66 protein-coding genes, 1 other RNA gene, 1 pseudogene and 1 CRISPR repeat array (2 of these 69 only partly in view) are annotated in these 56820 nt (G+C 42.0%); of the genes and pseudogenes, 16 read left to right on the forward strand and 52 right to left on the reverse strand.

Annotated elements, in window-relative coordinates:
• The 48 genes from A8M50_RS09055 to A8M50_RS07295 form a co-directional block, all read right to left on the reverse strand.
• Window positions 1-488, reverse strand: partial view of a hypothetical protein gene (locus A8M50_RS09055; RefSeq protein WP_232604896.1) — the 5' portion only. It extends 148 nt beyond the left edge of the window; the window shows 488 of its 636 coding nt (coding positions 1-488); its start codon is at window positions 486-488; the stop codon falls past the left edge of the window.
• Window positions 488-1993: a phage tail protein gene (locus A8M50_RS08920; protein WP_005647122.1), complete on the reverse strand. Its 1506-nt coding sequence runs from the start codon at window positions 1991-1993 to the stop codon at window positions 488-490. Before A8M50_RS08920 ends, A8M50_RS09055 begins: the two co-directional genes overlap by 1 nt.
• Window positions 1994-1996: 3 nt before the next feature.
• Window positions 1997-2593 carry a YmfQ family protein gene (locus A8M50_RS07085; protein ID WP_005646933.1) on the reverse strand — a complete coding sequence of 199 codons (597 nt, stop codon included), beginning with the start codon at window positions 2591-2593 and terminating at the stop codon, window positions 1997-1999.
• Window positions 2590-3654 (reverse strand): baseplate J/gp47 family protein, encoded by a 1065-nt coding sequence (locus A8M50_RS07090; RefSeq protein ID WP_005647069.1) that lies wholly within the window; start codon window positions 3652-3654, stop codon window positions 2590-2592. Before A8M50_RS07090 ends, A8M50_RS07085 begins: the two co-directional genes overlap by 4 nt.
• Window positions 3655-3668: 14 nt before the next feature.
• The gene (locus A8M50_RS07095; protein ID WP_005647052.1) at window positions 3669-4019 is read right to left on the reverse strand and encodes a phage GP46 family protein; all 351 of its coding nucleotides are present in this window, start codon (window positions 4017-4019) and stop codon (window positions 3669-3671) included.
• Window positions 4020-4088: 69 nt separating this feature from the next.
• On the reverse strand, window positions 4089-4724 hold the full coding sequence (locus A8M50_RS07100) for a phage baseplate assembly protein V (protein WP_005646971.1): 636 nt from the start codon (window positions 4722-4724) through the stop codon (window positions 4089-4091).
• A complete protein-coding gene (locus A8M50_RS07105) occupies window positions 4721-5860 on the reverse strand; it encodes a phage baseplate assembly protein (protein ID WP_005647040.1) in 1140 nt (379 codons plus the stop codon). The genes A8M50_RS07100 and A8M50_RS07105 overlap by 4 nt, the downstream gene beginning before the upstream one ends.
• Window positions 5850-7187, reverse strand: a complete 1338-nt coding sequence (locus A8M50_RS07110; RefSeq protein WP_005646886.1) for a DNA circularization protein — start codon at window positions 7185-7187, stop codon at window positions 5850-5852. Before A8M50_RS07110 ends, A8M50_RS07105 begins: the two co-directional genes overlap by 11 nt.
• A 3-nt stretch (window positions 7188-7190) precedes the next feature.
• Window positions 7191-9470 carry a phage tail tape measure protein gene (locus A8M50_RS07115; RefSeq protein ID WP_005647038.1) on the reverse strand — a complete coding sequence of 760 codons (2280 nt, stop codon included), beginning with the start codon at window positions 9468-9470 and terminating at the stop codon, window positions 7191-7193.
• A gap of 46 nt (window positions 9471-9516) precedes the next feature.
• The gene (locus tag A8M50_RS07120) at window positions 9517-9681 is read right to left on the reverse strand and encodes a hypothetical protein (RefSeq protein WP_254045589.1); all 165 of its coding nucleotides are present in this window, start codon (window positions 9679-9681) and stop codon (window positions 9517-9519) included.
• Between the two features lie 56 nt (window positions 9682-9737).
• Complete coding sequence (locus tag A8M50_RS07125) at window positions 9738-10079, reverse strand: hypothetical protein (RefSeq protein ID WP_005646940.1); 342 nt, start codon at window positions 10077-10079, stop codon at window positions 9738-9740.
• A complete protein-coding gene (locus tag A8M50_RS07130; protein ID WP_005642621.1) occupies window positions 10079-10450 on the reverse strand; it encodes a hypothetical protein in 372 nt (123 codons plus the stop codon). The genes A8M50_RS07125 and A8M50_RS07130 overlap by 1 nt, the downstream gene beginning before the upstream one ends.
• A gap of 9 nt (window positions 10451-10459) precedes the next feature.
• The gene (locus A8M50_RS07135; RefSeq protein ID WP_005647164.1) at window positions 10460-11875 is read right to left on the reverse strand and encodes a phage tail sheath subtilisin-like domain-containing protein; all 1416 of its coding nucleotides are present in this window, start codon (window positions 11873-11875) and stop codon (window positions 10460-10462) included.
• Window positions 11868-12050, reverse strand: coding sequence for a DUF2635 domain-containing protein (locus A8M50_RS07140; RefSeq protein ID WP_032826616.1), 183 nt, complete (start codon window positions 12048-12050; stop codon window positions 11868-11870). Before A8M50_RS07140 ends, A8M50_RS07135 begins: the two co-directional genes overlap by 8 nt.
• Complete coding sequence (locus tag A8M50_RS07145) at window positions 12022-12684, reverse strand: DUF1834 family protein (protein WP_005646950.1); 663 nt, start codon at window positions 12682-12684, stop codon at window positions 12022-12024. Before A8M50_RS07145 ends, A8M50_RS07140 begins: the two co-directional genes overlap by 29 nt.
• The gene (locus A8M50_RS07150; RefSeq protein WP_005647093.1) at window positions 12668-13099 is read right to left on the reverse strand and encodes a gp436 family protein; all 432 of its coding nucleotides are present in this window, start codon (window positions 13097-13099) and stop codon (window positions 12668-12670) included. The genes A8M50_RS07145 and A8M50_RS07150 overlap by 17 nt, the downstream gene beginning before the upstream one ends.
• Window positions 13100-13107: 8 nt before the next feature.
• Window positions 13108-13425, reverse strand: a complete 318-nt coding sequence (locus A8M50_RS07155; protein WP_005647063.1) for a hypothetical protein — start codon at window positions 13423-13425, stop codon at window positions 13108-13110.
• A gap of 35 nt (window positions 13426-13460) precedes the next feature.
• The gene (locus A8M50_RS07160; RefSeq protein ID WP_005646913.1) at window positions 13461-14381 is read right to left on the reverse strand and encodes a Mu-like prophage major head subunit gpT family protein; all 921 of its coding nucleotides are present in this window, start codon (window positions 14379-14381) and stop codon (window positions 13461-13463) included.
• Complete coding sequence (locus A8M50_RS07165; RefSeq protein WP_005647097.1) at window positions 14381-15424, reverse strand: phage protease; 1044 nt, start codon at window positions 15422-15424, stop codon at window positions 14381-14383. Before A8M50_RS07165 ends, A8M50_RS07160 begins: the two co-directional genes overlap by 1 nt.
• A 282-nt stretch (window positions 15425-15706) precedes the next feature.
• Window positions 15707-16123, reverse strand: coding sequence for a phage virion morphogenesis protein (locus A8M50_RS07170; protein WP_005646978.1), 417 nt, complete (start codon window positions 16121-16123; stop codon window positions 15707-15709).
• 135 nt (window positions 16124-16258) lie between these two features.
• A complete protein-coding gene (locus A8M50_RS07175; protein WP_005647075.1) occupies window positions 16259-17560 on the reverse strand; it encodes a phage minor head protein in 1302 nt (433 codons plus the stop codon).
• Complete coding sequence (locus tag A8M50_RS07180) at window positions 17544-19166, reverse strand: DUF935 domain-containing protein (RefSeq protein WP_005646918.1); 1623 nt, start codon at window positions 19164-19166, stop codon at window positions 17544-17546. Before A8M50_RS07180 ends, A8M50_RS07175 begins: the two co-directional genes overlap by 17 nt.
• 11 nt (window positions 19167-19177) lie before the next feature.
• Window positions 19178-20824 (reverse strand): phage terminase large subunit, encoded by a 1647-nt coding sequence (gene terL, locus A8M50_RS07185; protein WP_005647109.1) that lies wholly within the window; start codon window positions 20822-20824, stop codon window positions 19178-19180.
• A gap of 8 nt (window positions 20825-20832) precedes the next feature.
• Window positions 20833-20964: a hypothetical protein gene (locus A8M50_RS09065; protein ID WP_005646930.1), complete on the reverse strand. Its 132-nt coding sequence runs from the start codon at window positions 20962-20964 to the stop codon at window positions 20833-20835.
• Window positions 20961-21464, reverse strand: coding sequence for a DUF1804 family protein (locus A8M50_RS07190; protein ID WP_005647115.1), 504 nt, complete (start codon window positions 21462-21464; stop codon window positions 20961-20963). Before A8M50_RS07190 ends, A8M50_RS09065 begins: the two co-directional genes overlap by 4 nt.
• A gap of 1 nt (window position 21465) precedes the next feature.
• Window positions 21466-21711: a hypothetical protein gene (locus A8M50_RS07195; protein WP_005646954.1), complete on the reverse strand. Its 246-nt coding sequence runs from the start codon at window positions 21709-21711 to the stop codon at window positions 21466-21468.
• On the reverse strand, window positions 21711-21968 hold the full coding sequence (locus tag A8M50_RS07200) for a hypothetical protein (RefSeq protein WP_005647123.1): 258 nt from the start codon (window positions 21966-21968) through the stop codon (window positions 21711-21713). Before A8M50_RS07200 ends, A8M50_RS07195 begins: the two co-directional genes overlap by 1 nt.
• A 123-nt stretch (window positions 21969-22091) precedes the next feature.
• On the reverse strand, window positions 22092-22349 hold the full coding sequence (locus A8M50_RS07205; protein ID WP_005688568.1) for a DUF2681 domain-containing protein: 258 nt from the start codon (window positions 22347-22349) through the stop codon (window positions 22092-22094).
• Window positions 22349-22639: a DUF2644 domain-containing protein gene (locus A8M50_RS07210; protein WP_005647121.1), complete on the reverse strand. Its 291-nt coding sequence runs from the start codon at window positions 22637-22639 to the stop codon at window positions 22349-22351. The genes A8M50_RS07205 and A8M50_RS07210 overlap by 1 nt, the downstream gene beginning before the upstream one ends.
• On the reverse strand, window positions 22636-22803 hold the full coding sequence (locus A8M50_RS09000) for a hypothetical protein (RefSeq protein ID WP_005647152.1): 168 nt from the start codon (window positions 22801-22803) through the stop codon (window positions 22636-22638). Before A8M50_RS09000 ends, A8M50_RS07210 begins: the two co-directional genes overlap by 4 nt.
• Complete coding sequence (locus A8M50_RS07215; RefSeq protein WP_005646961.1) at window positions 22793-23299, reverse strand: glycoside hydrolase family 108 protein; 507 nt, start codon at window positions 23297-23299, stop codon at window positions 22793-22795. Before A8M50_RS07215 ends, A8M50_RS09000 begins: the two co-directional genes overlap by 11 nt.
• Before the next feature lie 81 nt (window positions 23300-23380).
• The gene (locus A8M50_RS07220) at window positions 23381-23809 is read right to left on the reverse strand and encodes a Mor transcription activator family protein (RefSeq protein WP_005646901.1); all 429 of its coding nucleotides are present in this window, start codon (window positions 23807-23809) and stop codon (window positions 23381-23383) included.
• Between the two features lie 108 nt (window positions 23810-23917).
• The gene (locus A8M50_RS07225) at window positions 23918-24370 is read right to left on the reverse strand and encodes a hypothetical protein (RefSeq protein WP_005646988.1); all 453 of its coding nucleotides are present in this window, start codon (window positions 24368-24370) and stop codon (window positions 23918-23920) included.
• A gap of 503 nt (window positions 24371-24873) precedes the next feature.
• Complete coding sequence (locus A8M50_RS07230; RefSeq protein WP_005646883.1) at window positions 24874-25575, reverse strand: hypothetical protein; 702 nt, start codon at window positions 25573-25575, stop codon at window positions 24874-24876.
• 58 nt (window positions 25576-25633) lie between these two features.
• Window positions 25634-26035: a gp16 family protein gene (locus tag A8M50_RS07235; protein WP_005647014.1), complete on the reverse strand. Its 402-nt coding sequence runs from the start codon at window positions 26033-26035 to the stop codon at window positions 25634-25636.
• The gene (locus tag A8M50_RS07240; protein WP_005647167.1) at window positions 26025-26573 is read right to left on the reverse strand and encodes an HI_1489 N-terminal domain-containing protein; all 549 of its coding nucleotides are present in this window, start codon (window positions 26571-26573) and stop codon (window positions 26025-26027) included. The genes A8M50_RS07235 and A8M50_RS07240 overlap by 11 nt, the downstream gene beginning before the upstream one ends.
• Before the next feature lie 112 nt (window positions 26574-26685).
• A complete protein-coding gene (locus A8M50_RS07245; RefSeq protein WP_254045590.1) occupies window positions 26686-27201 on the reverse strand; it encodes a DUF551 domain-containing protein in 516 nt (171 codons plus the stop codon).
• 51 nt (window positions 27202-27252) lie between these two features.
• Window positions 27253-27627, reverse strand: coding sequence for a hypothetical protein (locus A8M50_RS07250; protein ID WP_005647130.1), 375 nt, complete (start codon window positions 27625-27627; stop codon window positions 27253-27255).
• Between the two features lie 108 nt (window positions 27628-27735).
• Entirely contained in the window at window positions 27736-28110 is a 375-nt protein-coding gene (locus tag A8M50_RS07255) for a hypothetical protein (RefSeq protein ID WP_005647159.1), read from the reverse strand.
• 1 nt (window position 28111) lies between these two features.
• Window positions 28112-28291: a hypothetical protein gene (locus A8M50_RS07260; protein ID WP_005647118.1), complete on the reverse strand. Its 180-nt coding sequence runs from the start codon at window positions 28289-28291 to the stop codon at window positions 28112-28114.
• Window positions 28288-28452 carry a hypothetical protein gene (locus tag A8M50_RS09005; protein ID WP_005646917.1) on the reverse strand — a complete coding sequence of 55 codons (165 nt, stop codon included), beginning with the start codon at window positions 28450-28452 and terminating at the stop codon, window positions 28288-28290. The genes A8M50_RS07260 and A8M50_RS09005 overlap by 4 nt, the downstream gene beginning before the upstream one ends.
• A complete protein-coding gene (locus tag A8M50_RS07265) occupies window positions 28445-28654 on the reverse strand; it encodes an ANR family transcriptional regulator (RefSeq protein WP_005647065.1) in 210 nt (69 codons plus the stop codon). The genes A8M50_RS09005 and A8M50_RS07265 overlap by 8 nt, the downstream gene beginning before the upstream one ends.
• Before the next feature lie 184 nt (window positions 28655-28838).
• A complete protein-coding gene (locus A8M50_RS07270) occupies window positions 28839-29456 on the reverse strand; it encodes a DUF3164 family protein (protein ID WP_005646924.1) in 618 nt (205 codons plus the stop codon).
• A complete protein-coding gene (locus A8M50_RS07275; RefSeq protein WP_005647090.1) occupies window positions 29457-29648 on the reverse strand; it encodes an HTH domain-containing protein in 192 nt (63 codons plus the stop codon).
• Window positions 29649-29656: 8 nt separating this feature from the next.
• Window positions 29657-29953, reverse strand: a complete 297-nt coding sequence (locus tag A8M50_RS07280) for an HI_1482 family protein (protein ID WP_005647009.1) — start codon at window positions 29951-29953, stop codon at window positions 29657-29659.
• Window positions 29954-29963: 10 nt separating this feature from the next.
• Window positions 29964-30845: an AAA family ATPase gene (locus A8M50_RS07285; RefSeq protein ID WP_005646888.1), complete on the reverse strand. Its 882-nt coding sequence runs from the start codon at window positions 30843-30845 to the stop codon at window positions 29964-29966.
• A gap of 11 nt (window positions 30846-30856) precedes the next feature.
• On the reverse strand, window positions 30857-32836 hold the full coding sequence (locus A8M50_RS07290) for a Mu transposase C-terminal domain-containing protein (protein ID WP_005647107.1): 1980 nt from the start codon (window positions 32834-32836) through the stop codon (window positions 30857-30859).
• 43 nt (window positions 32837-32879) lie between these two features.
• Window positions 32880-33158, reverse strand: coding sequence for a helix-turn-helix domain-containing protein (locus tag A8M50_RS07295; protein WP_005646986.1), 279 nt, complete (start codon window positions 33156-33158; stop codon window positions 32880-32882).
• A gap of 225 nt (window positions 33159-33383) precedes the next feature.
• Here A8M50_RS07295 and A8M50_RS07300 point away from each other — a divergent pair, with 225 nt between their 5' ends.
• A complete protein-coding gene (locus A8M50_RS07300) occupies window positions 33384-34088 on the forward strand; it encodes a LexA family transcriptional regulator (RefSeq protein WP_005646899.1) in 705 nt (234 codons plus the stop codon).
• 373 nt (window positions 34089-34461) lie between these two features.
• Here A8M50_RS07300 and A8M50_RS07305 read toward each other — a convergent pair whose 3' ends face one another.
• The gene (locus tag A8M50_RS07305) at window positions 34462-34683 is read right to left on the reverse strand and encodes a hypothetical protein (RefSeq protein ID WP_032826615.1); all 222 of its coding nucleotides are present in this window, start codon (window positions 34681-34683) and stop codon (window positions 34462-34464) included.
• Here A8M50_RS07305 and cas3 point away from each other — a divergent pair.
• The 11 genes and pseudogenes from cas3 to A8M50_RS07360 form a co-directional block, all read left to right on the forward strand.
• Window positions 34619-36322, forward strand: a pseudogene (gene cas3, locus A8M50_RS07310) (CRISPR-associated helicase Cas3'); the annotation flags it as partial. The gene A8M50_RS07305 and the pseudogene cas3 sit on opposite strands and share 65 nt — an antisense overlap.
• Before the next feature lie 18 nt (window positions 36323-36340).
• Window positions 36341-38536, forward strand: a complete 2196-nt coding sequence (locus tag A8M50_RS07315; protein WP_005647120.1) for a hypothetical protein — start codon at window positions 36341-36343, stop codon at window positions 38534-38536.
• 14 nt (window positions 38537-38550) lie between these two features.
• Window positions 38551-40251, forward strand: a complete 1701-nt coding sequence (locus A8M50_RS07320; protein ID WP_005647024.1) for a LeoA/HP0731 family dynamin-like GTPase — start codon at window positions 38551-38553, stop codon at window positions 40249-40251.
• Between the two features lie 83 nt (window positions 40252-40334).
• The gene (gene cas5c / locus A8M50_RS07325) at window positions 40335-41009 is read left to right on the forward strand and encodes a type I-C CRISPR-associated protein Cas5c (protein WP_005646893.1); all 675 of its coding nucleotides are present in this window, start codon (window positions 40335-40337) and stop codon (window positions 41007-41009) included.
• Entirely contained in the window at window positions 41006-42784 is a 1779-nt protein-coding gene (gene cas8c / locus A8M50_RS07330; RefSeq protein WP_005646984.1) for a type I-C CRISPR-associated protein Cas8c/Csd1, read from the forward strand. Before cas5c ends, cas8c begins: the two co-directional genes overlap by 4 nt.
• A gap of 11 nt (window positions 42785-42795) precedes the next feature.
• On the forward strand, window positions 42796-43662 hold the full coding sequence (gene cas7c / locus A8M50_RS07335; RefSeq protein WP_005646890.1) for a type I-C CRISPR-associated protein Cas7/Csd2: 867 nt from the start codon (window positions 42796-42798) through the stop codon (window positions 43660-43662).
• Between the two features lie 14 nt (window positions 43663-43676).
• A complete protein-coding gene (gene cas4, locus A8M50_RS07340; RefSeq protein WP_005647080.1) occupies window positions 43677-44330 on the forward strand; it encodes a CRISPR-associated protein Cas4 in 654 nt (217 codons plus the stop codon).
• 52 nt (window positions 44331-44382) lie between these two features.
• Complete coding sequence (locus tag A8M50_RS07345) at window positions 44383-45867, forward strand: RNA-directed DNA polymerase (protein ID WP_005646965.1); 1485 nt, start codon at window positions 44383-44385, stop codon at window positions 45865-45867.
• A gap of 72 nt (window positions 45868-45939) precedes the next feature.
• Window positions 45940-46953: a type I-C CRISPR-associated endonuclease Cas1c gene (gene cas1c, locus A8M50_RS07350; protein WP_005647126.1), complete on the forward strand. Its 1014-nt coding sequence runs from the start codon at window positions 45940-45942 to the stop codon at window positions 46951-46953.
• A gap of 3 nt (window positions 46954-46956) precedes the next feature.
• The gene (gene cas2 / locus A8M50_RS07355; RefSeq protein WP_005647032.1) at window positions 46957-47250 is read left to right on the forward strand and encodes a CRISPR-associated endonuclease Cas2; all 294 of its coding nucleotides are present in this window, start codon (window positions 46957-46959) and stop codon (window positions 47248-47250) included.
• A gap of 191 nt (window positions 47251-47441) precedes the next feature.
• Window positions 47442-48543: a CRISPR direct-repeat array (repeat unit 32 nt; unit sequence GCAGCCGCCTCCGCGCGGCTGTGTGTTGAAAC).
• Between the two features lie 265 nt (window positions 48544-48808).
• The gene (locus A8M50_RS07360) at window positions 48809-49570 is read left to right on the forward strand and encodes a HugZ family heme oxygenase (RefSeq protein WP_005647054.1); all 762 of its coding nucleotides are present in this window, start codon (window positions 48809-48811) and stop codon (window positions 49568-49570) included.
• A gap of 114 nt (window positions 49571-49684) precedes the next feature.
• Here A8M50_RS07360 and A8M50_RS07365 read toward each other — a convergent pair whose 3' ends face one another.
• Genes A8M50_RS07365 through polA form a run of 3 tightly spaced genes read right to left on the reverse strand, consistent with a single transcriptional unit; the run spans window position 49685 to window position 54141 of the window.
• Window positions 49685-50989 (reverse strand): L-cysteine desulfidase family protein, encoded by a 1305-nt coding sequence (locus A8M50_RS07365; protein ID WP_005646963.1) that lies wholly within the window; start codon window positions 50987-50989, stop codon window positions 49685-49687.
• Between the two features lie 18 nt (window positions 50990-51007).
• Window positions 51008-51322, reverse strand: a complete 315-nt coding sequence (locus A8M50_RS07370; protein WP_005647117.1) for a cupin domain-containing protein — start codon at window positions 51320-51322, stop codon at window positions 51008-51010.
• Between the two features lie 11 nt (window positions 51323-51333).
• Complete coding sequence (gene polA / locus A8M50_RS07375; protein WP_005647110.1) at window positions 51334-54141, reverse strand: DNA polymerase I; 2808 nt, start codon at window positions 54139-54141, stop codon at window positions 51334-51336.
• 148 nt (window positions 54142-54289) lie between these two features.
• Between polA and A8M50_RS07380 the strand changes: the two genes are divergently transcribed.
• The 4 genes from A8M50_RS07380 to clpB form a co-directional block, all read left to right on the forward strand.
• Complete coding sequence (locus A8M50_RS07380; RefSeq protein ID WP_005632126.1) at window positions 54290-54592, forward strand: cell division protein ZapA; 303 nt, start codon at window positions 54290-54292, stop codon at window positions 54590-54592.
• A 235-nt stretch (window positions 54593-54827) separates the two neighbouring features.
• Window positions 54828-55025: non-coding RNA, 6S RNA (gene ssrS, locus A8M50_RS07385), on the forward strand.
• Window positions 55026-55042: 17 nt separating this feature from the next.
• Complete coding sequence (locus tag A8M50_RS07390; RefSeq protein WP_005646922.1) at window positions 55043-55606, forward strand: 5-formyltetrahydrofolate cyclo-ligase; 564 nt, start codon at window positions 55043-55045, stop codon at window positions 55604-55606.
• A 128-nt stretch (window positions 55607-55734) separates the two neighbouring features.
• Window positions 55735-56820: the beginning of an ATP-dependent chaperone ClpB gene (clpB, locus tag A8M50_RS07395; RefSeq protein WP_005647082.1), read on the forward strand. Its footprint extends 1485 nt past the window's final position; only the first 1086 of its 2571 coding nucleotides appear in the window; the start codon lies at window positions 55735-55737; its stop codon lies off the right edge, out of view.

The raw sequence follows: 56820 nt of genomic DNA on the forward strand, positions 1-56820 counted from the left end.
AAGCCTGCCGCCTGCGTCAAAATCAGGTTTGTGGCGGTCTTATTATCCAGTCTTGCGCGTTGTGCAAAGTCTGAGATATATCGACTGCATTCGCCCTCATAATTTGATGATTTAAAGGCTTCCGCCGCCGCTTGGCGCTCACGGTACTCACTCTCAAATCTCGTCCAAGTGCTGTAGATTTTTGCCGCGTGTTCGTCGATATCTGCAGTAAACTTAGTTTGGTTTTCTTGTAAAAGTGCGGTAATTTTCCTGTTATCTTCTACCCATTCTTTACCGTCCCATGAATGCGCGGCTGATGGTGCGCGAGGTCTGCCATAAAACACGCCATCTTGATAGGTAATATCATCGGAATTAATGGCTTCGTATTGCTGATATTGTTCATCGCTCAAGACTAATAATTCATCATCGGTTAGATCGTACAAATGGCGAAAATCACTATCAATCAGCTCAAAATGTCCCAGTTTGTCAATAAGATGTAATAAAAACATTAATACCCCTCCACTTTCACCCATAAATCAATATGTTCATCTTGATTGCCTACATGCCGGATGGTATATAGCCATAATCTATCTTTTATATTATTTTGTCGCTCAAACGCCCAACTTGGTGGCCACCACTCAAATGCTTCCGCCCCGAATGAAAAACTCCTCCCTGATTCGGTTCTCGAAAATGTGGCAGTTACATTGGTAATTTTATTTGGCATTGCTGTCCAAAGAGGAACCGGGATTTCGATTGCTAATCGTTCGCTATTATTTTTAGCCTCAAAGTAAAACCACCATACGCGAAAAGCTTTAAAGTGAATTATTTGTTCAATTTTTCCGTCTGGGTGAATAATAGTTTCCCCCTCCAAGTTGATATTTTTTTGGGTGGCATTATCGAAGCTAGCATTAGTACCTTTAATGGTTTTTGTGTAATTTTTCCGAATAACTGTTGATAATTTTTTATTAAGTTCATTCAACGCAAACTCACTCGCCACTTTTTCCTTGTTTGTGCCGTTGGTGGCGTGGGAGATATCCGAATCAAGCAATATATTTCCATTCTTTCTTGGTAAGCTGGCGACATTTATGTTTGAACCATTGCTTTCGCGGTAAACAAATGACAGCATACTGTTACTACTGTGAGGATTGTTTTCTATTCGCACGTACCGACCAGAATTATTGTAAAAACTGATTCCACTCCAGTCGCCTTGTTTAAACGACGTGTCACCAGTAATAACTCCCCCTGTTTTCATAAATGCATTATTTAATGATGCACCGCTTTTAGTTACTACATCGCTCTTAACCCATAATCCTGTTTCATCGATTGATACATTAAATTCACTTGAGTTTGGTTTTCCGCCTAAATGCAGAGCGCCGTTATTATTGAAACCGATAACAGACACTTCATTTCCAATCACTGAGTCGCCGCTCAACTCAATTTTCTTTGGCCAGTTATAATTATTTACCCGATATGCTGTACTTGAGCCGGTAATTGTCAGCATCCCGGTCATCGTATCGCCCGATTTTGACACGCGGCCATTTGCGTTATCATTCGCTGCTTTCACTGCCGCACTTGTTGCCACTGTGTCTGAGCTATTACTGTTAACGGCTGATGATTTTTTGCTGTTTGGGATGTAATTCGTCAAGCTACGCGTAATCGAATCAATAAAGCCTTTCAAGATTTTAATGACCTTAGGTGTAGCAGCCATTTCTTCAGAATCTAAATCATATCCGGAATAAAGTTGTACCTCGCCTTTTTGCGTGGTAGAGGCTTTTTTACGGTTATCATCAATAATCTTAACAATCGCCTCATAAAGCTGAGTTTGCTTATTTTCTACGGGCTGGAACCCCGCTTTTTGCAACACATAATGCGCTTCAGCTTGTACATCTCGCACACGGTCTTGCAAATTATTAAGCCACGTATCGGTTACTCGCGTGCCTTGTTCGCCTGTTGCTGGATTACCATTGTGGAAAAGGCCATCATTTGAATCAATTTGAGGCATTAAACTTTTCATATATTAAGATCCTGTTTGATAAGCAAAATAACAGTAAGTATGTGCAGGTTTTAAGTCTCGGAAGAACTCCTCAATAATCGGGTCACCAAATTCCACTAAATGATTACCCGCAAAGGAGGTGCCTGCGCGAAAATATACAATATTGTCATCCCCATTAAGCACCGATACTCGCCACATAAAAATCAAGTTGTCGCGAGCTTCATTGCGAAATTGAGCCAAATCTCCCGTCGTTGGCAAATCATTCGCAAGGGGAGAAAACTCTTTAATTTCGATGCGATATCCAATACTTTCTGCAATCCGTTTAAAATAGGGAATGGATAAGCCCCCAATCGCATTTAACTTGGCAATGACACGTTTTACTCGTGCTTGATAGTTATTGCTATAATCTGTTTTTATGCCGCATAAACGTTCCCAATCGGACAACATCGTATTGGAGGTGGCTGGTTCAATAATTTGCAATAAATCCACCGCACTTTTTTGTAATCGGTCAAAGGCATTACCATCTACCTCACATTGTGCTAAAAAACGCTCTCCATTAACGTCGTACGAAATAGGCGGATAAAGTTTTGCCAATACCTTTTTGTGGTCAGTTTGCATCATGCCATCTCCGTAACGGTGATTTGACCTAACCGAAACCACTCAATTTTTGTACGCACATCTGCTTTTAGATTAGTGATAGGTGTCGCAAACTTACGGTCAACAACACCTACCAAGTTATTCACCACCGCTTCACATTGCGACACAATCAAATCATCACCTGGGATTAACGTGTTGAAATAATCCGTAAGTGCGGTTGAAATGGCCGCCTTAATTTCGGGTAAGGTTACGCCGCTGATTTTCACCTGAATATTAAAATTGACCTTCGTTACATCAGGTTTCACCACTTTGCTTTCTCGCGCGGTTACTGGGCGCACATCATCAATATATTCTTGGCAGCGACGTATTGTTTCATCGCTTGGTACATCGTTATTTGATGTGATCGCAATATCTACCGTACCAAGCCCACGACGCAACGGGTAAACATAAGCAGCATCCACGCCATCCACCGATAACGCCCATGTACGATAGTCATAACGATTACCCCCAGCAGGTGGTCGGCGAATAATCTCAAGCAAACGTTCGAGCAAAGACGCATCGCTTTCCGCATCCGTTGCACCAATTACATCATTTAGCACCACATCGGATTGCACACCTAAATGTGCCGCCATAAAGTTTGCTTTTGTCGCAGTTTTAATATTTTGGCTGGCACCTGTCGCAAGACCTCGCACTGCAACAATGGCAGAACCGCTTGCAGAAATCACCGCGCTTTCGGTGGTTTCATAAAATCGGTTATCGTCTGTTTTAATTTGTAATCCAGCTTTAAGTACTGCATCAGGGGTACCAGTTACAGTTGCACCGAGCCCACTGGCATAAGTCGCATTACGACGGCGAATACCACGCAAACCCGCATGTTTTTCAAGAAAATCCGTGTCGGCAGTATCCGGAAAGAATTGTTTAATAATCCATTTTTGATGGGCATAAATACCTTCCGCTACGGCAGCAAGGCTACTGGCACGTGCATAATAGTCACTATCTATGCTCACATCAGCACTCGGTTCTAATGATTGCACATCGCGCAAAATCGCTTGGCGAATATCTTCTAAACTCGGCATAATAAACATGGTTTAAACCCTTTTTAAATGACTTTTACCGGGTGTTTAAAATGATAGGTTTTGCCCCGGTTATCTCGGATGGATATATCTAAAATCAATACACCGTTATGTGGTTGGGTATGATTGACAATAATTTCGTCCGCACGTCCATCATCAATCAAGGGTTGCAAGGCTTCTTCGGCATATTGTTGTGCAATTAAACCTATGTGCGACAAATCTTTTTCGCGCGGAATAAGATGGAGCAGAGAGCCTACACGCCCATCTGCCCACCAAGAGCCTAATGGTGTGGTCAATCTGATATACGCTGCATTGGCAAGCGTACTGATTTGTTTACTTGTATAGTCCCCGGTAAGCGGGCTGATCTCTCTGTCCATATTGACAGGATAAGATAAGAGGTAAAAAGAAAGGAGATGCAGGGTTTCAGCATCTCCTTTAAGGTTAGATTATTCAGGTTTACTGGTTTTTCCTCCGCTATCGCCAGTATGTTTGTGGTTCCTTAACGAAATTGTACCAGCTTCCACATCGCCGTCGGTCGTAAAGCTACCGCCACGTTGTTCTACATTACCAGTAAAGCTCGCACCACTGCCACCTTGCACAGCCATGCCGCCGTTACCGTTAATTTGCCCTTGGGCAATAAAGACCTGATCGGTTTCAACCAATGGACTTGATATATCCACTTTTGTTGCTGCTTTAATCTTTAATACATCACAATCAATCTCAATCAACCGCCCCTTTTTTAATACAATGCTAGAGCCACTTTCATCATAAACGGCCACTTCGCCACCTTGCAGATTTTTCACGCGGAAAGAACCGTTCTCGGTTGCAATCACAATACCGTGGGTAGTTTGTCCGCCAATGGGTAAAATCACTGCTTGCGTGTTTGCCGGAGGCACAGAGGTAAAACCAAACTGCTGCATCAACTCCACATCTTGCAAGGTTTCATCGGCAAGGCCTGAAGCCTGAACTTTCTGAATATTGTCCGCACTTTTCACCAAGTGCAACACTCCGCGAAAGGCTTGACGGATTTCGTCCACTGCACCTTGCGCCTTTTGTTGAATGGCTTGGCTTAATCGTCTCATTTTGTCCAACCACCTTGTCCGTTTGTCGAAATCAAATCGCCTTGGTTCTTCTTGCCTTTTTTACCCTTACGTTTACGTGCTTTTTCTGCTTTTGCGTTGTAAGCGTCTGGTGTCCAAATGCCGTCTTGTTTAAAGCGTAGTTCCGTTTGTGTGCCACCGTTTCGGCTCAACGTAAAACGACGCCCCATTAAAAAGAAAATGGCATCAATCTCATATTCCTCGCAAATTACATGTACACGTTGCCCTGGTTGCCATAATGTGCCGTCTTGCATTTTGTGATCGGGCACAACGATAGTAAGGGTAAAACCTTCCAGCACACTGTCCGCAATGTATTTTTTGGCCCATTTTTGCAAGGCTTCCAAGTTATCCACATCAGACACCACCACGGTTTTCGGCTTGTAGGTGGTCATTTCAGGATCGTGATAAACCCATTTCAGATCATTTTTATTGTCTTGCCCTTGCTTGCCGTGGCTTTGTGCAAGAAAAGTGACTTCGCTAAAACGATTTGATACATCAAACGTTAAATCCGCCTGTTCAAAATTGTTTCGCTTGCCGTCTTTCATGCAACACAAGGTCGCCACAGGTGGCGTGCTGTAATCCGCACCGCCCACAATCAGCTCTCCATTTGGTTCAAACCACAAGTGCAAGCCTGCCGAGTTCGCACAACGCATTGCCGCATTCCAAGCTGTTTCGCCCACGTCAATATCGACTTTATCTAATGTTGGATTATTTTCCGCACGCAATGCCACTTTTTTAATACCAAGTGGTTCAACAATTTTTTTCACCGCATCCAACACAGTCAAGCCTTTTACATTGGTGATTGGGGCAGAGCAATCCACAAGGATACTCGCACGGTCACGCCCATTGAGGCTATAAGTGCGGTTAGTTTTACTAATAGTATGCTGTGTCGTATCCACGATGCCTGTCATCACCAACTCGCCATTAATGCGCACTTTCACTTCAGCCCCCGAAAAATCAGGTAAAACCGTGCTGTTTGAAGGTACGCCCAAATCAAATTTAAAGGCGTCGGCAGGGATTAAAAAGTCACTATCAATATCATAACTTTTCCAGCTATTGTGGGCTTTGCCGTCCACTTCCACCGTAACATCATTTTCATAAGGGTAATTATTTGACATAGCTGTTTAACCACTCCCCACGCTCAACAAAATTCGGATAACGGATCTGCGGATTCAGCCTTAATAATTCATCAGCACGTTTGTAATCCTGATAAAATGCATGTGCAATTTGTTGCACAGTACCGCTAAATAGCACCTCACGCACCATTAAAGGCGGTTTACGATTAATTGCCGCAAGGGCAAGTTGAGTAAACTTATGCACTTTATTGCGTAATTGCTCTGCTGTATTATGCGCAGACGTATAAAAACTCGTATTGGGTGTGCTTAATACCGTGATATTTTCCCTATGATGTTCATCGTCCACTTGTTTGCGTAACAATTGTAAATTATCCATAATTTGTGACTGCACTTGAGTCGTGATGTAATCAATATCCTGTGGCAATAAATCATCGTCCTCTACCAATTCAGTGGCAATACGCAACAAAGCAACACTAGAGGCTAACTGCATCATTAAATGCACAGATTCAGTATCATCCTTACTAAAAGAGGTCGTTAATGATTTCAATGCCGCTTGTTCTTTGGCAGATTTAATATTCTTACCACTCACCAAATCAGCAGGAATATGCTTAATTTGACGTATTGTGCGGAGTACCTCATCAAATTTTGCTCGGGTAGTTAAGTCCTTGCGCGCAGCAATTTGGCGCAACCCTGAATCAATCATAGTCACCAAATCACGCACAGCACGGCTAGATTTTGCTTTAAAGTTATCTTGTGTCACGACAGGCGATACACCATACTTCGTTTTATCAAAATCAAATAACCCGCGTACTTGCTCAAAACAACCAAATAACGCGCCATATACACCCAACAAACGTGATTTTGTATTAGCGGCAAAGGCAACAATCTCCATAAATTCGCCATACAATGCCATCACATCATCAACAAAATTTTCTAATTCAGTCAGTAAGGCATCTATTTTTGCCAATAGGGAATAATTAAAGACAAAAATCGGTTTAGCTGGCGTAGATTCGATAAAAGTCAAATCTAACGCCACATAATCAATCATCTCCGCTTCGTGATGAAAACTCGCCCCAGTGCAAATCATATTTTGCAAACGTCCACGAATCGGATGCACTAATGTTGCCGCCCCTGATTTTTGTAGCACGCTTAAAAACTTCTTAAAGTCCGTGTAATAGCCTGGTCCATAAAATACGGCTTGCATACGCACGGTTAATGGATTTAATCCCAAATCTTCCACGTCCGCGCCATTGACGAAAGGATAAGCATGCTCAATGGTCGAGCGATAGACATCATCATCCACCGAAAGCACATCGAAACGCACACCACGAAAACTCGCACGTTGCACAGGCATTGTCCAACCAGCCATCTTTTACCCCCGTTTTAAGTCTTGATATTGATACTGAGACGTTTGTTCAGCCACAATCCGTCCGTCTAAATCCACCTTAATTTCGTTTTGAATCGTGAAATTTTGGCTTTCAATGGCGGTTTTTAATCCGTCGCTAATGGTTTGCCCAAAATGCTGAAAATCAGCTTGATAGTTAGCCAAGCTAGATAAATCACCCAGTGTGCGACTTAAAGCGGAGTCGGTGTCATTAGCTGCTACAGATAAACCTGAATAGCCTTTCCCCTGATTGCGAATGTCCGCAATTTTCACCGCACTTTGGCGCGTGCGCTCATCATATTGGGCTTGAGTGAGAGTGCCTCGCTCAAGGCGTAAAGCTGCAACTTCATCTTTACGTGCAATTTCAGCCACTTCACCCGAGCGAGAAGCCGTCCCCCATACAGAGTTTTTGTTATAACCGAAACCTTGCGGTGCGTAATGGGTTGTGGTCGGTTTATTGCCACCGTAAGCATTGGCATAAAATTGGTTTTCTAACTGCTTTTCTTGAGCAGTTTTCGCCTCAGCTTTTTCTTCAGACTTCGTTTCTTCCGTTGTACGTTGTTCTCCAGCAATCATTAAACCACTGGTAAAAAGTGCCCCTGCACTAAGAATACTGCCTAACTTACCGCCCCCTTTAATTTTTAAACCGTTTTTCCCTTTCCCTAGATTGCCAGCGACATCTGCTACATCACTAAGCCCAATTCCGCCTCGTTTAACGCCCAATAATGCCAACGCACCACTTGCTGCAATCGCAGCCGTACTTAATGCTGTAATAACAGTGCCAGCTGTAGTCAGTGTAGAGGTTAAATCAGGATAGGCTTTCGCATATTCAGCCAGTTTTGTAGCCGCATCGCCAAGTGCATTATTAAAACTTTTCATGCCTTCCATTTGTGCAAATTCAAAGCTATTTTTTGCATTTTCCAATTTGGCACTATTGGTATCTTGTATAACAGCATGTGATTTATCGACAGCACCATTAGAATTTTGTAATTGCTCCTGAACATCCTTCCCTAGCTGAACATTATTACGCATACCCAATAGAGCCATTAGCGCTTGTTGGTCTGACACAATTTGCCCGATAGCAGTACCTTCTACCAAATTAGACATTTCCTTGATAATTCCAGCTTGTTCTTCTTTTTTTGCTGTCTTTAATTTCTTTTGCAACTCCTTATATTTTTCATCTTGTCCTATAACCATATCCATAATAGACATAAAGGCTTCAAGTGAATTTTTACCTTGTTTTTTCTCATTCTCCATGGATTTGATAAAATCAATACCATGAGTTTTACCGTCTTTTCCCTTTATTTCGAGTTTTCTGAATCGTTCATTTGTTTCTTTGGCAGAAATTTTGACTAATAAATTAGATAAATTATTGCCTGCCTCATCTTCAGAACCTGCAGTAACTCTAGCTTGTTGGTTTGCCATTAGTAGCGCTTCTAAGCCATTCATACCACTTAAACCAGCAGCTTTACCTGCAGCCATTTGCTTAGGCAAATGGCGAGCCATATCTGACAATTCAAAATTACCTGCTTGTCCTGCTGCTACCGCTTTATCTAAAACTTCACCAATTTTATCTTCACTAATATCGAATTGTTGCATAGCTGAAATGGCAATTTGGGCTAAGTCCTCGGCACTTGCTCCTGTACCTACCGCTGCTTTTTGTAAAGTTGGCAATAATTTCATTGCCGTATTAGCTTTAACAGAACCAGAAGCCAGCATTTTATCCAATGCATCAAGTGCTTCTTCTTTCGTCCCCCCTCCAGTTTCTACCGCACTTTTCACTGCATCATGTAATTCTTTCTTTCCTGCAATTCGCCCAGCTACGTCTCGGTCGGAGAAGGCAGTATTGGATACCATCGCTAAGCGTCGGTCATAGTCCATTTCCTTTTTCATAGGTTGTGCCATCACCATAGCTCCAGCCGCCATGCCTGCACCCACACTGGCAATGGCAGTTCCAACATTGCCTAATCGTTGCCCCCAAGAGGTTTTCCCCATTTCCGTATTAAGCCCAGCAATTTTTGAGCGCGTCGCCTCAGCCGCACGAGCTAATTCGCGACTAGTGGCTGTGCCACTACGTTTTAATCGGTTATAAGCGGCAATGGTATGATTAATTTCTTGTTGGATTTTATGTTCACTTCGCACGCCCAATGTTTCGCGTGCACTTGCCATTGCTTTTGTGCTTTGCTTAATCTGCGATTGTGCCCGCTGAAAAACTCGGCTTGCTTGGTCTCGTGCTTTTAGCGTCAACGCTAAATTCAACTCAGCCATTTTTAAACCCTCTTTAAACTCATTTTAAATCCACAAAAAAAGGGGCTTACGCCCCCTTAGTTTTACGACGCATAAGGTTGTAATGCACCGTATTGCCTTTTTCTGACTGAGTTTTAATACCTTGCGAATGTTGCCAACTTGCCACCCACGCGGCAACTTCAGCGTGACACATTGCTCGTACTTTTTCAGCAGTAAACCCAAATTTAGCCAATAAAATAACCGCACTTCGGTAATTTTTCTCGGCATCAAACACACCGTAATGTTGTTTTATTCGGTTTCGGCTTTGCTCGGGTTTTCCCCAGCGTCGATGTGCTTTTTTCGCAGTTCTGCGATAGCTTGCGTAATCAGCACATAATCATCCGTGGCAAGGTTATCCAGTAAAAACTGTGGCGTGAGCTTATCTTGCGCAATACCGATAATATCAAGCTGTTCAGATAAATAAGCCAAGTCCACGAGCATTTGCTCCGCTCTCGTGAAGTTTTCTTTTTCATCTAAACCAAGCTCGGCGACTTTCTCTAGGGCAGCGCATTCACCGCCCAAAGTAAGTAATCGCACGTCAAAATCAAAATAACGACGATCACCGTAAGGAATACCAAGCAATAAACGCATTATTCTTTCACCTCTTTAAGCGCATTCATCTGGATATCAATAACGGCTTCGTTATCCACCGTGTATTTCTCGCCTACTTGGGTAGTAAAGCAGCCAAGATAGGACGTGCGCTTATCTTCTTGATTAAGCGGATATACCGTGATTTTCGCATCACTGATACCCGCCCAATCAATTTCCGAACCATCTACTGGCATTGCTGCCGTCAATGATAATTCCCAAGTTGCAATGCCTTTGGCAAAACCACGTGCACGCCCTTCAGAGTTCATGGTTTTGACTAATTTACGCCCGGTTTGTTTTGTCACGTTTAAATCGGTAATTTCAATTTCCGTGCCGTCCACTTCAAGCACAGCCGAACCTGCATATTTTTCCATTTACGCCCCCTATAAAATTAAATCAATTCGGTTAGCTACGATGTGCAAGCCATTTACCACATCCGCTGGAATTGCCGTATCTAAACGATTTGGATCTTGGCCATTGCGAACAACAAGCAATTTAGCCTTGTTCGCATCCACATTTTCTAAAATCTCTTGTTGCTCTAAACGATAGAGCACATCAAGGATTTCTGACCGCACTTTTGGTGGGGTGCGATTAGATAATTTCGCACGAGGGAAACGTAATGCAATGCGCTGTTCAATGGCTTTACGCGTATAGTCCAGTGTACGAATTGTGTTTAAGTCTAACCATGCAGGATCATCTACATTCGCCGGTGATTTGGTGTAAGTCGTAATGGCACGCATAATTTGCACACGATTATTCACCACTGTAATAGGGGTTAAACCGTGGAATAACGCCTGATTGACTTCGGTTTTTAACGGTGTTTGAGTGGCATCAACAGGGATTAAACCTTTAATCTCAAGCGTATTTAACGGTTTAGCTGGGTCTTCTTCGCCTGCAATAACCGCCCCATATCCCGCAGCGATTAAGGCATTAGATTCCACCGCCCCTTTATACCAACCCACTGTAATACGATTCGCATTGATCTTTTCGGTATAAGTAGTACCGCTTGCCAATGTGCCATTAAAACCTAATACGCCAACACCTGGTTTTTTCTCAACAGGACTTGCGACCGACTCTAAATGTTCGCGCAAGGCTTTCGCATTTTTATCATCCGCAAAAGGGGAGATAATCACGTGATAATGCTGCCCAGCTACTGACGCTAATGCCGCTGCTAAATCGGCATTTTCGGCACCATTTGCAAGGGCAGAAACATTCACCGCCATATCATTTGCGCTTAATGTGGCATTGACACTAATCTCATTACCTATTTCGCCTTTACATTTCGCTGTAAGCGTAACAGTACCTTCATTGACTGTTGCACTGACAGGACAATATTCCCCCGCATTAATCACTGCATTTAAACGGGCGGCAATGTTGGCGGCCGTTTCCGATTTAGCGATTGCCACCGCATAATCAAGACCACCAATGATAACTTTAAGCACCCCTGCATTACTTGCAGTGCCTGTTAACGTAATGGTGCCAGTTGCCGCCACACCTGAATCACTCTCTTTTAAACCAATCACCGTTAAACGGATCATGGCATTATTTTGGATAGCAATACGCGCCATTAAGTGAGCCCAAGACCCAGCACCAAATGTATTTTTCGCATCCACATCCGAATAAATCGGTGTCGGTGCGCTAAATGCTTTTGTTGCATTTAACATCGGTGCCACAATTAAGACGTTTTGCTCATTTGTTGGCAAAGTACTCACTGCATTGCGTGAGTTGTATTCTGTATAAACACCCGGTTTACGAAGACTCGTCGGGATATTATCAAAATCAATATTCGTTTCAGCCATTGTCTTTCTCCTGTTCTTTGCGTGAACGTGTGTCTGTGATTACAATCAAATCGCCATCATTAATACGGCGCTGATAATAAATCGACGGCTCTACCTCTACCGGTATTTGTTCAATATAGGTATAAGGCTGATGTTCCATCGGCACCTTAATGCCTATTGCTGCTTTCACTTTCATTTTGTGTCTCCACCTCAAACGGCACTGTGGCACCGCTTATTGGGTCATAAATGTTGTTACCAATACGTTCTAGCATCGGATCTGGTGGCGATAGCTCACCATGATAATGCGTAAACAAATAATCAGGATTTTTGCTATCCTGTGTCATTTCAGGATAACGGCCATCTTCTAACGGACTCAAATCGTCATAGACTGCGTCATACTCAATCGCATAAGCCGTTATCGCCCCACCTTTAAAAGTGGCATTATTAAAAAGCGTGCGCACCCTTGTCGGTTTCAATGGCTTAACTAATTTCCCCAAGGTTTGCGCATCTAACAAACGGCGTACGGCTGTAATCAACTGATTAACGCCCACCTCTCGTTTATCCGCTCCGCCTTGTCGTGCGGCAATATTGCTACGCAAGCTATTTACTGCCACGATAATGACAAAGTTTGCTGTAGATTGATGTCGCTTCAAATTGGTGCCCATACGTTCGATACGTGCGCCCCCAAAAGTGACTAAACACATCGGCAAACGTGATGTCCCAAGACTTTCATCATCGAGCTCACCGCCATAGCTTTTAACAGTATTGACTAAACGCCCTAAGCCACGCTGTAGGCGTTCTACAAGGGCATTTTCAATTTGAGTGATCACGCGCAAAAATCCTGTTTTTCGGATTAGTAAAAATCACGCCATTGTCTTGTTCATTGGCATCATTATTCTCTGTAGGTGGCAACCCAAGTGAAATCTTACCCACACTAATATCCTCAAGTTCTTTTAAACTTAATTTATAGCGTGTAATAATTTCTTCTGTAATCGTCACATGAGACATACTCGCTAAACGATAACGAGCCAAATCACAACAAAGTCGCACTAAGTTTTGTGGCACACTCACAAGAGGGAGGGTATAACGCGCTGCCAAATAACCATCAATTTGGCTTGAGCTGTCAGACAATGCAACATCAAGCAAATTGTCATTAACTTGCCCAATCAAATCACGGTCGGTCAGTTCAATGGCTTGCACTTCCCCTACACGTAACACAAAATCTTCTGCCATTGCGTAATTCATACCTGTCCTTATTCGTCACACACCGGCACAAGTTCCAACCAAGGATCTTCCGCCAACGCGATCACTTGCTCCCCGGTTAAATCACCAGCCGGAATTTCCACAGCACTTTCTTTGTTAAAACGATAGCCGCAGCGACCATAAGAGGCTTGCGGATGAATTGCACGTAACGTCACCGCATAGGCAATAGGGTTAATTACTTCACCGCCTTCTACCAAAACATCAGATAGTTTTTCTGCAGTTTCATCTTGCGTCTCAGCTTTTACTTCATCTTGCGTCTCAGCTTTTACTTCATCTTGCTGTTCGCTGTCTTGTTGTTCCTTTGCCATTTTTGCTCCTAAAGGGCGGTTTCCCGCCCGTTTGGTTATTCGTTAATGAATGGAGAGGCGAGCACATCCAATTCACTTTCAAGGATGTTGGTTGTGCCGTTGATTTGTTTAGTTTTAAACAATTCTTTTGCCGCATACTCAAGGTTGGTTGGAACCAAAATTAAATTCGGCTGAATGTTTAATGCTTTGCCACCGTCACCTTTCAGGCCTTTCATGGTTTGGATGACTTTTTGCACGTTTTCTTTGGTTAATTTGGTTTTTTCCACGCGATGGATAAGTTGCCAGAAACCAAAACCAGCCGCACCACGGGCACGCACACCCCATAAGTATTCATCTTCCATGAAGACGTGTTCGGATTTTGACGGGTCAAACTTCGGCTCAATTTCCGGTGCAGTACGTTTTTGCCAAATCAGCGGTTTAATCGGCAAACGGGTATCCAAGATATAGAATGTTGGCGCACCGTCATCCGTACCTACAGTCAAGTTCACTTGAGTGGTTTGGTTACCCGTACCATCTACTTTTTCAAATACTGGGTGATCTGTGTCGAAGAAGTTTTGTCCGTCATAACACAGCGTAGATTTACCTTTTTTCAACAAGCTGAATACTTCATCATCAGGTAATTCGGCTGCAGATTGACCCGCCAATTCCATCATCGGGGTATATAAACCAACCTGATCATCTTCAATATCTTCGCGAGGAATGCCTACCGTAGATTCAAATTTTTTATTAGTAATGCTTGTACCTTGAGCTTGCATACTTTGAATTTGACGTTGTCCTACCCACTCACGCATTTTGGGGAATTTACCCAAGAAACCATAAGTATTGGTTTTAGTTGTAGATGAGATCTCCATCGCTACTTTTGGCCATTGCGTTGGGTGATTTTCTAAACCTTTAATAAATTCCTTGCGAAATGCTTCAGTGATATGGTTTAAAACCTGTGCTTTATTAAGTGCCATTATTTAGTCTCCTTATGTGTATATTTTTCAATGTATTCAGCTTCGCTAATGCCAAGCATTTTTGCTGTAGCTTGTTGCTCTGCACTTAATGCCACAACATTCTGATCAGGATCAGCTTTTGCTTGTGGCTCACCACTTAATGCGGCCATTGCAGGTGCTTTTTCTAAGTAAGCACTTAATGCCTCAACAGATAAACTTTGCGCCCAATCTTTTAATGCGGGAGGCAGTTTGCCTTGCGATAATGCCGCTGTGATTAATGCCGCTTTCTTGTCCGCTTCTACAGATGTTTTAAGCGCATTAAAATCAGCCTGCAATGCAACCACCTGTTCGACTGGCACAAATTTAGCTGGATCAGGGTTGCCCACTTGTGTGGATAACGCTGCCACTGATTGTTCTTTTTCAGCTAATTTTGCGTAAACATCTAACACGTCCACAGGGCTATCGCCTTTAGCTGCCGAAAGTGCGGTCACTTTCTCCGTAATATCAGCTTCACTTGCATCTGCTTTTAAAGCAAACAGTGCGCATAATGCTGCCAATAATTTTTTATCCATTGGATTGTCCTCTTGTAACAAATTCACGCTAGCTGCCACCATTGCTTCCTCCATGCCATCTAAAGCAGGAGTATTGGTTAATGCAGCATGAAAGATCTTGCGAACATAGCCGTCTGTGTCGTAAGCAAACACAGCCGAGATATAACGATATTCGCCATTTTTGATATAGTCCGCGGCTTTATCAGTCCAACGCACATCAGCAAAAATCCCTTGTGGGGTAAAATAGAAATATTCCATCCAGCCCGCACTCGGTGCTTCTTTGCCGTTTTTTAGGGAGTGAATAATTTGGTGTTCATAGTCAATAGGAAGGGGATTGCGTTGATTATTTGCCAACGCCACCACATCCGCGCCATTTGTATCTGTTACATACCATGCCTCCACATCGGTTGGTCTGCCGTCTGTGGCGCGAAATTTGCCATAAGGTAAAAGTTGGATACGACCATACTTCGCCTTGTCAATTTCAAAACTACAAGCGGCAACTGTTAATTTCATCTGAAACCATCCTTAAAAACTCAATCTAGGATGGCAGAATATCGAATTGAACGAGATAACAAGAGATGACTGGCTTCAGCGCAACCAAATAATTTGAAATGTTAGACAATGAGGAACAAGCCTCACATTAAAGATGTGAAAGATTGAATGATTGAAAACAACCCAAACCCATTTTAAAACGCTTTAAAACCGTTTTAAATTGTTTTAAAAATTTAAAGATGAAATCTTATACCCTAAAAGTAAAAAAATCGCCCTACGTGCGATTTAGGGCAATTTTCTGATTTATTTAATTAAGCGTTGGAAGTAGCCTTGCACATCTTCCAAAATATCTGCCTCATCTTGAGGGGTTAAAGACAAAAAAGGGCGTGCCGGAATCTCTACTTTACGACCTCGTCCAGCTTTCCCCCCGAATTGATGAATAGCCGCGTAAGGCTCATTTGTCCCAACCGTTGCCATATCATTGCTGTAGTCAGACGTAATGCTCCCCATCAAGTTTTCGGTATCGACCAACGGTGTACCTTGACGATATTTCAGCCCCAGCCATTTAGGTCGCCCCCCAACATCAAAATTTTGCAGTACAGCTGATTCCATTGTCCCCGCAATACTTCGCATTAAAGGAGCTCGATGGGCGGTGGCTTGTGCAAGGCGCTCTAGTACCGATGCAATTTCTTGTGCGTTATTGATTTCAATGTCTATCATAATCGTTGATTTTTAAAATTTAAGGGGGTATATTCACCAAAGCCACTAGAAAAGCGATGAATCTCGAAGATCGCGGGCGAAGAGGTGAAATAGACTCGGGACTGTGTGCGGTGGGTTCGAGCCCCGCCTAGTGGCTTATTCTTTAAATGCCTTTTTCCATTGCTTATCACTCACCAATCTGAACGATTGCACAAAAATTTCGTTTTCTCGACTTAAAACTTTCAATACAGCTAACAATTTCTTACCATTTACATCTCTATAAAATTGGTAGCCGAATTCATCTACAATAATTTTATCCGGTGAATTAACAATATCCGGCAAATCCGCATATTCATCAATCCCAAAATCTTGCCCATCACGACTATTAAATTGCTTAATTAAAGTATCATCAGAAAGCCACACTGTGCCAGTTTTGCTTTTCAATAAATCCTTACTTTCCGCACTCAAGACACCTGCTGCAAATTTAAAATTTTTGGTAAGACTATCTCGCACCTGTAACATTTGATCAGCAGTGAGTTTTTTTCCATCTGGGCTGAGCGTTTGTTTCATCTCCGCCACATGCTTTGCCAACAATTCAAAATCGTGCTTAAACTCCCCACCTTTCATTTCAACCGTCGCAAACGCATGCGCCAGTTTTTCAGGATAAAGATCCAAATTAGGCTTGTAGTTTAATCTCCCCACATTGTAATCAAAGCCTTTATCCGTCACACGTACCGTGCCATCAGGTAATTTAAACCCTACCGTCTTTTCACGATTACCTTGCTTATCCGCAGGGCGTTCTACTTCCACCAAAAATTCAGAACTATCGTCAGGCTTATCAATCCCACGGCGTTTCAAATCTCTATCGCCTAACGCAATCACCGTACAGCGACAATTAAACCCATTAGGCGGGTAGAATGTCGCCCAAAACGGATCATCATAACGATACACCTTACCGCTCAATGCTAAATGGGCAGGGCGAGTACGCGCATCACCCACGGCGGAATATTGCCAATAAGGGCGATTATCCACGTTATCACGCAAGCGTTGATAACGCGCAGCCGAATAAGCTGACTGCATATTGACACGATAAATCGTATTCAACCGACGCGGCGTGCCAAAATATTCCCCTGTTTTTGGATCTGCCAGTAAATGCCCATCAATACCACGAATAGACGGATCTTTCCCAAAAATCCAGCCTTTACGTTCAAATTCACTCACCAGTTCTCTTTTCCAAGCGTGAAAGCCTTTGCCCTCACGCATAGCGGTTTCTAAAGATTGGTAAATATCCTTTGTCATATCAAGGCTAGTTAAGCGCGCAATCGTCGTAGCACGAGCCAATGCGCTATCGTGCATTTCTTTTGCTAACACCTTACTGGCAAGCATTTTCTTTTGGCGCAAAAACTCAATGGCTTGTTTGGGTTCTACGCCAATGGCAAACTTAGGTGCGCTCGGCATTGGCAGCTCCTAATAAATCAGCTAAAAATACCGCACTTGCCAAATAGGCTTGATGGCTTTCACTGGTTAAATCAGGATAAAGTGCGATCAGTTTTTCCTGTGCTTCATCATAGCTTTCACTTGCCATAACCACGCCTACAATTTGTTTCATCATAGGATCAAGCTGTTGATTAAAATCCGCATTTGCCAGTGCATCATCAATCAAACCGTCCAGTTCATCTTGTTCGTCCTTTTTACCATTTTGAGCCGACAACGCAGCAGCACGACAACCGCAAGTACAGCCTTTGCCGTGGTTAAACACGGCAGAAAGTGCGGTCGTTTTTTTGTCTGTTTTCTCGCCTTGCAGTGTGCTTAAAATCAGTTCACCTTCTTGTGGCTCAGGAATACCTAATTTATCCCGCACCCAGCTTTCCGAAATCTGCACGCCAATGCCAGTAAGTTTAGGGATAGCATCTGCAAATACCGATAAATCTTCATATTCTTTTGTATCAAACTCAAAATAAGGGACACGATGTGGCGCAATATTCGGATCAACATTAATTTGCAAATACGGCAAAATGATTTGTTGAGTAATGGTTTGTGCAATCTGTTTCGCATCGCTAATCATCAAATCACGACGCACCTCATTGTGCACATTACCTAACGCATTGGTGGAGCTTTTACCATCCGCCCCCGATGTTAAGGTTTGCCCCAAAATCAACCGAGCAATAGATTTCTCGCACCAATCAACCATTTGTAAAAATGGATTATTACCCGATGCTGCACCTGCATTAGCGACGTTGTGCAGTTCAATCTGCATCGATTCAGGCATAATGCCTGCCGCGTTATGCCCAATTTCGGCCAACGCACGCAATAATGTGCGTTTCTCCGCATTAGTGGCTCCAGCACCATATTTACCAATGCGAATCGGCATACCATAAAGCTCTAAAAACTCGGCAAAATCACGCACAGAATAATGCTTATACATATAAAGCCATGCCAATGTGCGATATAAGCCATCACGAGCCAACTGTGTCGAACGAGATTTATGGCGATGTACCACCCAACCAAAAGGACGTAAAGGCTCACCCATTTGATTAGCTGGCGTGCGTAATAATAAACTATCGTCTTTATCCAATTTAAACCAAGACTGCGGACAAGGTTTAAAGCCTTTTGGAACCCATTTGCCATTCACCTGCGCCCATTGGATTTCAAGGGCAGAAAAGCCATGACCGACCGCATCCATGAGATCTACAAATAAATCCTCAAGGTTAGGATATTGGTAAAATAACTCATCAATCTCGGCTTGCAATTTTTCTTCCGCAGGAGTGGCATTACGTGGTTCAACAATACGCCAATCTAGCGTTAAAACTGAACGTTTACGTGTCATCATATTGGCGGCAATACTGCTATCTTGCTCTTCAATATCCATGAAAAGTTGATGCTGCGCCTGAATATCGCCGTTTTCGGCATCCTCTAAAATCTGCTTTAATTTTGAAGGCGTAATTTTTGCAGAGGGGTGATCGTCTAATACACGACCTGATGCTGTCACTTCCGCTTCATCGGTTTGTGTTGGCTCTGTTTCATTACCTTTTAAAAGGTTTTTAACCTTATCAATAAATCCCATTTAATCCGCCTTTAATGTTTCCATATTGAATAAAGATCGTCTTCATCTTCGTATTCATCTGATTCAATCTCATTCAGTTGATTTAACCCAATCCACTCAATCGGGGCAGAATACTTACGTGCTAGACTCCACAACATTTCAAGTGCGTCCGGGCCATCATCATGATCGGCCTTGGGAAAATGCCGTAGTTGAGCTATTAAAGTCGTCTGTGACGGGTGCAATAAAATCAGCCCATTTGCCATATGCGGCTGTAGGCTTTCGATGCGTAGCATTTTGTCTGTGTTAGGCTTTATTGGAACAACAGGGACGGGATGACCACGTTGTGCCGAACGTTTTACAATTTCAGAATTCAAAAACTCCTGAAATTGAACAGATTCACCACCGTATTTAAGGAAGTTATACTGAATATGCAGTCGAATAGTATCCTCAATAATTAAATCCGGTAATCGTTTTTTTATTGCTGCTTCCACGACATATAACTTGCCTGTTTCTCGGTGATACCCACCCACTAAAATCGCCGATGGGTCACGGCTTGCTCCCGCTTTGCCGAGTGACGGGTCAACCACACCGAAATAAATCAAATCGGACGGCAGTTCCGTCCAGTATTTAATGGCATTGGCAAAAATCGCGTCATCACTGCTTAACGGGTCATTTTGATACTCTGAGTCAAAGGTGGCATGGCCATCACGGGCACGGATTTTCATCAAGGTTAAAATAGGACGAGCAGCCCAGCTCACCACTGCGCCTTTATCCATTGCCGCTTGATTTTGCGTATAGAAAGCATCAGCCACCGCTTCGCCCTCGTTTAAGTAGAAGTCCTCCCACTTATCCCACAGGCTCATATCATCAGGCTGACGAATTAAGGCTTTAAACTTGGCTGTCTTCCACGCTTTACTCGATAAAGTGCGGTTTAAAACACTGTCGTAATGGAGAATAGTCCCGATATATACCACATCTAACTTGTCTCCAGCCGCCCCTAACGGAAGGACGGTTTTCTTCAACCAATCGTGTAATTTGTCACGCTGTTCAGGACTACGCACTTGTTCGTCATTTTCAATATCATCCAGTACCACCAAATCAGGACGATACGCCCCATGGCGTAAACCACGCAATTTCTTGCCGGAACCTGCCACTTGCACTTTTTGATTGGCTTTTGTGATAATGGTTGCCGCTTGCCACACACGCCCTTGTCCTGACATTTCAGGGAAATCAATGCGCAAACGTTGGTTAAATTCCAACTCTACTTTAATGGCTTCCAACATTGGATAGGCTTGGTCGATACTATCCATCACAATCAACGCATAGCGTTTTTTCTGTGTCACAAGACAGTAAAGTGTAAAGAGCTGGGAAACCAAGGTCGATTTAGCTTCACCACGTGGCGCAGCAATAGCTAAATGCACTGATGATGGCTGTTGTAATACTTGTGGCAACTGCTCAAAAAGATAGTTATGCAACTGCGAACGAGAGCTAGAACGCACATAATGCGGAAAGTAATTCGACACAAAAAAGTCATAGCCCGAAACAGGATCTAGCACCTTTTTGCGTCGCTCACTAATGGCAGCAAGAGAATCATCCCACCCCTCAAACTTTGCCTCGACCTTTTGTCGCAAGCTGTCCGAATAGGCTTTTAATTCTGCTAACAATTCTTTACTTTTCACAACTTCACCTATGCCCTAGAAGCAGATACACAAAAAGCAATAAATAAAAACCATCCCCAACCACTAATACCTTGGCTCAACAGCAAAAATGCACAAATAATGGCTGTAAGTGATGGCAACTGAAAAATTAAGAGTTTCATGCTTTAAATTCCTTATCTAGGGCTTTTCCAAATCCTTCCAATAAGTCCGCAAACTCATTAATCAGCTCAGGTTTATTGGTTTGTATATAATCCCCAAACATAGTGATGGTCTTTATTGCCGTAGCCATTTCCGACACTTCTGGCAATAATCGCTTACTGCTTGCCACCATTTTCGAATAGCTATCGCCCAAGCCCTGAATCAACTTCGCTTTTTCACTCACAGGCAATTCTTCCGCGCGCTTAATCTCATCCATCGTGTTTTCAAAATAAAGCACAAACGCGGTCAGCATGCCGCGCGCTACATCTTCCACTTTGCCACTTGCCATCGTGTTCGCATCACGCACTTTATCCCAATTATCTCCACGAGCTTCGGCTTCACGTTTCCAGCGTCGAGCAGTGTTATAGGACACTTTGGCTTTTTCTGCGGCTAATTCAAGCGTTAAGCAATCAAACACATAGTAACGGCGCACATCTGCCTTGGTTTTTTCATCATGTGCCATCTTAACCCCCGAATTTTGCTTTAATCAGCTCAAACCCAACGGAGACGACCAAGCCACTTAACCCGCCAATAACCGCAGCACGCACACCTAATTTCGCCAAACTTTCTTCTACCTTTGCCAAGCGCGAATCAATTTCATCCACCCGTCCATCTAAACGGTCAATCTTGTGATTGACGGTACGGCTTAAAGATAAAATCTCATCCAGTTTGGCGGTGATTTCTTCTTTTTCCGCAAGTTGATCTAACATCACTTATCCACCTTTTTATCTAACTTCTGATTGATTTCTTTCAACTGATCGCGCACCTCTTTCAAAATGCTTTCAAAGTGTTTATCTTTTACTTCAGCAAGCTCTTTACTCTGAAAATCGTGTTGCATTTGCTTTTCTAAGGCTTTAATCGCATGCTCATTTTCAGCCACTTTATCGTTTACTGATTTCCACACCCAGCCAACTAATGTCATAATCAACGTCGTGCCAATCCCAATAAACACTTTATCGTCAATCATTTTGACTCCTTACTTTTAGTGCAAATCTCACGATAGGTCGCATTATGTACCGCAATTTGTCGCAAGGTTTCCGTGGTATCTTGTCTGCTGGCAGTGATAATGCCAAATCCACTGCAACTTGGATTAATCACGGAGATCGCCTGATTGCTGCAGGCGGTTAATGACATCATCACGGCTAGTGTTACGAGTGTTTTCTTCATTTTTCTTTCTCACTTCAAAATGTTTTACTTGAGTTTCAGCCACGGCTTTTTGCGTTTGCAACTGGGCATTGGTTTTTAATAACTGCTCAATCTCACGGTGTGCATGTTTCAGCTTAAACATCACATACGCACCCAATAGTGCGAAAATTCCGAGCCCCGCTAAAATAATCTGCATACTCATCAAATCCCCCTTGGTCTATCCGTTTGTTCTGGCTCCACATAGGTTTCACCGGTAATCGGTTCTTCTGGTTTCGTTTGTTTGGCTTGAAAAGCCATCACCGCCCCTTTGGTTGCGGCAGAACCACCACAAAAACAAGCAAAATAAAAAAACAAATCTGTCACCGTAGAACGGTCAAGATAGACCGCATAAATCAACACACCCGCCATCACCAAAAAGCCAAAAAACTGAATAAAGCCCGTTGTACTCGCTCGTCCATCACTATTGGTAAATAATTCAAAAAATTTATTCATCGGCATAATCTCCACATCAATACCTGTGCAGCAGTAGGCTTACCGTGTGCCACATAACTCCACGCATTTTTACTGTAAAAGTGCGGTCGATATTTCAAAGGTTTTCGATTGCTTTTAAACCAATTTAAAACACGTTTAAACACGCCTAAAAATTTAAACTTCATTGTCAATTGCTCCATATTTAAGATTGCCCGCTACACGACGCACCCAACCTTTACCAAAGGTTGCAAAAGTGCCAAGTTTGCAATAAAACTCAAGGCGTTCTGCATTCAAACGCATAATCACATCAGATATCGCCATATTCTTAATCGCCGCAATGGTCATATTGCCAATAATGCCGTCATCCGCCACATTCACCGCACGTTGCAACATACGGCTTGCATTACCTAATCCATGATTTACAGCCGCATCAAAAAACTGATAAGCCACCGCTTCAGGCATCTTGTCGCATTGATAACGTAGCCAAAATGCGGAGTAGTAGATTTTAAAAGCCTGATCACGAGTCATCACACGCATATTGCCCTGATAACCATTTGCCTGAGCTGTGCGTTTAGTAATCCCCCAATTGGTTTCCCCGCCTGGGTCGCGTGGGTCATTAACATACCCCCCCTCATGCCCAATTAAGCGGTTAAAAATATCTAGAAAAGTTAACGTCGACATAAAAAAATACCCTTAATCTATTAATGATTAAGGGTATTGTCTTAAAAGCAGAGTAAAGAGAAGAGAGGAGCGGTTTCAGCACTAAAACAAGGCAAGATTATGGGTTTCTTCAGGATGGCGCACCTGTGCCAAAATCTCCCAACCGCTCCGATCAGAAAGTTGATATTTCGGACAAAGCTCAAGCATAGCCATACGCCCTGATTTATTTAAATGCTGGGTAAGATAATCATAATCGGCTTTAAAACGATAATTACGCAACACACGCAATGCCGTTTGGCAACGAGGAATATACAGCCACTCCCCACGAAAAACCTCTCGTAATTTCACCGCACTTTCCAAACCAATTAATGCTTTAAGCTTAGGAAAATAATGCACCCCATCAGTAAATCGAAAGGTAGCCCCACCAAAATGTGTAATAATTTTTTCCACCGCAGCAAAGCCCACCAAATCCACCATCTGCTGCACCGTTTCAGGCAGTAATTCAGCCACATCTTCCAAAGATTCAACCATAAACACCTCCGCAAATTGTTTTACGCAATTCTCACACGGAAATTTTAAAAAGGCGGTATTTTTGAAAAAAAAGATAAAAAAAATCCCACCGAAGTGGGATTTTGTGATTTAGCAAAGTCGGGTGTACCAATCTTCAAGCGTTTTTGCACGACGTGATATTGTGCCTGTCCCTTGCTGATTATTAGATAACCGCTGATTGTTCGGCAAATTTGCAGTTGAAAAATAGTCGGTTAAGAACTGGCTTGCGTGTCCTTTCATATCCTCACCAGAACTTAATGACCAATTATGCCATTCAACATAAACATCACTTTGCCGAAACGCCCAAGAAAGCAGACTCATAGGAGTTGAACTCGTTGCAAGTTTGATACCGTTTTGGGTTAAATTAAATTGGAAATCTAAAAAACCAAGGATTCTAGCGCTATGTGCATAATAATCGACTTGTCTTTCTGTTAGATCAAGTAATGAATGGGAAAGAAAGCCATGTTGATATTTACATTTAACAACAGCAATCACTTTATGAAGATCGTCCGCTTGAGGGACATTTATACTGATAAGAGGCATTTTTTTTACCTTTTTGTTAATTTTTCCTTTAAAAACGAAAAGCAAAAAGGTATTATTGCGCCGTGTTTACACAAAAATAACTTGCTTTTCGTTATAAAGGTAAGTTGTTTGTTTGGCATCACACAGTCATTGGTAGTGAGGAATGTGATACCGTCTTTTAGGAAGACCCGACCAGTTGGCGCTGATTGGGTTTTTCCATATCTAGTGGCTATAAAAACACGGACCCCCTAGATATTGATTTCAATTATAGATATTAACGATCGAAAAATCAATGAGGATCGTTGCAATCTATCAAAATATTTTCTGAATCGCTTCCTAACGCACGATTTTCAGAAATTTGATATTTACCTAGCCTAAAATTTAGCACGGCTTAAATCGTGTTTTATTTTGCATAAATAGCATTTAAAAATTACATATAAACATATATAAACACATATAACTATTTTACGTGCATAATTATGCTGTTTTACTCGCATAAAAAATCCCACCGAAGTGGGATTTAACTAAAACTTTTCAACAGGGCGATCTTCCTTTGTAACCTCCAGTTTAGGCAATGATATTTTTATTTCAACTGAATAGCTCTGATCGTAAAAACTCATTACATCCATTTCAATAAATCTTGTATCTTTTGGAAGTCTAGAAATTATATCTTCTGATGAAGAAAATCTTTGCCCTAACTTCAAAATTGAATTCAACTTATCGGTTTCTACATAAAAGAGTTTTTGGGATGTACGCTCTTTTGATTCTAGAATATCTAATTTTGGATCAACATTATTTATTTTCTGTCCTGTTTTAGCTGATGCTAATATATCGTCAAAACGATTTGCCGTACCATCTTTATCTTCAACTTGATAAAGAGAAAAACCTGATTTAATTAATCCTCGAAATAATTCCCAAAAATCAGCTCTCGCAATACTTGCATCAGTTAGATGAAGAATAACTCCATTTGTCTTATTTTTATCTAAAGTAATGACTATATTAAATTTTGCTCCATAAAGCGATTCATACCCTTCAGGCGCACAAATTCTTGATTCGGAATAAGCCATACATTTTCCAAAATACTTGAATCGCTCTAAAAAATCATTCTTATGAATATCAAACGGATAATCTTTGAAAATTTTAATTTCTTCTTTTGCATGATCAAACATCCCAGCATCGGCAGCAAAAGAGCTAGCAAGCAATATAATCACAAATAAATTCTTCATAAAAAATCCAATAAAAAAGGCTCCAAAGAGCCTTCAATTTACACCTGATAATTTCATCTTACAATGCTTTTTTATTCCGATCATACACCGCCAACATCTGCACCACCTTTTTCAACTGCCACGGCTGCAACCAATGCACAAAATCCACTTTAAACGAACGTTTCGCAATACCATCAGCATATTCTTTCGGTAAACCATGTTTTGCTAAAAGTGCGGTAATTTTTGCTAAATAAATTTTCTTATCTTCACGTGGTGCCGCACGATTTCCCCAAAAATGACTACTGGATTTAAAACCCTTTTGCACCATAACATTTAACACCTGTTGCAATTCATTCTCTGTCATTTCAGTACAACTTGTTTTACCTGTTGTACTCACCAATAATTGACGATAGGTTTCATCATCAAGACCTAATTGGCTTTTTCCAATATGGATTCTAGCGATTAAATTTTTACGCAACATAGCCTTTCTCCTGTTCTGCTTTCCAGGCTTTCCAAACCGCAAACTCAGGCATATTTTCCACAAATTGCAACTGCCCAATAGCGGCATAACGTTCAATATATTGAATAGCGGCCATACGTTGATTCTCTTCTTGCGCCGCCACGCTTTGCATTTCAGCCTTGCCTTCATTACGCACCATCGCAAACAACGGTTTCGCCCCTTCATACACTTTCTTCAAATAGTTATGATTCGCTAGAGCTTGAATATTGCGGGTTTCCCGACGGTTTTTCATCACCGCTTGCACCGTTTCATTCAACGCATGAGCGAGTAGCGGACTGGGTTGATACATCTCCAACACATCTTTCATTAATCTCAATGCCCGACCATTAGATAACGCCGATCTTTCAGGGCGAAACAAACCAATATAACTTACCAACGCACGGGCATTACGACCACCCAAATTGGAGATTAACCCCAACATCTCACGCCCCGCATCATCTTCCAACAGCGCATCCAAATGAATGTCACTGTGGCAAATAGGGCAACGGCATAGTTTCATTATTGTTCCCTCAAACTTGATTTAAAACACATTACTCAGCCCATTTCATCTCACTTATCCCCCTCTTTTGTAAAGAGGGGTTAGGGGAGATTTAATGGACTGTAAATGGGTTTTAGTCGATTGGTGGTTGTGGCAGTGGTTTCCAGTGTGAAACTTCAATCACCACGTTTGATAACCCTATATTGTCTAACTCCCAATATGGTGGCATTAAATTGCCATCTGATTCCCTTCTATCACCGTATAAATACCACCCGAAATCAACAAACCAATTTTCGCCATCCTCGGTATAATAAATTAAGTGTCTATTGCTTGAGTTGCGTAGTTCTTCACCTGTATAAAATGGTTCAGGCAATCTCTCACTGCACTTAATCCAGTTGTCATCTTTCGGATAATCTACAATTTCTGGTTTTTCAAGGACGTAATCAAAATCGGAGCAGCGCTCATCTTTCTCCTCTTCGGTTAACGTTTTTTTCTTGCATTCCGCTTTACCTAAAACCACACCATAAACAGCATACGGTAAATCATTAATCTCATAATTTTCGTATTCGTCCATGTCGTCTGCAAATTCGTGAGCCTCGACAGCGCCAGCCAAACAAGTCTCTCTTGCTTGCTCTAATGTTTCACACAAATTAATAATATGGATATCGTTTGATACATCTACTGAAAAATATTTACTCATTTATTCCCCCATTCGAATTGAAAACCCACCATGACGAAATACAACATTCTGATCGTCTTCAGTAAGTTTTTTCATTAATTGATATGTTTTAGGGCATCTGCCAGAGCCTTTTTCTTCGTTAAATAAACGTTCTAACTCGTCCCAATGTTCCACTAATTTTGCCCAAATGGGAGACACGGTTTTCATCTTGTAAAGATAATTGCGCATTTCTGGAACACGTTCTAATAACTTCACACAACGAGATAAATCGCTCGGATCAAGCGGATAGCTCTTACTTCTTGGCACCACATCAAAACCAATTACAAACGCCATACATTTACTGCTTAATCCGACATCTTCATCATCTGCCAGCCATTGAATGATTTTTGTCTGCATTTTTCCTCCTTATTAATTGAAAACACATTACTCAGCCCACTTCATCTAACTTCCCCCCCTCTTTTGTAAAGAGGGGCTAGGGGAGATTTAATAGGCTGTAAATGGGTTTTATTTTGCATTCTGAAGAATTTCGTCAATAACTGGATCCTTCAAAAGAATTTTCTCAATAATGCCAATCAACGTACGACCAATTTCATTTGGATTATCAACTTTCGCACTAACATCCCATTCATCACCATCTTGGGTGCAAAAATCTAATTTTATTTTGTGCTCGAAACCATTTTTAACGTTAGCGTCCATACCCTCAAAAGCAAGCCAACCAGCTCTAACAATTTCAGGTAACTTAAACATCAAACAAGTCATCGCATCCTTCACATATAAAACTGTCACTTGATGGTATTTTGTATTGACATTAAAAGTTAAATCGTCATCAGTGACTCCCACTTTAAACTCAAATGTTACTGCATACTTTTTTTCTTCCATTTCATTTATCTCCCAACACTGGCGCAATTTGCCACGCCACACTTTTCATCTCTCTGCTTGCCGCTTGTAATAGCAACAAAGCCCCTTTTGAATCATCAACCAGCCACTGTTCTTTTGCTGCTTCTATTTGCTCCATAATCTGTGCCAGTTGCTCGGTGACTTGCGCTTTCTTTTCACTCATACTTCCTCCACCTCAACCACATCATCAATTTCCGTAATCGTATGCGGTAGTTTATTCACATCACACACATTCAAATCACACCATTCCAACACTTGCTCATTGCTTTCAGCTTCCACAACGGCTTCAACCAAACAATAAAAGCGCGCTACAAACTTAGCCATGATTGACCTCCGGTCTTCTCGCTGGATAACGCACATAATGTGCACAAAACAGGCGACGATTTTCCGCCCATTCTTGATTTTCCCGACGACGAGCCACCGTTGCCGCTTTTTCCCAAGCGCTTTCTGCTTGTTTCCATGCGCCAGCACGTTCCATTTCCGCAGCGTGTTGGCTAAAATCTCGGTAATTTTCCAATTTTTTCATTGTTGCTCCTTTGTTGTTAAAACCTATTATGAATGCCCCTCATCTCATCCCCCTCTTTCGTAAAGAGGGGCTAGGGGAGATTTAAAGGGCATTTAAATAAGTTTTATAAATTCTTAAACATCAAATATGCTAACCACGCATATAGTGCAAAAAGACAAATTACAACGATGCCAGACTCACTCATCTACGCCCCAGCTACATCTAACGCAATCGGCACATACTGATCGCTTTCGCCCACACGTTCATAAAGTCGCACATAAGCCTTACTACTCACCACTTGCACGCTTTCACTAATCGCCTGCATCGCGTTTTGCCAACGTTCATCTTGAATATCTACCCGTCGCAAACCTAAAATCCGTGATGTGTTGAGGTTTCCCTCTTTATCTACATTAAACGCACGTTCAATTAACGCTTTTAGTTCAGGGCGAGAGCCTTCGCTCCATTCATTCAAGCACTCATCAATCAACACTTTTGCCGCCTGAATACGTTCATCAAATTGCAAATGGTCGTTAATCGCACGTTGGATTTTGTATTTGCCGTCGTAGCTATAAAGTGTGATATTGCCTTTACTACCGCCCACTTTGGCATTGTATTTTTCAGCCGAAAGTTCAATAAACGCCTGAATATCGCCGAAAATGCTATCTTTAAAATTGCGCATCTCCTTATTTAAAGACACGCCTTTTTCCACCCATTCACGCACAAGCACATCACGTGCTTTGTCGATGTCTTTCACCAATTCGGCTGGCGTTAAATTTCCTCTTACATCACGCCAGTATTCTTTCCCCTCAATCATCACCTTCATTTAGAGTTCCTCTTTATCTAACTTAATCACTACAAGTCGCTTACCTTTATCACGTTTACATCGGGCGACTGTTGCCGAGCTGTAAATCGTTTTTTCGCTCACATTGAGTTTCTTTGCTAATTCTTCCGCAGTCCCGTCACCCAAATTCTCTTCGCCACGATAGACTGCATAAATTTGCCGACGCGTTGCCATTCCTCCTCCTAGTTCAAATATTTCCGCCAAACCACACGGATACCTTCCACCGTAAATTGCGCTTCTTGGTATCGACCCACATCACGCCCCACGTGATACACATAAGCGCGTTGGTCTTTCTCTAGCTTTTCTGTTACTGCATTATTCATCACACGCACAGTCGGTCTTATCTTCTCAAAGTGCACATTAATCACCGTAAGCCCCATTTCATTTAAGCGTCTCACCGCTTTTTCCACTTGTTCTAAATAAGCCAACATCACGGCATTGTTTTTGTTTAATTGTTTGTTTTTTCTTGCTTGCAACATGGTTATCTCCTTAACTAATTAACATTTTGCTGTATTGTTCAATCATCTCTGCGCTGATTTCGGTTTCGTTAATCTCTGCCGAACGCACAACACCTCGCATTAACTTACTTAATCGGCGAGCGTTGCCTTTACAGGCCTTCAATAAAGGGGCATTAAACTCACTTGTATTAAGTGCACTTTCCGCTAACATGGCTAAATCGTCATCAGGTAGGGCATTACCAAGGTCACAAGCAAATCCCACTCGACTATAAAGCTGTGCCAGTTCGTTATTTTTCCCTTTTAAATTCACCAACAAGCGAGGCATACCCGCTAAAATCACGCCACAATTCGTTAAATCGTGAATGCGTCGGATAAATTCCAAAGAGCGGGTAGAAAGTAACTCGGCTTCATCAATCATTAACAAACGTTCCGCACCATTTACTTTTTCCACAATTCCTGAAAGTACATCGTTGTTTACCCCTCGGCTGGTTGAACCAACATTTTCTGCAATCTTGCGTAGTAACACTTTCGGTGTGCAACTTGGATCAACCTCAATCAAAATGGCTGAACTATGTTCTTTCGCATATTGTTTAAGCATTTGTGTTTTGCCTAAGCCTGCCGCACCGTAAATCACATTAATTTCGCCCTCTGCGTGGGCAAAGTGCATAATTTCCATACCGCGCTTTGCTGTTTGAGTGGGGACAAATGCATTGTTGTATTTCGCTTCAACCACTTTCGCCTTATGGCGTGCTAACAACTCATTCACTTTTTCATCGAGCCACTTGGTATCGGTTGGATATTTACCGTTTAAATATTGGCTCACTGTTGTAATAGATACATCAAACAAGGTTGCCACTTGTTTTTGGCTCATCTTGTGCGCATCCATAAACGCTTTTAATTCTTGTGCTTTCATTGCTGCTCTCCTTACTCATTCACTAACTTTTTTCTTTGTTCCCACGCTTCTTTGTCCGCTTTGGTTAAGAAAATTGGGGTAGCTTCCTGTTTGGCTTTCGGTTTTGTGCGTAACAGTTCAAAACCTTGCTGATGCTCAATCGTAATAACAGGATTAAGCTCTGCATTGATTTCATCTACTTGTTCCATTTTAAGTTTCAAGCGACGTTGATGACGTGCTTTACGTTGCTGTTCAACAAAGGCAACTGGGAAGGCATCACGTTTATTGCCATTCAATTCGGCATAACACACAAAAGTGCCGTCTTGCTTTCTTATAATCACTTGGCTTGGATCATGAATATCAAAAGATACTTGAACTTTAATACCTTCCACATCAAGTAACTTGGTATTGAAATATTTATTATTAAACAATCTCACAACGCCACGCTCTGGGGTTCTTAATACACTAGGTCTAAATAGATCCCTGGACTCTACTTTAGTGATAAACACTAAATCTTCCTCCTTCATCTTCGCCATTAATTGGAGACGTTTTGCTGCTGGAGTCATCCCAATTTCACGATGTACATGTTCATTGTTGTACCAATCAATTTGTTCTTGTACAGCTTCTAAAAACGCATTCCAACTTGGCAATTTCCCTTTTGCCCATTCTTGTTTCGGTGTTAATTCAGCATTACCTTTTCGTTTTGCCTTATCTAACGAAATCACTGCAGTACTAACTTTTCTAACAGTTTCTCTATCAGCACCTCTGCCGTGATAAGTTAAAAATTTACGTGCAACAGGATATAAAATCGTTTGATGCACCCGCTCAATAATCCCACGCCCTTGTGGATTGCCTGGAATCCCTGTTTGGTGATTAATCCCCAAACGCGGCAACATCCCCGTAATATCCCCATCAAGCATCCAGTTTTTCTCGCCACCACCGTTATCGGAGTAATAAATTGCAGGTATGCCGTAGCGTTCCACGCCATAACGTAAGGCATCAGCCACCGCCAGAACGTTTTCCGCCAAACTTGCCGACCAACCCACAATAAAACGGCACGCGGCATCCATAATCAACGTTACTTCAGGAATAAATGGGCGACCGTGTTCAGGATGAGCGACTTTCAATTTCATCGCATGGCCATCACCCACCCACACATCATTCACCTGCAACACGCTCCAATCGCGTTTCACATAAGTGTTAATGGCGCGGAGTTCAGAACCCGTCTTACGACCAATTTCCTTAATGTGTTTTGGCAATTTCGCTAATGCAGCGCGAACTTGGTCAATACTCGGTTTCATTTCTAAACGTAACGGCTCGTCTGCAAAACGTGCATCCCATTCAGACGAAAAATAGTGATAGGCTTCTGCCACATTGATGCCATTGGTTTGGCGATATATCGCCAAAAAGTCAGGCAACCACACAATTTCTTCAGCCTTTTTCGCCACCCGTTGCATTGGTGCGAGGGCTTTTAATCGTTCTTCAGGGGTATCCGCCTTTTCATAATCCAACACCCATTGATTCAAAGTGCGGTCAGATAAAGTGCGATTTTTTCCTTTCTTGTTATTGGCGGTTTCCACCAATCTCATCAAATCAGAAGAAATGCCACCATGTTTGATTTGTTCACAAAAAAACTTAATCGCCTTGTAACGAGGTTGGGCTTGTTCAAGCTGTGCCACTTGGGCAACTAACGCCATTCTTGCCCCTGCTACTTCACGTTGTTTTTCCGTTAAAGTTTTTAATTCCACCTGACGGAGATCGGCGGGAAGAGATTTGGGTTTGGCTTTTACAATAGATACTGCAAATTTGTTACGAATTTCATCTTGTAAGGCTTGTGGCATTGATGAAAGAGCATATTCTTTTCCCCCACCTTTTCCTTCACGTTTACGCCATTCCACATTTTCACGTTCAAACAATGCGAGTGCATTTTTATGTGCAGTAGGCATGTTTAAAAGTTTAAGTTTTAATAATTCCGCTATCGGATAATGTGTTTTTAAAGAAATTTCGTTCATAAATGATCCTTTTTGTTTCTTTTACGTTTAAATTCCTTTAAGATTAAAACTTATTTGTTAAAACAGGTTTTCGGTTACGTTCAATTCGTTCCTGAGAACGTGCAGCCCAAATCTCTTCAGGGGCAACACCGACCGCATTAGCGATAAGTCTTTCCATTTTCGGATAGGGTTTATCAAGTGCGGTCTTTAATGTGTTGTAACTCACGTTCCCAGCTTCAGCCAAAGAACGTAAAGACCACCCGTTTTTACGCAACGCAGCCAAAATATCCGCACGATGCCAATCGCATATAGCGGTTTTTTTTGTGTCGCTTAATACACTCATTACATACACCTCCTTTTATGTATCCAGTGCGTGTATTAAAGCGTAAAACTTAAATCATTTCAAGTGTAAAACTTAAATATCTTAAAATATTTTCTGTTTAAGTTTAATTTTTACGTAAAAACAATGACTTACAACTTACATTTACGGAGTTTTATTCTTGTCTAAAAAAGTAAAAGTTATTGGTATGAAAGTTTTACGGTAAAAGATAGTGTAAAGGTTAAATTTATGAGCAAAGCAAAGATTAATGACCCTGAATTTGGAGCTAGACTTCAATGGATACTTAAAGAGAAATTTGAAGGCAATACTAGTGAATTTGCTAGACGCATTGGAATTGCAATAACATCATTAAATCGCTGGCTGATAGGTGAGGCAGATCCATCTCGTACCAATCTTATAAAAACAGCCGAGGCTTCAGGTGTAAACCTTGAATGGTTAGCCCTTGGCGTGGGCGAAATGGACGGCACAAAACCACAGCTGATAAAGCCTGACGTGAATTTACTGGCAAGCAATGATGAGACATTTGCAGTGATTGAAGATTGCCGAGAAGTGCGTATTTCAGCCGGTGGCGGTGGTTTTAACGATGAATATAAACCTTATCAAACCACCAAAGTAGAAAAGGCTTGGCTCGATTCACGCCGCTTAAAAGCGGAAGACTGTGCAATGTTCTTAGTAAGTGGCGATAGCATGTATCCAACGCTAAAAGACGGCGAAGAAATTATTGTAGATCGGTCTAAAAAGGAATTAAAAGACGGAAAAATCTTTGTATTAAATAATGAAGGTGCAATGCTAGTGAAGAAAGTGCAAATCACCTACAACGGCATCACACTCATCAGCCAAAACACAGAATACGCACCAATAGAACTCAACGCAGAACAAGCCAATAACTTGATTGTGATAGGGCAAGTCGTGCGTGGCTATCGTGACTTCTAATATGTCGCCGACATCAATGTCGGTAACATCCAAAGAAACCGCATTACAAGCGCTTTCTTAATATTTTTAAAGCACAAAGGCAAGGAAGCCTGTGTTCCTTTCAAATACCGCCAAATAATGGCGCATTTTCGCAAATTCTACCCATAATCACACACAACAAACCGCTAGATTTCATCTAAACGCACCAAAATCGCCTCAAAAACCAACAAAAAAGGCGATTTCGCCCCATGAAACCGCCTTTTTTATTTAGTGAGCTTGTAAGTTAGCTTCTAAGTTAGCTTCTAAGTTAGCTTCTAAGTTATCGTCTTTGGTTAGAAATTTAAGGTAAATTCTTAGTAGCAAAACTCAATGACCTATTCAGTTTAAAGCCGTTTTAAACTAACTTTAAAATGAACTTTAAATTTTTAAAATGTTTAAAACCTAACAATTCACCGCCAACTTTTATGCAAAATAAAACCCAATTTTCGACCATTTTCCCCCAATCCCCACCATTTTCCATTTTTGCATAAACTTTCCCCCTAAAAACGCCAAAGCCCCACAAACAGGGGCTCCAGCCAATTTTTTCCCACCAAATTTTTTCTTTTTCCTTATGCAAATATTGTCACTGCCCCACACGTGTCGCCCAAGCTCCAGCGCAAACCGAAGCCGAAAAACGCAATGCCGATTTAAACCGCCTGCGCAGTGAAATTCTCGATTATGCCGTAGAACAAGCGGCACAAGCGCAAGGGCTGTTCACGCTCACCGTACCGACCGGCGGCGGCAAAACTTTCACTTCCATGGCATTTGCGTTAGAACACGTCAAACGGCACGGTATGCGGCGCGTGATTTACGTCATCCCGTTCACCAGCATCATCGAACAAAATGCCGCCGAATTCCGCAAAGCTTTTGGCGAATTAGGCGAACAAGCCGTGTTGGAACACCACAGCACCTTCGACGACGGCAAACTGCAAAATGAGACCACCAAAGACAAATTGCGCCTTGCCTCGGAAAACTGGGACGCGCCGATTGTCGTGACCACCGCCGTGCAATTCTTTGAATCCCTCTTTGCCGACCGCTCCTCGCGCTGTCGCAAGCTGCACAACATCGCAGGCTCCGTCATCATCCTCGACGAAGCGCAAATGCTGCCGCTCAATCTTTTGCTGCCCATCATGCAAGCCATCAAAGAATTGGCGCAAAACTACCGCTGCAGCGTCGTCATGTGCACCGCCACCCAACCAGCCGTGCAAGCCGAAAACGGCTTCTATCGCGGCTTTGAAAACGTGCGTGAAATCGCCCCGAAACCGACCGCACTTTTCGACAAACTGCGCCGCACCACCGTGCAACACATCGGCACACAAACCGACGCCGACCTGCTAGCCAAACTTGGCGAACACCCGCAAATGCTCGTTATCGTCAACAACCGCCGCCACGCCCGCAGCTTGTACGACCAAGCCAAACACCTTGACGGCACGTTCCACCTGACCACCTTGATGTGCGCCAAACACCGCAGCCAAAAGCTCGATGAGATTCGAGGTCGTCTGAAAAAGGGCAAACCCTGCCGCGTCATCGCCACGTCCTTAATTGAAGCCGGCGTTGATGTGGATTTTCCGCTGGTGATGCGCGCCGAAGCAGGCTTAGACAGCGTTGCCCAAGCCGCAGGACGCTGCAACCGCGAAGGCAAAAGGCCGTCTGAAAACAGCTTTGTCTGGATATTCGTGCCTGAGGAAAAATGGAAAGCCCCACCCGAACTTGCTACCCAAGCCGCCGTAATGCGCCTGACTGCCGATGAGTTTTCAGACGACCTCTTATCCACCCAAGCCGTCGTCGCCTACTTCGCCGAGCTTTATCAATTAAAAGGCAGTGAACTGGACAATAAAAAAATTCTGAAAATGCACAACGATACAGGACAAAGCCTCGATTTCCCATTCCAAACCATCGCCGACAAGTTCCGTATGATTGAAAGCCATATGCAGCCGCTGATTATTCCGTTTGATGGTGAAGCCGAAAATCTCATCAGCAGCCTGCACCACGCCGACCACATCGGCGGACTCTTACGCAAACTGCAACCCTACACCGTTCAAATCCCCGAAAAAGCCCTTGCCGCTTTATATAAAGCAGGACGTATCGAACTGATTAACGAGAAAAACTTCGGCAAACAGTTTTATACGCTGATTGGGCTGGATTTGTATGATGAAGTGGCGGGGTTGAGTTGGGAGGATATGGAGTTTTTGAAGGTAGAAATGTTGGTTTTTTAATTAATTTGGAGATATTTAATGGAAACAGAATCAAATTTTATCTATGAAAAAATTGCTAGCCAAATTGAGGTAGTAATAGATAAGTTATCACAACAAAATGCGAAAGATAAAATTGATCAAGATATATCTTTTGCAATAGATAACCTATACAAATTAAATGGAATCATTCAAAAAGAACTTAACGAATTAAAAAAGATAAGCGAATGGAAAAAATTTACTATTGCTTTTTATGGCGAAACTAATGCTGGAAAATCAACTTTAATAGAAGCTTTACGTATATTTTTAAAAGAAAAAAGTAAAGTAGAAAGCCAAAAGAAATTTAAGGAGTTGGCTGAGAAAAGTGGTTTAACTGAAGAGGCTTTCTGTAAAGTTCGCCAAATTATTATGAGTAAAGAAAAAGCAATAGAAGAAGCACAGGAAATTTTAAATAAATTGGATCAAAAATATGCTGAATCTATTATGCGAGCTGAAGTTGAAGTTCGTCATTTGTCTGAGTTATTAGAGAAAATTAGAAAGAATCAAAAATGGTGGCAGCGTTTTATTTCTTTATTTATTCCAATTAAAGAAAAAGAAGAATTGGTTACAGCACGACAACTTTTATCGGAAATTAAGGCTGAAAAGCAAAAAGAATCAGAAGATTTTAAATCTCGTCTAAAAACTTTATTGCAAGAAAAGAAAGATGCAGAAGCCGAAAATACACGATTAATTAAAGAAACAGAGAGTTTGAAAGAGTTTGCAGATGGTCAAATCATTGGAGATGGTCGTTCAGATTTTACCCGTGACAATACTTCATTTGATTTTAACTATAATAATCATGAATTCGCATTGATTGATGTTCCTGGTATTGAAGGTGATGAAAGTGTTGTACGAACTGCAATTGAAGAGGCTGTTAAGAAAGCTCATGCTATATTTTATGTAACGCGTACTGCACGCCCACCACAAACACATGAAGGAGAGAAGGGAGATAAAAAAGGCACATTAGAAAAAATGAAAGAGCATTTAGGCGCTCAAACAGAAGTTTGGACAATCTACAACCATGCTGTCAATAATCCTCGCTCCTTGAAACAACCATTAATTGGTCAAGGCGAAAAAGATGGATTGCGAGCATTGGATGAAAAATTAAAACAAGAGTTAGTAGAGAAGTATTGCCAGAGCTTAATTGTTAGTGCAAGGCCAGCCTATTTAGGGTTGACTGAATGTGTTATCCCAGGAAGTAAAGACGCAAATGAACAAAGAAAATTCCTAGAGCGTTTTGGTACAAGAGATAAAATTTTGGAGTTGAGTGGCTTACCTAATTTTGTAGAAAAATTATCTTCCGAAATCATTGTTGATTACCGTAATAAAATTAAACGTTCAAATTTAAATAAGGCTTGCCAGACATTAGATTCTTCAATATGTGATTTAAAAGCGTTAAGTCAAAAATTTAAAGAGGATAGAAAAAAGGTGAGAGATGAAGTGTTAAATTCTCAGACTAGAATTATAGTGCTAATGGAGCAATTTACAGGTATTCTAGATTCATTAAGAGGAAAAATTTTACAGGCTTTTCAAAATGAAATTCGAGCTAGTCTTTATTATGAAATAGACAAAGATATTAGTAATGACGCATTTAAACGTAACTTGAAAAATGAAATGGAGTTACAAGCCCAAAAACTAGAAAATAAATTGAGAAATTCTATTGAATTAGAAGCTAATAAATTTGGAGAGGAATTATTAAATATTGTAAAGCGTACAAGTCTTCACTTAAATAATATCGTTAATGAAAGAAGTAATTCATTTAGTATAAAAAATTTTAATTTAGATATAAAGATTGATAATGGTTTGAATCTTATTGGGTTGGTTTCAAGTGGTGTTGCTATAGTAATAAGCATTGTCTCATTAGCCAGTAATCCAGTAGGCTGGACTTTTGCTTTTGTAGGAGGTGTTTTGGCTGCAGTCGGAGCTTTAATTGGAGTAACTAAATCAGTTATTGGTTTTTTTAGCTCAGATTATAAGAAGTCTCAGCAACGTAAAGAAACTGATAATGCGATTCGGAAAGCAGCTAACCAAATTGGAAATGAAATGGAAAAAATTCTTAATGACATCAAAAATGCAATGAATGAAGAGGTTGAAAAAGTTTCAATGGAACTTCAGGCTCCATTAAAACAATATAAATCCGTTATAGAGGTATTAGAAAAAGCTGAGACAGAGTTAGAAGCTATTTTTCAAACAATCTAAAAAAAGGAAATATTATGACAAATACTGTAACTATATTTAAAGTTCAACAAGAAAAAGCGCAAAGTATGTTAGAAAAATTGAGTCAATTTGTTGAGACAGGACGAGCATTTGGCTTGGTCCCCAATCCAGACTTATTAGAAAAACTACAAACTGCTAAAAAGTACATGCAAAGTTCGGTTTTAAAAGTTGCCTTAATTGGCGGTTTTTCAGAAGGTAAAACTTCAATTGCTTCTGCTTGGTTGGAGCGTTTAGATCAAAGCATGAATATTAGTCAGCAAGAATCCTCAAATGAAGTAAAAATTTATCATGTGGACAATGAGATTGAGCTTATTGATACTCCGGGATTATTTGGTTTTAAAGAACAACAAAACAGTACAGGTCAAATTGAAAAATATAAAGAGATAACCAAAAAATATGTTAGTGAAGCTCATTTGGTATTGTATATCATGAATTCAACTAACCCAATTAAAGAGAGTCACCAAGAAGACTTGAAATGGCTATTTCGTGATTTGAATCTGTTATCACGTACTGTGTTTGTATTAAGCCGTTTTGATGAGGTGGCGGATGTCGAAGATGACTGGGATTATAGAGAGAACCTAAAGACCAAAGCAGATAATGTCTTAAGCCGTCTGAAAACTATGATTGGGTTGGAAGATAAAGAAGTTGCTGATATTAAGATTGTTGCGGTATCAGCAAATCCTTTTGGTGAAGGAATTGATTATTGGTTGGATCATTTGGATGAATTTAAAAAGTTGTCTCGTATCTATACTTTGCAAGATGCGACCCGTTATGTCATAGAGAAAAATGGTGGAGTAATACCAATTGTGTTTGAAGCACAAAAAAGCATGATTCAGGATGTATTAGGTAAACAGCTTCCAGTTGTTCAAAAAACACAGGAAATATTAAATAATGAGTTGGTACATTTAGCGGATGTAGCTCAACATTTAAATTCTGAATTAGAACCAATGACTGCACGAATCAATAATGTACGTAGTTATTTGAAAGAATTTGTGCTTGATTATTTCACAGGATTGATTCGTCAGGTTAAAGGAACAGACTTACATACATTCTCAGATTTTTATGAAAATGAATTAGGAAAAGATGGGATTGTATTAACTACCCGTTTAGAACAAGAGTTTGGACGGCAATGCCAGGTTATAGAAAGCGCATTGCAACGCATTAGCTTGGACTTTGATAATGAAATGGTGCGATTTGAAGATTCTGTGGGGTCTGCTTTAATGAGCAAGAGTTTAGGATTTTTAAGTAAGCAAAAAATTAATAATACACAAGTCTTGGCAGCTCGAGATGGTATTGTTGCAGCGGGTAAAGCGGTAGGTGTAGATCTTGCAAAATATCTGAAATTTAAACCATGGGGAGCGGTGAATCTTGCAGCGAAAGTTAATGCCGTTATGGCTTTTGCAGGCATTGCGATGGAGATGTGGGATAGTTACAAAAAGTTGAAAGCGGAAGAAGATTTTTCAAATATGGTTAAAGATATTGTGAAAATGCTTGAAGAGCAGCGAGCTGGTCTGCTTGATTCATTAAATAAGGATAGTTTTATTAAACAATTATTTCCAGTTTATGCAGAATTAAAAGAAAAAATTTCAGCGGTTCAAGAAGCTAATATGCAAGTTACCGAGCGTAAAAGAGCATTTGATGAATGGCAAAAAGAAGGTGAAATTATTGAAGGGGAGTATAGACTTTTAGAAAGCTAAAAATAATTCTAATTAGTTAGATTTGAATATCCCCCTTTTTTTTAGTAGGGGGATATATTAATAAAAATTAATAGGAGAACCAAATGAACCAAATCCGCCTACACGTTTGGGGCGATTATGCCTGTTTTACCCGTCCGGAGATGAAGGTGGAGCGGGTGTCTTATGATGTCATCACGCCGTCGGCGGCGCGCGGGATTTTGGCGGCGGTGCATTGGAAGCCTGCGATTCGGTGGGTGATTGATAAGATTTATGTGTTGAAACCGATTCGCTTTGAGTCGGTGCGGCGCAATGAGTTGGGCGGCAAGATTTCGGCGGGTAAGGTCAGCGGGGCGATGAAACGTAAGAGCGTTGCCGATTTATATACGCTGATTGAAGACGACCGCCAGCAGCGCGCGGCGACGGTGCTTAAAGACGTGGCTTATGTGATTGAAGCCCATGCGGTGCTGACGCCAAAAGCGGGGGCGGATGAGACCGTTACCAAGCATATTGAAATGTTCAAACGCCGTGCGAAAAAAGGGCAATGCTTTCAGCAGCCTTGTTTGGGCGTGCGTGAGTTTCCTGCCGATTTTGCCTTGATTGACGAGGGCGAACCGCTGCCGCCGTCCGATTTATCGGAAAGCGAGGCAAACCGCGATTTGGGCTGGATGCTGCACGACATTGATTTTGACCACGGCAACACGCCGCATTTTTTCCGTGCACAAATGAAAGACGGCGTAATTGATGTGCCGCCGTTTTACGCCGAGGAGGTGAAAGCATGATTCTTGCGTCCCTTGCCCGCTATTACCGCCGTTTGGCAGCGGAAAACGATGAAATGGGCAACCCGAAAGTGCCGCCTTATGGCTTTAGCGAGGAGAAAATCGGCTGGATTTTGGTGTTGGATAAAGAAGGCCGTCTGAAAACCGCTGTGCCGAATCTGACTGCCGATAAAAAGCCGCAGCCGAAGCTGATGAGCGTGCCGCGCCCTGAAAAACGCACGTCGGGTATCAAACCGAATTTTTTGTGGGACAAAACCGCCTACGCGCTTGGCGTGGAAGCCAATAAAAACAAAGCCGAAGCCAAAGAAAAACCGTTTACGCCGTCTGAAAAAACTTTTGACGCCTTCAAGCAATACCATCTCGATTTACTGCAAAACAGTGAAGATGAAGGCTTACAAGCCTTGTGCCGTTTTCTGCAACACTGGCAGCCTGCACATTTTGCTGCCGAAAACCTTCCTGCTGAAATGCTCGATGCCAACATCGCATTTTCTCTTGAAAAAACGACCGCACTTATCCATAAACGCGAAGCTGCACAAACCTTGTGGGCAGGCTGCTTGAAAGGCGATGAAGCACTCGAGGGTTTGTGCCTGATTAGCGGCGATACCGCCCCGATTGCACGGCTGCATCCAGCGATTAAAGGCGTGTTTGGCGGACAAAGCTCCGGCGGCTCGATTATTTCGTTCAACAAAGAAGCCTTTGCCTCTTTCGGCAAGGAACAAGGCGCAAATGCCCCTGTTTCCGAACAATCCGCCTTTGCCTACACCACCGCGCTGAACTATCTGTTGCGCCGCGAAAACAATCACTGCCTGACCATCGGCGACGCGAGCACGGTCTTTTGGGCGGAAGCCGACGATAACGCAACGGCGCAGGCTGCCGAAGGCTTCTTCGCGCACGTGTTCACACCGCCGGATGATGAACAAGAAAGCGCCAAAGTTTTCAACGTATTGGAACAAATGGGCAAAGGTCGTCCGCTGCAAGAAATTGCGCCCGAACTCTCTGCCAATACCCGTTTTTATATCTTAGGGCTTGCCCCTAATGCCGCACGGATTTCTGTTCGGTTTTGGCTGGACACCACCTTTGGGCAGCTGGCGGAAAATTTGGCACAGCATTGGCAAGATTTAGCCGTTGAGCCTTGTGCATGGAAAACGCCGCCGTCTATTTGGCGACTCTTATTGCAAACTGCCGTGCTGGGCAAAAGCGAAAACATCTCGCCCGTATTGGCTGGTGAAATGACCCGCGCCGTGATTTGCGGCACGCCGTATCCTTTAAGTTTGCTGTCGCAACTGATTACCCGAATCCGTGCCGACGGCGACGTGAACGGCCTGCGCGTGGCAATGATGAAAGCCGTATTAGAGCGGCGTTTTAGAAAAGGTTTTATCGAAGAAGGAGTTCCTATGAGTTTGAACAATGAAAGCCCGAATCGCGCCTATCTTTTAGGGCGGCTGTTTGCCGTGTTGGAGCGCATTCAATATCAGGCGTTGGGCGAATTAAATGCCGGCATTGCCGACCGCTATTACGGCTCTGCCTCCGCCGTGCCGTTTTCCGTTTTTCCACGTCTTTTGTCGGGTGCAAAACACCATTTATCGCGCCTGCGTAAAGACAAAGCCGGTATGGCGGTGAATTTGGATAAAGATTTGGGCGAAATCATTGCCAAATTGCCCGAAACCTTTCCACGCCATTTGAGCATTGACGAGCAAGGCCGCTTTGCTATCGGCTATTACCACCAAAAACAAAGCTATTTTGCTAAAAAAGAAACCGCTGAAACTATTGAAAACTAAGGAGCCAGAAAATGTCTGCCATTCAAAACCGCTATGAATTTGTTTACTTTTTTGATGTAACCAACGGCAATCCTAACGGCGACCCTGATGCGGGCAATATGCCGCGCCTTGATCCCGAATCCAGCAAAGGCTTGGTAACCGATGTTTGCCTGAAACGCAAAATCCGTAATTTTGTAGAAATCAGCAGCGAAAACGAAGCCGGTTACGAAATCTACGTCAAAGAAAAAAGCGTGTTAAACCTGCAAAACAAACGCGCTTATGAGGCGCTTGGCATTGAGTCGGAAGCCAAAAAACTACCAAAAGACGAAGCCAAAGCCCGCGATATTACCGCGTGGATGTGCAAAAACTTCTTTGATATCCGTACCTTCGGCGCGGTGATGACTACCGAAGTCAACAGCGGACAAGTGCGCGGCCCGGTACAACTGGCGTTTGCCCAATCCATCGACCCGATTGTGCCACTGGAAGTTTCCATCACCCGCATGGCGGTAACCAACGAAAAAGACTTGGAAAAAGAACGCACCATGGGGCGCAAATACATCGTCCCTTACGCGCTCTACCGCGTGCACGGCTTTATCTCCGCCAACCTTGCCGCCAAAACCGGTTTTTCAGACGACGATTTAGCCAAACTCTGGCAAGCCCTGACGCTGATGTTTGAACACGACCGCTCCGCCGCCCGTGGCGAAATGGCGGCGCGCAAATTGATTGTCTTCAAACACGACAGCGTACTCGGCAGCCAGCCTGCACATAAACTGTTTGACACCGTGAAAGTCGAACGCGTAAACGGCGAATCAGGTACGCCCGCAAGCGGTTTTGACGATTACAAAATCAGCGTAGTTTCAGACGGCCTGAATGGCGTGAGTGTGGAAGAGTTGCTGTAAAAACACTTAAAAAGATGACCGCACTTTTAACCGAAACCCAAGGGGAAAATCAGGACACGCGCCTGATTCCCCTTTCCGCACTTCAACACTACGCCTTCTGTCCGCGCCAATGTGCCTTGATTCATAACGAGCAGGCGTGGGCGGAGAACTATCTGACCGCGCAGGGCAAGGCGCTGCATGAGCGGGTGGATTCGGGCGAGCCGGAAACGCGCAAGGGCGTGCGTTTTGAGCGGACGGTGCGTGTGTCGGCGGAGAAACTGGGCATCAGCGGCGTGTTGGATTTGGTGGAAGTGGACACGAAAACAGGCCGCCTGAAACCCGTGGAATACAAACGCGGCAAACCAAAACCCGACCCGATGGACGAAATCCAGCTTTGCGCTCAAGGCTTGTGCTTGGAAGAAATGACGGGGCAAATCGTCTCTGAGGGCGCGCTGTGGTATATGCAAACCCGCCACCGCGTTCCCGTCGTGTTTTCAGACGACCTGCGCGCCCAAACACTCGCCACCATCGCCGCCGTCCGCGATCTCCTAAACAGCGGCCAAACTCCGCCGCCCGACTACGGCAAACGCTGCAAAGCCTGCTCACTGGTGGAGATTTGCCAGCCGGAGTTGCTGGGGAAGCGGGATAGGAGTGTGGGGTATGTGGAGGGGTTGTTTAGAGAAAATTAAAAAGTAAACAATTGTGTAGTTTAAGTATTTTGATGATGGAATAAACAAAAAAATGAGTAGAAAAAACATTTTAGAATTGAGCGCTAATGAAGCAAGGAAATTCTTTTTAAAACATGAAAGCTATTGCAACATTGATTTGCCAAAATATTTTTCATTCTCTGAATTATTAGAAAGAATATCTAATAAATATTTAGGAAAAGAGTTAGGAAGTTTGGCGAATATAAAGGCAATGACTAATTTAGATGATGTGAATTATCTTTTATATGCCAACAAAGATGGTAAATTATCATGGAGACCATTTCAGATTATAAATCCTTTAGTATATGTGGCATTGGTACATAAAATTACCGAACAGAAAAATTGGGAAAAGCTACAAGCAAGATTTAAGAAATTTAGTAAAAATGAAAAAATAAAATGCTTAAGCATACCCGTTCAATCAGAAAGTAAACAATCTGACAAAGCTCAGCAAATTTCAAATTGGTGGGAACAAGTAGAACAGCAGTCTATTTTGCTCTCATTGGAATATGACTACGTTTTTGATACAGATGTGGCGGACTGTTATGGTTCAATATATACGCATTCGATTGCATGGGCGGTAGAAGGCAAGAAAATCGCTAAAGAAAATAGAAAAAATGATTTGTTAGGTAATTTTATTGATAAAAGCATTCAAAATGCACAAAACCAGCAAACAAACGGCATTCCACAAGGTTCTGTTTTAATGGATTTTATAGCCGAAATCATATTGGGTTACATTGACAGGATTCTGGGCGCTTTCTTAAAGAAGCAAAAAATAACGAATTATCAAATCTTACGTTATCGTGATGATTATCGAATTTTTGTTTGTAATCATAATGATGGTGAAAGAATTCTAAAAATACTGTCTGGTATTATGATGCCGTTTGGATTTAAGTTAAATGCAAGTAAAACAAAAGGAAGTCAAGATGTTATTACTCAATCAATAAAAAAGGACAAACTGGCTTGGTTGGCTATTCCTCAAAATAATCGAATCGGTTTGCAAAAGCAACTTTTGCTTATTAGACAGCATAGTATCAATTATGCTAATTCCGGTAGTTTAAATGCCGCATTGAATAAATTTGATAAACAGATAGAGAAAATTAGAAATAAAAAAAGAAAAGTGTACGATATAGAACAACTTATTAGCATTACTACTGATATTGCATACCATAATCCGAAAGTAATACCAGTGTGCTGCGCAATTATTAGTAAATTACTTTCAGAATTGGATGATAGCAAGCATATATCTTTATTAGTTCATGAAAAATTAAGCAAAATGCCTAACTCAGGATTTGCACAAATTTGGCTGCAAAGGATGTTGAAAGATAATTTAAGTTATTTTAAATTTTCAGAAAAAATATGTGAATTAAAGAATAGTCAGATAAGTTTGTGGAATTACGACTGGGTAAATAGCCCGAGTATGTTAAATATATTGAAGAACACATCTATTTTCTTGCAAGCTGAATTTGATAAATTAGATAGTATTATTCCTAATAATGAAATTGACCTTTTTGATTATTAGTAAATAAATGTAGATACCTAATTTTCAGCTAATCCTCAAACAAAAGCAGAATCAAACCCTAAGGAGCCTCCCATGCGTAAACTGCAAAACACGCTCTACATCACCACTCAAGGCAGCTATCTACATAAGGAGCGGGAGACGCTGGTAGTGGAGCAGGAGCGTAAGAAGGTGGCGCAATTGCCGGTGCATTCCATCGGGCATATTTTCTGTTTTGGGAATGTGCTGGTATCGCCGTTTTTGCTAGGGTTTTGTGGCGAAAATAATGTGAATTTGGCATTTTTTACCGAAAACGGACGTTTCTTGGGGCGGCTTCAGGGGCGGCAGAGCGGCAATGTGTTGTTGCGTCGGACGCAGTATCGGGTGTCGGAGCAAAATCCCGTGCCGATTGCGCGCAATATCATTGCGGCGAAGATTCAGGCGAGTAAACGGGTGCTTCAGCGGCAGATTCGCAATTACGGCGAGAATTTGGCGATTCAAAGTGCGGTCGATTCTTTGAATATTTCGCTGAGGCAGTTGAAGGGCGCGGCGGAACTGGACGTGGTGCGCGGCATTGAGGGGGATGCGGCGGCGCGTTATTTCGGCGTGTTCGGGCAGCTTTTGAGCGAAAAAAGCGGTTTTTCTTTTGACGGGCGCAACCGCCGCCCGCCCAGAGACGGGGTGAATGCGCTGTTATCGTTTGTGTACAGCATTTTGGGCAAGGACATCAGCGGTGCGCTACAAGGCGTGGGGCTGGATCCGCAGATGGGCTTTCTGCACGCCGACCGACCGGGTCGCGACAGTTTGGCTCAGGATATTTTGGAAGAGTTCCGCGCGTGGTGGGCGGATAGGTTGGTGCTGTCGCTGATTAACCGAGGGCAAATCAAACCGCAGGATTTTGTTACCGAGGCGAGCGGTGCGGTGAGCCTGAAAGCCGATGCGCGTAAGCTGTTGTTCCAAACTTTGCAGGCGAAAAAGCAGGAGAAAATCGTTCATCCGTTTTTGGGCGAAGAAGTGGAAATCGGGCTGCTGCCGTATATTCAGGCTATGCTGTTGGCGCGGCACTTACGCGGAGATTTGGCAGAATATCCGCCGTTTTTGATGAGATAAACTATGTTAATTCTGATTACTTACGACATTTCTTTTGACGATCCAAACGGGCAAGCGCGATTGCGCCGCATCGCAAAACATTGCTTAGATTACGGGGTTCGGGCACAATATTCGGTATTTGAATGCGATGTCACGCCTGATCAATGGGTTATGTTGAAAAACAAACTGTTGGAAACCTACGACTCTACATGTGACAGCCTGCGTTTTTACCATTTAGGAAGTAAGTGGCGTAATAAAGTGGAGCATCATGGGGCAAAACCGGCAGTGGATGTATTTAAAGATGTGCTTGTCATTTAGTTCGCTAACCTGGTGTTCTCATTAAAACCCTGATGGGATAGCGATCCTTATTTTCTTTAACAATTTGGATGAATTAATCTATTTGTATAACGACGATATGGCCGTTATACTTACTAAACTCCTTATCATAAAATCAGTTAGCGAAATACGGTGTTTAATACGCTGATTTTTCTTGCTTTTTTATGTAGGGGGCAGCCGCCTCCGCGCGGCTGTGTGTTGAAACTCTACAACAGGATTCGCTATTGCCGCCGCAGCATTGCAGCCGCCTCCGCGCGGCTGTGTGTTGAAACCACCTAAAAATGTTTCCAACACCATAAAATTTAGGCAGCCGCCTCCGCGCGGCTGTGTGTTGAAACGGTATGCCCTAACGAATAAAAGAAATCAGGCAATAGCAGCCGCCTCCGCGCGGCTGTGTGTTGAAACTTTTGGTTATGAAACACCTGACGGAATTAATAAGGCAGCCGCCTCCGCGCGGCTGTGTGTTGAAACGATTTAGCCCTAGAAACGACTTGTCCGCAATGTAGCAGCCGCCTCCGCGCGGCTGTGTGTTGAAACCATTAGATGCTGGCAATCCAGTAGCCGGATTAATGCAGCCGCCTCCGCGCGGCTGTGTGTTGAAACATCATAGGGATGATTTTGATCTCGATATTCGGGGGCGGCAGCCGCCTCCGCGCGGCTGTGTGTTGAAACTGAGGAACGCAATTTAGACGACAGCCAAAAACGAGGCAGCCGCCTCCGCGCGGCTGTGTGTTGAAACTCCAATAAAGGCGGAGGAAGTGCGGGTGCAAGCCTGCAGCCGCCTCCGCGCGGCTGTGTGTTGAAACATCGGATTAAGTTTTTTGCCATAACTTATGTCTCGCAGCCGCCTCCGCGCGGCTGTGTGTTGAAACCCGATGTGTGAATGATAAAAAATAAAAATTCGTTTGCAGCCGCCTCCGCGCGGCTGTGTGTTGAAACATCTAATCGTTGCGCAAGTGAGCTGTGAGATAAGGCAGCCGCCTCCGCGCGGCTGTGTGTTGAAACAGAAAAGTCAGCGTAAAATCGCAATCTTCCGAAAAGCAGCCGCCTCCGCGCGGCTGTGTGTTGAAACATGATCTAAAATGGCGAGAAGTGGAAAGAATAGACGCAGCCGCCTCCGCGCGGCTGTGTGTTGAAACAGCTTGTTTGATGATGACACCAATCGAGCTGTTGCAGGCAGCCGCCTCCGCGCGGCTGTGTGTTGAAACGATGTCTGGCAAGAATACGGCACATTTTTTCGTATGCAGCCACCTTCGGGTGGCTGAGTATTGAAACAGCTCATACTTTCGCATACGTTGGTTGGCAAGCTCGAGCAGCCAGCTTCGGGTAGATGTGTGTTGAAACGCTCACGCATTAAGCCAAGGGCAACCCTTACAACGCAGCTGTTTTAGCCAGCGTGCGTTAAAATAGTTCTGTTTTTTATTATTCAAATGTTATTTTTTTGTTAAATATATTTTACTTGAGTATAATGCTCAACATTATTCCTCACGGAAGAGAATCCGTAGAATAATGAGATTAATCGTAAATATAAGGAATAAAAATGGATTTCAATAGAATTATCGCTCACATGAATGATCATCACCAAGATGATATGGCTGCCCTTTGTAAAAAATTTGGTGGTGTAAATGAAATTACGGATGTGACATTAGTTAATGTAGATTTTGGTGGTTTAGATTTTAAATATAATGATGGCAAAACATTACGCGTAGAATTTCCGCAACAAGCTGACGAAGGTTCAATTAAACAAGCGATCATCAATCTTTGTGTAGAAAATAAACCAGTTGCAAATTACGATCGTATCAAAGCTAAAATTGATGAATTTCGTCAAGAGTTTAAAAGCTGTGTGCTTGCCACTTTAGATAAAGATGGCTCACCGATGGCATCTTATGCGCCAATTATTTCGCTTGATGGAAAATATTATATTTATATCAGTGCCATTGCAGAGCATTATGACAATTTAAAACGCAATCCGAATCAAGCGGAAGTGATGTTTTTAGAGGATGAAAGCAAAGCGAAATCAATTATTGTACGTACTCGTTTACGTTATAAGGCAAGTGCACGTTTTATTCCTCGTGAAAATCCAATTGTTGAAAAAGTTTTAGATAAATTAGCCGAAACTATGAATGATGTGGGCGGAATTAAAACGATTCGTGAATTTACTGATTTTGATTTAGTTGAACTTACGTTTGGAACAGGCCGTTTTGTAAGAGGTTTTGGCCAAGCTTATTTGATTGATGCTAATGGGGAAATTTCTCATATTGGTGTAAAAGGCAATCCGCACGAAAAAGAAAGTGATAAATAATATTGTCTCTTAATGAAGATAAAGGGTTGAGTATAAATTTATACTCAACCCTTTTGTTTACGATAAAGCCAATGAAATTGAAATTTCTTTATTTTTTACCGCACTTTATTTTCATTAAGGACAAGGTTTACTCACCATGATTTCAATAACCTGTCTGTCGATATGTTGCATACTTTTTGATGCAATAGCGCAGAGATTATCAATAGTTCGATCAAGATCATGTTCGACAATACCTTCATTGCCAGTAACATGGGTCTCATCCATTGCCATAAGTACCGATTTATAGCCTGAAGCAACGCTGGTGGAGACTTTCATTGCACAGCTATTGGCGGCACCATCACAGATAATGCCACTAATATCGCCAATCATGCTACAGATGCTCATGCTGGCTGTTTCAAATTTGCCTGTGAGTAAATAAGCAATACCTGCACAGCTTCCCATTGATGCTGTAGTCACAGCACAAAGTGCGGAGAGTTTTGGTAATTTACTATGAATATAAATGGCCATTAAGTGGGATAAGAAAAGTGCGCGGATTCGTGTTGCCTCACTCACCTTGAGATAATCTGCAACAACGACAACAGGCATCGTTGCCGCAATTCCTTGATTGCCCGAACCAGAATTGCTCATCGCTGGCAAAGTTGCTCCGCCCATTCTTGCATCTGATGCGGCGGTGGTTTCAATCATAATTTTGCTTAGCAAATCATCAGAAATTAAACCGCTACCCACTTGTTTTCTCAATGTGCGGCCAATATGCAACCCATAATTTTCTCGCAAACCTTCATCTGAAAGTGCCCGATTAAGGTCTGCAGCTTGACTAATAAAACGAATTTTTTCTAATTCAACCGCATTGGAAAATTCAAAAATCTCGCGTGCACTAATTTGTTTAAAAACCTCATAAGGATCGCAATGAGTACATTCATCTTCCACTTTCTGAAAAATGATTTCACCATTTTTTTCGATCAAAATAACATGGGTATGCTGATCTTGAATTGCTACTTTCACGTAATCATTATCGGCAAACAATGTTGATTCTGAATATAAAATATGTTCGGTTTGATGAATATCTACACTCACTAATTTTTGTTCAAGCATACTCTTGGCGGCAGTAACTTGCTCTGGCGTAATATGTTTTAATACTTCTAAACCGCCATCTGGATTACCGCCTAATGCGCCAATTGCCGCAGCAATGGGTAATCCCACCATACCTGTTCCTGGCACTGCAACACCCAATCCATTTTTCATGAGATTAGGTGAGACTTTAGCTTCAATGCGTTCAGGTGTTTTGCCCAAATATTTCGCCGCTGTAGCAGATGCGAGCGCAAGAGAAATGGGTTCAGTGCAGCCTAGGGCTGGCACAACATCATGTTTAACGATGTGGAGTAATGGTTTTTCAATTTCGTTAAGTCTTTCTTGATTCATAAAATTCTTTTTAATTTGTTAAATACTGTCTTCTTTCTCTATGACTAATATACGCGCTTCACCTTGTGGATAAGCAACATGTTCGGTACCGATACCCGCATAAAAAATATCACCTGTATGGAGCAATACGGCTTTCTCTTGATCATCTTCTTTGTAGCGCATTTCCACCGTACCATCCATGACAGCAAAGACTTCTTCACCGTCATTGATATGCCATTTGTAAGGTTTATCTGTCCAGTGCAGACGCACCGAAATACCATTCATATTGGTAATATCGAGGGCTCCCCAAGCGCGTTCTGCCGTAAAGTGGCGACTTTTAATAACTTTATTCATGATTAAATTCCTTAGTGCGCTTCATCCCAATTTTGTCCAACACCCACTTCCACAATCAATGGAACAACTAATTCAGCTGCAGCTTCCATGTGTTGTTTAATTTGCTCACGGAAAAATTCAACTTTTTCTGACCGCACTTCAAACACTAATTCATCGTGTACTTGCATAATCATTTCAATATCTGGATCGTGACGGATTACTTCATCAATTTTAATCATCGCTCGTTTAATAATATCCGCAGCCGTGCCTTGCATCGGTGCATTTATCGCTACGCGTTCTGCTCCTTTACGACGCATTGCATTGCTAGAATTAATATCAGGTAAATATAAACGGCGACCAAATAGCGTTTCCACATAGCCTTGTGCTTTCGCTTTTTCACGGATATCGGTCATAAATTGCTGTACGCCAGGGTAGCGTTGGAAATATAAATCCATGTATTTTTGTGCATCTGGACGGGGAATACCCAGTTGGCGTGAAAGTCCAAACGCGGACATTCCATAAATTAAGCCGAAATTAATTGCTTTAGCATTGCGACGTTGCTCGCTGGTGACTTCATCTAATGATACGCCGAAGATTTCAGCTGCCGTAGAGCGATGAATATCCTTGCCTTGAGAGAAGGCGTTAATTAAGCCTTGATCGCTCGAAAGATGCGCCATAATACGTAACTCAATTTGAGAATAGTCAGCGGCGACAATAGAATAACCTTCACGCGCGATAAATGCTTGTCGAATACGACGACCTTCTTCATTCCGAATTGGAATATTTTGTAGGTTTGGATCACTTGATGATAAGCGTCCTGTCGCCGTGACGGCTTGATGATAAGAGGTATGCACTCGGCCCGTTTGTGAATTGACCATTTGAGGCAGTTTATCCGTGTAAGTGGATTTAAGTTTACTTAAGCCACGATGTTCAACTAAAATTTTTGGTAATTCGTGGCTATAGGCTAATTCTTCCAATACTTCTTCATTCGTTGATGGCGCACCTTTTGGCGTTTTTTGTAAAACAGGTAGTCCAAGTTTATCGAACAAAATTTCTTGTAATTGTTTGGTGGAGGCCAAATTAAATGGCTGTCCCGCTAATGCGTAAGCCTGTTCTTCAAGTGCGGTTAATCTTGCAGCAATTTCGTTAGATTGTATAAAGAGGGCATCACTATCAATCAAAACGCCTGTACGTTCCATACGAGAAAGCACATGAAGTAATGGTAATTCCATTGTTTTATACAATTCAACAAGCATTGGTTCTTCTTGCAATTTTAACCACAGTGCTTGTTGTAATTTCATTGTCACATCAGCATCTTCTGCTGCGTATTCTGTGGCTTGTTCTAATGGAATTTGATTAAACGTAAGCTGACTTTTCCCTTTTCCTGCAATACTTTCAAATGCGATAGTTTCATGCCCTAAATAACGTTTAGCTAAATCGTCCATATTATGACGACCCGTACTATTTAGCGTATAAGAAAGCAACATCGTATCAAATTCAACACCTTGTAATTCAATGCCATGACGGGCAAAAATACTGTCATCAAATTTAATATTTTGTCCAATTTTGTGAATGTCAGGATTTTCTAAAATGGGTTTGATAGCCGCAAGTGCGGTCGATTTTTCGAGTGTTTTTGGCGCATCCAAATAATCCAATTGCAATGGTAAATAAGCGGCTTCGCCATTTTCAAGAGAAAAAGAGATACCTACTAAATTCGCAGACATATAATCAAGACTGTCTGTTTCAGTATCGACTGCAATGAGTTTTGCTGCATTGAGTTTTTCAATCCAGCGGGTTAAATCCGCTTGAGTGAGCAAGGTTTCATATTTTGTACGATCGATTTGAATTTTAGGCGTATTTTCCACTGCACTATTTCCCACCGAATTTTGAGCTGGTGATGTCGCTTGATACTGGTTCATTTTCACTGGCTGTTCAGTGGTTTGAGTAATAGAATCAGCACCATTCATCACTTCATTAAGCCAGCGTTTAAATTCATAACGAGCAAAATATTCAATAAGTTGATCGTTTTGGCTTTCTCCAAGAAACAATTGATCTGTTGTCACGTTAAGTTCAACATCGGTTTTGATGGTTGCTAATGTATAAGAAAGATCGGCATTGTTTTTTTCTGCCAATAATTTTTCACCTAATTTTTTCGCCCCACGAATCGGCAATTCCGCTACTTTTTCAAGATTAGCATAAATTTCAGCCATACTTCCGATGCCTTGTAGTAAACCAAGTGCAGTTTTTTCGCCCACGCCAGCAACGCCCGGAATGTTATCTGCACTATCGCCCATGAGTGCTAGATAATCAATGATGAGTTCAGGTGGAATACCGTATTTTTCAATCACACCCTCGCGATCCAATAAGCTATTATTCATGGTGTTGATGAGCATAATATTGTCATCCACCAACTGTGCCATATCTTTATCGCCAGTACTAATGAGCACTTTTTTACCCAAACGAGAGGCTTGTAGTGCGAGCGTGCCGATCACATCATCAGCTTCAACCCCTTCCACCACTAAAAGCGGAATCCCCAATGCACGAATCATATCGTGCAAAGGCTGAATTTGTTTGCGTAAATCATCAGGCATTGGTGGGCGGTGAGATTTATATTGTTCAAACATTTCATCACGAAATGTTTTCCCTTTTGCATCAAAAACAACGGCTATATGAGTGGGTTGTACTTGTGAGATGAGGCTTTTTAACATATTTAAAACGCCATACATCGCACCCGTTGGCTCACCTGCTGCATTGGTTAAAGGAGGAAAGGCATGAAATGCACGATATAAATAAGAAGAACCATCCACTAGCACAAGCGGATTTGTTGCAATTTGGGCCATAAAAATCTCATTTTAAACTGAAAAATGCGGGCATTATAGCGTAATTTATGGTGATGAGCGAACGGCGGATTCAATGTAAAATTTGTGACTAACGTTTTTTGCTATGGCATAATATCAGCCACTCAAATATTTAATTTAAGGAAATCAAATGTCGTTAAAATTGGTCGAAATTTTAGTTTTGGGTCAGGTCTTGCGTTTAAATGTGCCCGTTGAGCAAGAGGAGTTATTGCGCCAAGCTGCCCGTAATTTAGATATATTGGTTTCCGAAATGAAAGAAAAGACGGGCCTTATTCAGCTTGATCGTGTGCTTTCTATTGTGGCGCTTAATTTGAGTTTTGAATTAAGCCAAGAAAAAAATAAAGCGGCTAAAATTGAAGAGGTATTGAGAACGGGTATTCAGCAATTAGATCATTCGTTAGAAAATATCCGTGTAAATAAAGAACAATATTAAATTGGAAAGTGCGGTGGAATTGAGCTGAGATTTTTAAACTAGAAGACACAGTTAATTCGGTTCAGTAATTAAAAAAATCACCGCTATGTTTTTTAGATAGCCCTTCCGAATATCGAGAAATACCTAAAACTAATTTGTGTTATCACACTCTTTTGTCGTTTTATAATCAACTCGTTAAAATTGACAAATAAATGCTAGTCAATACTGAGAATTTGGGCTAGTATAAACCCATAAGAATTACCTGGAGTGTTCGTCAGTAGGCTATGTCCCTGAGCCGATACTTTAAATCTTATAAATTGGTTTCCTATCGTTGGTGTGTAGGCTTAACCTTTGACTCGTTCATTGGGCTAAGAAACCTGAAAACGGTATCAACTGATTTCCTTGAACCGTCGGGTTCAAGGACTACTGCCCGCAGCGGCACTCTGGGTCCTATCTTCTTCTTTCATTTCTATGAATATTCAAAAACGCCAGCAAATCCGCGCTGAAATTCGAAAAATACGCGCAAATTTAACCGCACTTCAACAGTACCAAGCTGAACAATCGGTTACTCAACAGGCATTAAATCTTATCGATCAACGACAAGCCAAAAATATTGCATTATATTTTTCTTTTGATGGTGAAATTTCTACAAAGGCCTTAATCCAATCCCTGTGGATGCAAAATAAAAATGTGTATTTGCCTGTTTTACATCCTTTTACTAAACATCATTTATTGTTTTTACGCTATTTACCTGATACGCCAATGAAACCAAATCAGTTTGGTATTTGGGAGCCAAAGCTGAATGTTCAAAATGTTTTGCCATTAAATGAACTGGATATTTTATTTACGCCATTGGTGGCTTTTGATAAACAAGGAAATCGCCTTGGCATGGGCGGTGGATTTTATGATCGCACGTTGCAGAATTGGCAAAATAAGTCTTTTATTCCAGTTGGTTTAGCGCATCAATGTCAGCAAGTAGAAAATCTTCCCACTGAGCATTGGGATGTGCAACTATTCGATATTTTGGTGGGTTGAAACCTATCATCAAATTTTTATTGATAGATAAAATCAAAAATATTTCAATTTTTCTCTTGAAATCCTTTCAAACGATCTTACTTAATTTGGGCAAACGGCGAAAGCCAAAACCAAATTGAGGAAAATGTATGAACATTGAAAAATTTACGACAAAATTCCAAGAAGCTTTAAGCGAAGCACAATCACTTGCTATCGGAAAAGATAATCAATTTATTGAACCCGTGCATTTATTGACCGCACTTTTAAATCAACAGGGCGGCTCGATTGCACCAATTTTAACTGCAAGTGGCGTAAATGTAACTTTATTGCGTAATGAGTTAAAGACTGAACTAAATAAATTGCCGCAAGTGATTGGCAATGGCGGTGATGTACAACTTTCACGCCAGCTCATTAATTTACTTAATTTATGCGATAAATTTGCACAACAAAACCAAGATAAATTTATTTCGAGCGAATTGTTTTTGCTTGCAGCTTTAGAAGAACGGGGAGCGCTCAGCGATATTTTGAAAAAGTGCGGAGCGAAAAAAGAGCAAATTTCACAAGCCATTCAGCAAATTAGAGGGGGACAAAACGTGAACGATCAAAATGCAGAAGAAAGCAGACAAGCATTAGAAAAATATACGATTGATTTAACCGCTCGTGCAGAAAGTGGCAAACTTGATCCTGTGATTGGGCGTGATGAAGAAATTCGTCGAGCGATTCAAGTATTACAACGTCGTACCAAAAATAATCCAGTGTTAATTGGTGAACCAGGTGTAGGTAAAACCGCTATCGTGGAAGGCTTGGCACAACGTATCGTAAATGGTGAAGTACCAGAAGGTTTGAAAAATAAACGCGTACTTTCATTAGATATGGGGGCGTTGATTGCTGGTGCAAAATACCGCGGTGAATTTGAAGAACGTTTAAAAGCGGTGCTCAATGAACTTTCGAAAGAAGAAGGTCGCGTTATCCTCTTTATTGATGAAATTCATACTATGGTCGGCGCGGGTAAAACCGATGGTGCGATGGATGCGGGTAACTTATTAAAACCAAGTTTAGCGCGCGGTGAATTACATTGCGTGGGGGCAACTACTTTAGATGAATATCGTCAATATATCGAAAAAGATGCCGCACTTGAGCGTCGTTTCCAAAAAGTCTTTGTGGACGAGCCTAGTGTAGAAGATACCATTGCGATCTTACGTGGTTTGAAAGAACGCTATGAAATTCATCATCAC

Origin of the sequence: Haemophilus haemolyticus, assembly GCF_001679045.1 — a bacterium.
Taxonomy (GTDB): domain Bacteria; phylum Pseudomonadota; class Gammaproteobacteria; order Enterobacterales; family Pasteurellaceae; genus Haemophilus; species Haemophilus haemolyticus.

Bases quoted from the DNA above. Each gene is read 5' to 3' on its own strand.
- A8M50_RS08920 (WP_005647122.1), bottom strand. From the start codon at position 1,993: ATGAAAAGTTTAATGCCTCAAATTGATTCAAATGATGGCCTTTTCCAC.
- A8M50_RS07085 (WP_005646933.1), bottom strand. From the start codon at position 2,593: ATGATGCAAACTGACCACAAAAAGGTATTGGCAAAACTTTATCCGCCT.
- A8M50_RS07090 (WP_005647069.1), bottom strand. From the start codon at position 3,654: ATGTTTATTATGCCGAGTTTAGAAGATATTCGCCAAGCGATTTTGCGC.
- A8M50_RS07095 (WP_005647052.1), bottom strand. From the start codon at position 4,019: ATGGACAGAGAGATCAGCCCGCTTACCGGGGACTATACAAGTAAACAA.
- A8M50_RS07100 (WP_005646971.1), bottom strand. From the start codon at position 4,724: ATGAGACGATTAAGCCAAGCCATTCAACAAAAGGCGCAAGGTGCAGTG.
- A8M50_RS07105 (WP_005647040.1), bottom strand. From the start codon at position 5,860: ATGTCAAATAATTACCCTTATGAAAATGATGTTACGGTGGAAGTGGAC.
- A8M50_RS07110 (WP_005646886.1), bottom strand. From the start codon at position 7,187: ATGGCTGGTTGGACAATGCCTGTGCAACGTGCGAGTTTTCGTGGTGTG.
- A8M50_RS07115 (WP_005647038.1), bottom strand. From the start codon at position 9,470: ATGGCTGAGTTGAATTTAGCGTTGACGCTAAAAGCACGAGACCAAGCA.
- A8M50_RS07125 (WP_005646940.1), bottom strand. From the start codon at position 10,079: ATGCGTTTATTGCTTGGTATTCCTTACGGTGATCGTCGTTATTTTGAT.
- A8M50_RS07130 (WP_005642621.1), bottom strand. From the start codon at position 10,450: ATGGAAAAATATGCAGGTTCGGCTGTGCTTGAAGTGGACGGCACGGAA.
- A8M50_RS07135 (WP_005647164.1), bottom strand. From the start codon at position 11,875: ATGGCTGAAACGAATATTGATTTTGATAATATCCCGACGAGTCTTCGT.
- A8M50_RS07140 (WP_032826616.1), bottom strand. From the start codon at position 12,050: ATGAAAGTGAAAGCAGCAATAGGCATTAAGGTGCCGATGGAACATCAG.
- A8M50_RS07150 (WP_005647093.1), bottom strand. From the start codon at position 13,099: ATGAATTACGCAATGGCAGAAGATTTTGTGTTACGTGTAGGGGAAGTG.
- A8M50_RS07155 (WP_005647063.1), bottom strand. From the start codon at position 13,425: ATGGCAAAGGAACAACAAGACAGCGAACAGCAAGATGAAGTAAAAGCT.
- A8M50_RS07160 (WP_005646913.1), bottom strand. From the start codon at position 14,381: ATGGCACTTAATAAAGCACAGGTTTTAAACCATATCACTGAAGCATTT.
- A8M50_RS07165 (WP_005647097.1), bottom strand. From the start codon at position 15,424: ATGAAATTAACAGTTGCCGCTTGTAGTTTTGAAATTGACAAGGCGAAG.
- A8M50_RS07170 (WP_005646978.1), bottom strand. From the start codon at position 16,123: ATGATAGACATTGAAATCAATAACGCACAAGAAATTGCATCGGTACTA.
- A8M50_RS07175 (WP_005647075.1), bottom strand. From the start codon at position 17,560: ATGCCGAGCGCACCTAAGTTTGCCATTGGCGTAGAACCCAAACAAGCC.
- A8M50_RS07180 (WP_005646918.1), bottom strand. From the start codon at position 19,166: ATGGGATTTATTGATAAGGTTAAAAACCTTTTAAAAGGTAATGAAACA.
- A8M50_RS09065 (WP_005646930.1), bottom strand. From the start codon at position 20,964: ATGAAACTCTTAATTTTTCAGTTGCCATCACTTACAGCCATTATTTGT.
- A8M50_RS07190 (WP_005647115.1), bottom strand. From the start codon at position 21,464: ATGGCACATGATGAAAAAACCAAGGCAGATGTGCGCCGTTACTATGTG.
- A8M50_RS07195 (WP_005646954.1), bottom strand. From the start codon at position 21,711: ATGTTAGATCAACTTGCGGAAAAAGAAGAAATCACCGCCAAACTGGAT.
- A8M50_RS07200 (WP_005647123.1), bottom strand. From the start codon at position 21,968: ATGATTGACGATAAAGTGTTTATTGGGATTGGCACGACGTTGATTATG.
- A8M50_RS07205 (WP_005688568.1), bottom strand. From the start codon at position 22,349: ATGAGTATGCAGATTATTTTAGCGGGGCTCGGAATTTTCGCACTATTG.
- A8M50_RS07210 (WP_005647121.1), bottom strand. From the start codon at position 22,639: ATGAATAAATTTTTTGAATTATTTACCAATAGTGATGGACGAGCGAGT.
- A8M50_RS09000 (WP_005647152.1), bottom strand. From the start codon at position 22,803: ATGAAGTTTAAATTTTTAGGCGTGTTTAAACGTGTTTTAAATTGGTTT.
- A8M50_RS07215 (WP_005646961.1), bottom strand. From the start codon at position 23,299: ATGTCGACGTTAACTTTTCTAGATATTTTTAACCGCTTAATTGGGCAT.
- A8M50_RS07220 (WP_005646901.1), bottom strand. From the start codon at position 23,809: ATGGTTGAATCTTTGGAAGATGTGGCTGAATTACTGCCTGAAACGGTG.
- A8M50_RS07225 (WP_005646988.1), bottom strand. From the start codon at position 24,370: ATGCCTCTTATCAGTATAAATGTCCCTCAAGCGGACGATCTTCATAAA.
- A8M50_RS07230 (WP_005646883.1), bottom strand. From the start codon at position 25,575: ATGAAGAATTTATTTGTGATTATATTGCTTGCTAGCTCTTTTGCTGCC.
- A8M50_RS07235 (WP_005647014.1), bottom strand. From the start codon at position 26,035: ATGTTGCGTAAAAATTTAATCGCTAGAATCCATATTGGAAAAAGCCAA.
- A8M50_RS07240 (WP_005647167.1), bottom strand. From the start codon at position 26,573: ATGAAACTATGCCGTTGCCCTATTTGCCACAGTGACATTCATTTGGAT.
- A8M50_RS07250 (WP_005647130.1), bottom strand. From the start codon at position 27,627: ATGCAGACAAAAATCATTCAATGGCTGGCAGATGATGAAGATGTCGGA.
- A8M50_RS07255 (WP_005647159.1), bottom strand. From the start codon at position 28,110: ATGGAAGAAAAAAAGTATGCAGTAACATTTGAGTTTAAAGTGGGAGTC.
- A8M50_RS07260 (WP_005647118.1), bottom strand. From the start codon at position 28,291: ATGAGTGAAAAGAAAGCGCAAGTCACCGAGCAACTGGCACAGATTATG.
- A8M50_RS09005 (WP_005646917.1), bottom strand. From the start codon at position 28,452: ATGGCTAAGTTTGTAGCGCGCTTTTATTGTTTGGTTGAAGCCGTTGTG.
- A8M50_RS07265 (WP_005647065.1), bottom strand. From the start codon at position 28,654: ATGAAAAAATTGGAAAATTACCGAGATTTTAGCCAACACGCTGCGGAA.
- A8M50_RS07270 (WP_005646924.1), bottom strand. From the start codon at position 29,456: ATGAAGGTGATGATTGAGGGGAAAGAATACTGGCGTGATGTAAGAGGA.
- A8M50_RS07275 (WP_005647090.1), bottom strand. From the start codon at position 29,648: ATGGCAACGCGTCGGCAAATTTATGCAGTCTATCGTGGCGAAGAGAAT.
- A8M50_RS07280 (WP_005647009.1), bottom strand. From the start codon at position 29,953: ATGTTGCAAGCAAGAAAAAACAAACAATTAAACAAAAACAATGCCGTG.
- A8M50_RS07285 (WP_005646888.1), bottom strand. From the start codon at position 30,845: ATGAAAGCACAAGAATTAAAAGCGTTTATGGATGCGCACAAGATGAGC.
- A8M50_RS07290 (WP_005647107.1), bottom strand. From the start codon at position 32,836: ATGAACGAAATTTCTTTAAAAACACATTATCCGATAGCGGAATTATTA.
- A8M50_RS07295 (WP_005646986.1), bottom strand. From the start codon at position 33,158: ATGAGTGTATTAAGCGACACAAAAAAAACCGCTATATGCGATTGGCAT.
- A8M50_RS07300 (WP_005646899.1), top strand. From the start codon at position 33,384: ATGAGCAAAGCAAAGATTAATGACCCTGAATTTGGAGCTAGACTTCAA.
- A8M50_RS07315 (WP_005647120.1), top strand. From the start codon at position 36,341: ATGGAAACAGAATCAAATTTTATCTATGAAAAAATTGCTAGCCAAATT.
- A8M50_RS07320 (WP_005647024.1), top strand. From the start codon at position 38,551: ATGACAAATACTGTAACTATATTTAAAGTTCAACAAGAAAAAGCGCAA.
- cas5c (WP_005646893.1), top strand. From the start codon at position 40,335: ATGAACCAAATCCGCCTACACGTTTGGGGCGATTATGCCTGTTTTACC.
- cas8c (WP_005646984.1), top strand. From the start codon at position 41,006: ATGATTCTTGCGTCCCTTGCCCGCTATTACCGCCGTTTGGCAGCGGAA.
- cas7c (WP_005646890.1), top strand. From the start codon at position 42,796: ATGTCTGCCATTCAAAACCGCTATGAATTTGTTTACTTTTTTGATGTA.
- cas4 (WP_005647080.1), top strand. From the start codon at position 43,677: ATGACCGCACTTTTAACCGAAACCCAAGGGGAAAATCAGGACACGCGC.
- A8M50_RS07345 (WP_005646965.1), top strand. From the start codon at position 44,383: ATGAGTAGAAAAAACATTTTAGAATTGAGCGCTAATGAAGCAAGGAAA.
- cas1c (WP_005647126.1), top strand. From the start codon at position 45,940: ATGCGTAAACTGCAAAACACGCTCTACATCACCACTCAAGGCAGCTAT.
- cas2 (WP_005647032.1), top strand. From the start codon at position 46,957: ATGTTAATTCTGATTACTTACGACATTTCTTTTGACGATCCAAACGGG.
- A8M50_RS07360 (WP_005647054.1), top strand. From the start codon at position 48,809: ATGGATTTCAATAGAATTATCGCTCACATGAATGATCATCACCAAGAT.
- A8M50_RS07365 (WP_005646963.1), bottom strand. From the start codon at position 50,989: ATGAATCAAGAAAGACTTAACGAAATTGAAAAACCATTACTCCACATC.
- A8M50_RS07370 (WP_005647117.1), bottom strand. From the start codon at position 51,322: ATGAATAAAGTTATTAAAAGTCGCCACTTTACGGCAGAACGCGCTTGG.
- polA (WP_005647110.1), bottom strand. From the start codon at position 54,141: ATGGCCCAAATTGCAACAAATCCGCTTGTGCTAGTGGATGGTTCTTCT.
- A8M50_RS07380 (WP_005632126.1), top strand. From the start codon at position 54,290: ATGTCGTTAAAATTGGTCGAAATTTTAGTTTTGGGTCAGGTCTTGCGT.
- A8M50_RS07390 (WP_005646922.1), top strand. From the start codon at position 55,043: ATGAATATTCAAAAACGCCAGCAAATCCGCGCTGAAATTCGAAAAATA.